The organism is Amycolatopsis sp. N2S4-7 (genome assembly GCF_058119595.1).
This window is the reverse complement of sequence record NZ_CP172299.1, coordinates 57,672-112,290: the sequence shown is the minus strand read 5'-3', so window position 1 is coordinate 112,290 and position 54,619 is coordinate 57,672. Positions and strand designations below refer to the sequence as shown.

The window sequence follows — 54,619 nt, the reverse complement described above, 5'->3', positions numbered from 1 at the left end:
CAGGAAGGTGCTGCCCAGCGCGAAGACGACGGCTTCGGCGATGTCTCCGGGCCGCCCGACGCGCCGCGCCGGACTGGTGGCCGCGCGGGTGGCGAACAGCTCGGCCTTCTTCCGCTCCCCGAGGCCGTCGTAGGCCCCGGTGTCCACGGTGCCGGGCGAAACCGCGTTCACCCGGATCGGCGCCAGTTCGACCGCGAGGCCCCGGGTCAGCGCGTCGACCGCGGCGTTGGTGGCGCCGACGGCGAGCAGGCCGGCGGCCGGTTTCCGCGCCGAGGCCCCCGAGAAGAAGACGAACGAGCCGTCTTCGGGCAGGCGGGGTGCGAAGTACCGGGCCAGCAGCAGCGGGCCGAGCACCTTGACCTCGAACGACCTGAGCACGGTGGCGTGGTCGAGGTCGCCGGCCGTGCCGCGGGCCCGGGCCGACGCGGTCGAGACGACGTGGTCGACCCGGCCGAGCCGCTCGGCCAGCGCGGCGACCGACGCCTCGTCCGTGAGGTCGACGGGGGCCACCGTGACGCCCGGGTCGGCGTCGTAGGCGGCGGCCAGTGCCCGTTCGTCCCGCCCGGCGGCCACCACCGCGGCCCCGGCCGCCCGGACGGCGAGCGTCACCGCCCGGGCGATGCCGCTGCCGCGGCCGACGACCAGCACCGTGCGGTCCCGCAGGGACGCGGCCACGTCACTCGCCTCCGGCCGGCACCGGCGTGCGGACCTCGTCGGGGTCCAGGCCCCGGTCGATGCCGTGCGGGGTGACGGTCTGGCCCGGTTCGAGGGCCAGCTTCCGGCCGTCGAGGGTCACCTCGACGACGTCCGGTTCGAACGAGACGAACCCGGCCACCCGCTCGACCTCGGGCCACGCCTCCGGGTACGACCACGCGGCGCGCTTGCCCGCCCCGATGTCGAAGTACCCGGCCAGCCCCTTGTACGGGCAGAACGTCTGGCCCTCGACCGGCACCAGGGCGCTGAGGTCGACGTCTTCGCGCGGCACGTACCAGCGCGGCGCGAAGCCCGACTCGTAGAGCACGACCGGCCGCCGGGTCTCGGCGACGACCCGGTCGCCGTCGCGCACGACGAGGTGGCGGGAGGTCTGCCGGATGTCGATGCGGTGGTACGGGTCGGCCGCGTGCCCGACGATGCGCTCGTCCTCCTCGTAGAAGGCGTCCATCGCCCGCCAGGCGAAGGCGACGCGGTCGCGCAGCACGTCGGCGTGACCGGGGAGCCCGGTGTGGCGCCAGGCCGCTCGCGGCGCCTCCCGGTCGCCCGCCCGCACGGTGAACCACCCGGTCGGGCCGAGGTCGCGGTGGGTCGTCGCGCGGCTTTCCGCGACGAGGGCGTCCTCGCGGACGTCGGCGAGCGGGAAGTACGCCACCGGGTAGCGCCCGGGCTCGTGCAGCAGGACGACGTCCTCGCTGTCGGCCACCCACTCCCCGCCGAACCGCACGCGCAGCCGCCGCCGGAGCGGCTCGGCGAACAGCATCCGCTCGGGCAGCGGCTGCGCGGTCAGGAAGTGCCCCACCGCCCGGGCGGAGAGGGGTCCTTGTTGCCAGGCCAGTCCCATCGCTTGCTCCTAACCTTTATAAATAGTTTTGATGGTTAGACATGCAAGCACCGGTGCTGTAACCTGTCAAGGGTGACTTTGGAGGTTAGGTCGATGACCGACGAGCGGCTGCTCCTGGATCTGCTGAACACCACCCCCGTCCGCGACGGGACCCCCGAGGACGACCTGGCCGACCCCCGGGCGGCCCGGGAGTGGCTCGCCGCCCACGGCCAGCCGGCCACCGAGGACGAACACCGCGCCCTGCTCGACGTGCGGCGGGTCCTGCAGCGGATCGTGCGCGGCGAGGATCCGCCCGCGGCCGCCGCCCGGTTCGTCGACGCCGTGAGCTACCGGGCGTCCTTCGGCGACGGCGGGATCGAGTGGGTGCTCGACGTGCCGTCGGGCCGGTCCGCCGCGGCGCGGGTGGTGCTCGCCTGGGACGAGCTGGCCAAGTCGAGCCCCGGCCGCCTGCGCCCGTGCGCCAACCCGGAGTGCCGGCTGTTCCTCATCGACCACAGCAAGCCCAACAGCGCCCGCTGGTGTTCGATGGCGGTCTGCGGCAACCGCATGAAGGCCCGGCGGCACTACCAGCGCACCCGCCCGGTCGCGGCGGACTGAAGGAGGCCGATCACCGTGGCACGCCTGGTTTCACTCAACGTCGGGATGCCGAAGGACGTGGCCTGGCAGGGCCGGACCGTCCACACCGGGATCTTCAAGTACCCCGTCGACGGCCCCCGCCTGGTCCGCCGGCTCAACGTCGACGGCGACGGCCAGGGCGACCTCGGCGGCCACGGCGGCGAGAACCGCGCGGTGCTCGTCTACCAGCGCCAGTCGTACGAGCACTGGCGGCGCTTCCTCGGCCGTGACGACCTCGAGGACGGCCGGTTCGGCGAGAACTTCACCGTCGACGGCCTGCCCGACGACGAGGTGCACATCGGCGACCGGTACCGCATCGGCGAGGCCGAGTTCGAGGTCACCCAGCCGCGGGTGACGTGCTTCCGCGTCGGCATGCGCCTCGGCGAGCCGCGGATGCCGTCCCTGCTCGTCGCGCACCACCGGCCCGGCTTCTACCTGCGGGTCATCACCGAGGGGCTGGTCCGCGCCGGCGACGAGATCGTCCGCACCCGGACCGGGCGCCACGAGATGAGCGTCGCGGACATCGACGCGCTCCTCTACCTGCCGGACCGCGACGCCGGCGCGCTCCGCAAGGCCGTCGACATCCCCGCGCTGAGCCCCGGCTGGCAGGGGTCGTTCCGCGAACTGCTCGCAGCGGAGCCGGCGCCCGCACCGCGCGGGTGGCGCGGGTTCCGGCCGTTGCGCGTGGCCCGGGTGGTGCCCGAGAGCGCGACCGTGGCGTCGATCCACCTGGCCGCCGGCGACGGCACCCCGCTCCCCCGGCCCGAACCCGGCCAGTACCTCACGCTGCGCGTGCCCGGGGCCGGCGACCCGGCGCCGGTGCGCAGCTACTCGCTGTCGGCGGCGCCGTCGGACACCGAGTACCGCATCAGCGTCAAGCGGGACGGGATCGTCAGCGGTTACCTCCACACCCGGCTGGCGCCCGGCGCCGTCGTGGACGTCGCCGCGCCCCGCGGCGACTTCGTGCTGGCCGCCGACGACCGGCCGGTGGTCCTGATCTCCGCCGGCATCGGCGTCACGCCGGTGCTGGCGATGCTGCACGCGCTCGCGGCGAGCCGGACCGAGCGCGAGGTCCACTGGCTGCACACCACCCGCTCGGCCGCCGAGCACGCGTTCGCCGAAGAGGCGCACCGGCTGGTGGCGAGCCTGCCCCACGGCCGGGAACACGTCTTCTACACGGCGGAAGACCCGGCCGGCCCCGGCGCCACCCGCGGCAGGCTGACCCGCGAGACGCTGTCCACTTTGGACCTTCCGGCGGCCGCGACCGCCTACCTCTGCGGGCCGGACGCGTTCATGACGGCGATGCGCGAAGCCCTCGTGTCCCTGGGCTTCGACCCGACCCGGGTCCACAGTGAACTCTTCGGCGGGGTGTCCGCGATCAACCCCGGCATCACCGGCGCCGTGCGCGTGCCCCCGCACCCGCCGTCGGGCGCCGCGGGCACCGGCCCCGCCGTCACGTTCGCGCGCAGCGGGCTCACGGTGCCGTGGAGCGACCGATACCCCAGCCTCCTGGAGTTCGCCGAAGCGTGCGACGTCCCGACGCGCTGGTCGTGCCGCACCGGTGTCTGCCACACGTGCGTGACCCCGGTGCTGGCGGGCCGCGTGGGGTACGACCCCGAGCCGCTCGAACCCCCGGCACCGGGCGAAGCGCTGGTCTGCTGCGCCCGGCCGCGGGACGACGTCGTCCTGGACCTGTAGGCCGGGCGAGAAAGTCCGCCCGATCGGCCGCGGGAACCCCGATACGCTGCGGGGAATGCGGATGTTGCTGACGGGGCTGCCGATCCGGTCCCACCTGCTGCCCGTGCTCGTCCCGCTGGCCCGGGCGGCGCGGGAGGCGGGGCACGAGGTCGCGATCGCCACCGGGGCGGCGGTCGCGGACGACCTCGAACGGCTCGGGGTGCCGGTCGTGGTGCTGCCCGGGGTGCTCGCGCCCGGGGAATTGAGCAGCCGTCCGGAACTGCTGGACCGGGCGCTGCTGGAGCGGATGCGGCAGTGGCGGCCGGAGGTGACCGGCCCGTTGGCCGTGCCCCTGCTCAACGACACGTTGACCGGGGAATTCGCCGCGAGCGTCGTCGAGGCCGGGTGGCGGCCGGACGTGCTCGTCCGGGAAACCAACGAGTACGGCGGGCACCTGGCCGCGGAGGCGCTCGGGGTGCCGTCGGCCGTGGCGGACATCGCGCCCCTGATCGGACGGCTGGTGCCGGACCTGGCCGGGCGGCTGGACGTCCTGCGCGCCGGCCTCGGGCTGCCGCCGGGCGGGACGGCCGCCGCGCTGACCGCGGGTCTGCTGCCCGAGCCGTGGTACCCCGCCGGCCTGCGCACGCCGGGGCACCGGTACTACCGCGCCCCGGAAGCGGCCGTGGACACGCCCGCGGACGGACCGCGCGTGCTCGCCGCCTTCGGTTCGAACGTGCCGTCCCTGCTGTCGGCCGGTTCCGGGCTGATGGCCATCACGGTCGAGGCGCTGGGTGCGGTGGGCGTCCCGGCCGTCGTCGCCCTCGGCAGCGACGAGGCGGTGGAGTCGTGGCCGGGTCCCCGCCCGGCGAACGTGGAACTGGCGGGCTTCGTGGCGCAGCGAGCGCTGCTCGGCGGCTGCGACGTGTTCGTCACGCACGCGGGCTTCAGCGGCGTGCGGGAGGCGCTGTCGGCCGGGGTGCCGATGGTCGCGGTCCCGTTGTTCGCCGACCAGCCGGCGAACGCCGCGCGCGTGCACGAACTGGGCGCCGGGCTCAGCGTCGACGCGGCCGGGCTGACCGCGGAAGCGCTGGCTGCTGCGGTTTCGCGCGTCCTGGACGACCCTGCGTACCGCTCGGCCGCGCAGGGTTTCCGGCGGCAGGTCCGGGACCTGCCGCCGATCACCGAGTTCGTCACCGACCTCGAAGCACTGGTGCAGGCCGGCTGAGCCGGGTCACCGCGTCCCCGCCGCCGTCGGTCCTGGCGCGCTCTGCGTGACCGGGTTCAGCCGGCCGCGGAGGAAGGCGAGGACCTCGCGGCGCGCGGGACGGGCGGCCGGGACCAGGCCGGGCATGCTGAGGAAACCGTGGACCGCCCGCGGGTGGCAGGTCACGCGGGCCTCGGTGCCGGCTTCGCGAAGCCGCTCGGCGTAACGGTTTCCGTGGTCGGTCGCGGCGTCCAGGGCGCCGGTGACGATCAGCGCCGGCGGCAGGCCGGCGAGGTTCTCGAACTTCACGGGCGAAACGCTGCGCGCGTCGAGCGTGGCCGGGACGCTCATCCGGCGCGCCGTGCGCCACTCGGACGCCGAGAGCCCGGGCTGCCCGGTGTTCGCGGCGACCGACGGGTACTCGTGCATGGTCGCGGTCCAGTCCGTGCTCGGGTAGAGGAGCACCTGACCGCGCAGCGGCGGCCCGTCGTCGCGGGCGCGCAACGCGACGAGCGCGGCGAGCGTGCCACCGGCGCTTTCGCCGAGGACCGCGACGGCGGACGGGTCGATGCCCCAGCCGAAGGGATCTTCGACGAGCCGGACGAGCGTGTCGTAGCCGTCGTCGACCGGGCCGGGCAGCGGGTGTTCCGGGGCGAGGCGGTACTCCACCGACACGACCACCGCCGGGCACCGGGCCGCGAGCCTGCTGTTGAGCCAGTCGTTCTGCGCGGCCGTGCCCACGATGAAACCGCCGCCGTGGAAGGAAAGGATCAACGGCAGCTTCGCGCCGGCGTCCTTCGGGCGGTGCACCCGCAGCACCAGGCGGCGGCCCGGGAGGTCGATCGTGGTCTCTTCGATGCGGGCGCCCCGGTCGGGCAGGCCCGTGATGATCCGCGTGGCGCGGGACCGCCGGACGCGGTTGACCTTCTCGCGCGCGGCGATCACCTGGTCCGCGGTGAGCGCGTCCCAGTCCAGCTTGTCCCTGAGCACGATGCGGGTGCCCAGCGGTGCCTTGTCCCCCATGGCCTTCTCCTCCGGTCGAATTACGCTACCAACGGTAGCGTAATCACCAGGGTAGCCTGACCCGGTGCCGACTTCCACCCCGTCCGCGCCCGGGCGGCCCCGTTCCGACCTGGACGCGACCGTGTTCGCGGCAGCCTTGCGCTCGGTGCACGAGCTGGGTTACGCGGGCGCGACGATGGACCGCATCGCGGCCGAAGCGGGCGTCGCGAAGACGACCCTCTACCGCCGCTGGCCGTCGAAAGGCGCGTTGATCACGGACTGCCTCGTCCACGCGCTGGGCCCGGCGCCGCTCGACGGCGCCGGCCGCGACGAGATCGCGGCGTCGGCCATCCACTGGATCGCGGCGAAGATCGGCGAGCCGGGGGTGGGCGGCGCGTTCGCGGGCGTGTTCGTCGACGCGGTCAGCGATCCGGCGCTGCGCGAGGTCCTGTCGACGCGGCTGCAGGACCCGTACCGGCAGGCGCTGCAGGACGTCCTGGGCGAGCCGGAGCACCGGGTGCTGTTCGTCATCGACGTCATCGTCGGCACCCTGCTCCACCGGATGGGCATGACGGGCGAGCCGATGGCCGACGCCGACGTCGAGGCCCTGGTCGAGATGATCCGGGGCGTCCTCCGCTGACCACCCGCGGCGACATGTCGACACGGTCGCCGCTGTGGCGCGCGTCACGGAATGCCTGTCGATCTTCGGCGCTACACCCGGGTAGGAACCGTTCGTCTTCGAAGGAGTGCCATGTCCGCCCCCACCACCCCGGAAGAAGCCACGGCCGCGCCGGTCGTGCCCGCCCTGGACGACTTCGACTTCCCGCTCACCGACGGCGCGGCCTGCCGGATCGACGACCCGGACTGCGAAGCCTGCCAGTGACTTCCGGCTCCGGCCGCGCGGGCTTTCCGCCCGCGCGGCCGGAGCTTGCGGAAGTGCTCCGCGGTCGTGCGGTCAGGAAACGGCCGGGCCCGATTCCGCGGTGCCCGACAGGTCCTTGAGGAATTCGTGGCACTGCCGCGCGCGGGCGGAGTCTTCGTCCATCACGCGCCGGAAGAAGTCGGCGATGTCCTTGCGCCCCGCGTTGTCCGCGTCGCGGACGTACTGGCCGTAGTCGTGACCGGCCTTCAGCGCGTGGTACTGAACGGACACCAGGTCGTACGTGACGTCGTCGAAACCGGTCTCTCCGGTCGCCATAACCGATCCTCCTCGGGTTCGTCGGGAACCTAGAGATGCATCGCCAGCCAGAGCGCCATCCAGGCGACGCACGCCAGCGCGCCGCCGACCCCGAAGGCGAGGAGTACGCGGCGCAGCGCCGCGATGGCTCCGGCCCGGCCCGTCATTTCGGTGATTCCCGCATCAGCCATGGCCACCAGGTGCCCTCGTCCGGGTCCGGCAAACATCGGGCTCAAGAACCTTCACCCATCACGAGTCCCTCGATCGTGTGCTTCTGGGTGATCGGGCGGAGGACGTCGACGACCGGGCAGTGCAGGTGCGCGCGCAGGGAATCCGGCAGCGACGCCCAGAACTCCCGCGTCACGGCGGTGTCGTGACGCTCGTCGTTGCCCGCTCCCGGCGCGTCGAGGCCCAGGACCAGCACCGGCCGCGCCTTGGCCGACTGGTTCGCGGTGCCGCGGTGGACCGTCAGCGCCGAGCGGATCGAAATATCGCCCATGCGGGGGAACTTGCGCGTCGCGAGTTCCCGGTAGCGCGGGTAGCTCTCGCGCGGCGGGAACATGCCGTGCTCGAACGCGCCGCCGTCGTCCCAGTGCGTGCCGGGCGCGATCTCGAACGGGCCCATGTCCGGTTCGGTGTCGACGGCGGTCACGTTGACCGCCAGCGAGGTCAGCCTGCGGTCGCGCGCGGTCTCCTCCGGCATCGGGAAGTCCCGGTGCCACGGCTGGTCGACCGCGCCGGCGAGCGGGACGTCGAAGCCCACCTCGACGATCCGGTACTCCGGCCCGAGCACCGCCTCGGCGACGGCCGTGATCCACGGGTGCGTGGCCAGGTCGACGAACCCGCGCAGCTGCTCCGGGTGGATTTCGACGTAGTAGCGGTGCGGCCCGCGGCCGACGGCGCCGCCCGGCCGGGCGCGCGCCTCGGCGAACGCCGCGTCGATGTCTTCGCCGAGCTGCCGCACCCAGTCCCGGGTGAACGCCTGCGGCAGGCCGATGATGCCGTCCTGGTGCAGCCGGCCGGTCAGCGAGTCGAGCTCGGCGGCGGTGAACGGGGCGGGTGCGGTCCGGTGCGCGGTCATTCCGGCCTCCAGCTGGGCGCGACGACGGTGTCACCTCAGTTTGCAACGTGGCATGCCACGTTGCAAGAGTGGGCCGGGCGGCGCCCCCGATGACGTTCGGCCACGAACGCGGGCTCGCTCGCCAGGACCACGGGGGCTCGACCGACCGCGCCAGCACCACAGCGGCCCGGCTGACCCCGCCGGCATCACGGCGGCCCGGCGACCCCGGCCAGCACCCGGCAGGGCCCGGCCGACCCGGCCAGCACCACAACGGCCCGACCGACCCCAGCCATAACCGGCAGGGCCCGGCCAACCCGCCGGAACCGACAGGGCCCCGGCCAACCGGGGCCAGAACCGACCGGATCGGCCTGAGCGGCCGAAGCGGCCTGAGCGGCCGAAGCAGCCTGAGCAGCCGAAGCAGCCTGAGCAGCCGAAGCAGCCGAAGCAGCCGAAGCAGCCGAAGCAGCCGAAGCAGCCGAAGCAGCCGGAGCCGCCGAAGCAGCCGGCGCGGCCGAAGCGGCCGAGCCTTCAGCGGGCGGCCAGCGCCACCCGGTCCCGCCCGGCCTTCTTCCCGGCGTACAGCGCGTTGTCCGCCGCCCGGATCACCTCGTCCAGCCCCGCCTCGCCCGCCACGGGGTGCAATGCTGCCCCGATCGTCGCCGACAACGTCACCAGCTCGCCCGTCGGTGCCGTGATCCGCAGGCCGCGGATCCGGAGGCGGATCCGCTCGGCGATGGTCCGCACCTCGTCTTCGTCCACGCCGGGGAGGAGGACGGCGAACTCCTCGCCGCCGTACCGGCCGACCGTGTCGCCGCGGCGGACCGTCTTGGTGAGCACCGTCGCCACCTCGGCGAGGACGTCGTCGCCGACCGGGTGGCCGTGGGTGTCGTTGATGCGCTTGAACCAGTCGAGGTCGATCATCAGCACCCCGACGCGGCCGCGGGCCCGCTCGAGCGTGTGCTCGGCCTGTTCCTGCCAGGCGATCGCGTTGAGCAGCCCGGTCCGCTGGTCGGTGCGGGCGGCGAGCTTGAACTGGTCGAGCTGGACGCACTGGTGCAGCGCGAACGTCGGGATGATCATCAGCAGCGCCGCGGGCGGCCACCACAGCAGCGCGAGCGCCACGAACACCCCGAGCGCCAGCTGGCTGACCTCCAGCAGGTTGTCCGAGGCGCTGCCCACGGCCTGCCGGGGGTGCTCGACCCGAACCGTCCAGGCGACGACCGTGCCGACGAGCGCGGTGTTCACCGTCCACTGCACCCCCGCGGCGGCGACCACGGCGGCCAGCTCACCCCAGCCCGGCCGGGCGCCGGCGCCCAGGTGCGCGCCGGTCAGCTGCAGCACCGCCCACGCGGCGGACGCGGCCAGGGCGAGCGTCGCCGCGGTGAACACGGTGCGGTGCGGCGGCCGGACCGGGTCGAACCGGTTGACCAGCACCCACCGGTGCCCGTAGATCACGGCCACCAGCGCCAGTTCGAGCACCAGGGGCAGCGCGATCGCCCCGGCGAAGATCCAGACGCTGCAGAGGTCCACGTAAGGCGACCCCGACCGGTCGCGACGCCGTCGTTCGATGAGGTGCGACGCGTGCAGGTGCAGCACCGCCGCCGCGGCGAGCCAGCCCGCCGTCGCCCACTGCTGGGCCGCGGGCGCCGTCCGCGCCGCGAGCACCAGCACCCCGACCGCCGCCAGGTCGGCGCCCAGCACCAGGACCAGCACCCGCCTGGGCAACGACCACAGTGCCCAGCCCCCGTGCGTGATTTCGTCTCCGCTCATCGCAGCGCCTCCCCGCCCCGCTCTGTGCCGTAATCACATGTTCGCCCACGGTAGTCGCGTCGCGGCCCGATGTCAGCTGTTTCCCCGCGGGGCGACCCGACCGGGCGGCTGGGACCATTTCGGGTATCCGGTACCGGACAAAGCGCACAGGAAGGTGAGCCGATGAGCGACAAGGGCTGGTGAACCGCACTTTTCGAATTCCAGCACCACCACCGGAAGGAGCATGCGATGAGCGACAAGGGATGGTGACCCGGAATCCTCAGGACTCGGCGGGGAGGGCGGCGGAAACCGCGGCCGGACGGCGGCGCGACCAGACCGCGGCTGCGGCGAGCGCGACCAGCGCTCCCGCGGTCCCCGCCCACGCGATCGCCGTCGTCGGCCCGACCAGCTGCGCGAGCACGCCGCCGGCGACGATCCCGAGGCCCTGCCCGGCGACCATGCCGGTCCGCGCGAACCCGAGCGCCCGGCCCCGCACGTGCGGCGGGGACAGCTGGACGAACGTCGCCCCGGCGGTGACCTGGTAGGCCGAGCACAGCCCGGAGACGAACAACAGCGCCAGCGCCGTGCCCAGGGCCGGCTGGGTCCAGTACGCCACCAGCGGCGCCGACGTCCCGACCGCGAGCACGCCCAGCGCGCGCACCCGCACCGACCGGGCGACCCGGCGCAGCAGCAGCGCCCCGGCGACCGCGCCGGCCGGTTCGGCCGCGAGGAGCACCCCGATCCAGCCGCCACCGGCGCCGACCTCCTGGGCGAAGGGCACCGCGAGGCCCTCGGGGACGACCGTGAACAGCGCCAGCCACCCCAGCCACAGCAGCGTGCCCAGCGTGCGGTCCCGGCTCACGACGACCGCACCCGCGGCGACGCGGCGCCAGGAGCGCCGCCACCACGTCGCCCCGCCGTCGCCGTCCGCGGCAGCCGGGGGCGGATGTGCGCCGAGACCGGCACGGATCAGCACCGCGGAGGCGGCGAACGTGGCGGCGTCGATCGCCAGCGCGGCGTGCGCGCCGACGCCGGTCACCACCAACGCGGCCGCCGCGAACCCCAGCACCAGGCACAGCTGCCCGGTGACCTGCTGCACCGCCTGACCCGCTTCGTACCGGCCGCCCAGCAGGTCCGGCAGCACCGCACCCTGCGCGGCCGAGAACGGCGCCTCGGCCAGCTGCACGAGCACCAGCAGCGCGGCCAGCAGGGCCAGCGGCACGGCGGGCACGGCCATCACCGCCACCAGCACCGCGCGGACGACGTCGCAGGCCACCATCACCCGGCGCCGCGGGAACCGGTCGGCCAGCCACGACAGCAACGCCCCCGACACGAGGGCGGGCAGCATCGACAGCGCGTACGTCGCCGCGCTCAGCGCGGCCGAACCCGTGCGCTGGAACACCAGGATCGCCAGCGCGACCCGCGCGAGCTGGTCGCCGGCCACCGACAGCAGGCCCGCCAGCCACACCACCCGGAACCCGCGCACCGCGAACGCGGACCACGTCCCGGCCGGACGCCGACCAGCCATCCCCACCCCACCGGCTGTCACGCAGAGCACTGCCCGAGGTGCTCACGGTAGCGCTCCCCGTCGCCGTCCACCACCGTCCGAAGCGGGTGGTTGGGGCGCGCCCGATCGGGTAGCCGGAACGGCATGCACAGACCGCACAGTGGTGACCCGCACCGGATCCTGCGGGCGGTCGAGGACGCCCGGGCACTCGACGAGCCGGCCGCCGGGCTCGCGAACCGGCTGCGCGGGGCGGCCAAGAGCGTCCCCGGTCAGCTGCTGCGCGGGCGCTGGCTGGGCCATCCCCTGCACCCCCTCGTCGTCACGGTGCCGATCGGCGCCTGGCTGTGCTCGGCGCTGTTCGACCTGCTCCCCGGCCAGGAGGAGGCGGCCCGCCGGCTCGTCGCCACCGGGCTGCTGGCCGCGCCGGGGGCCGTGCTGTTCGGCCTGTTCGACTACGCCGACCTCGACGAGCGGCAGCGCCGGGTCGGGCTGACCCACGCCGCCGGCAACGCGGCGGCCATCGCCCTCTTCGGCGCGTCCTACTTCGCCCGCACCCGCGGCCGGCTGGCCCGGGGCCGGCTGCTGGGCGCGCTCGGCCTCGCCATGACGAGCGCCGGCGGTGCCTTGGGCGGCCACCTGGCCTACGCGCAGGGCGCCGGGGTCTTCCGCTGGCAGACCGCCGACGGCCGGACCACCCCCGCCGTCACGGCCGCGCGGTGATCAGGTCACCGGCGGGGTGCCGTGCGTGTGGAACGACTCGATCGTCTTCAGGCCCCACGCCTGCCCCTTGGCCCGCTCGGCTTCGGTCCACGTGACCGGTTCCCAGTCCGGCGCGAAGATCAGCCGTCCGGTGGGGTTGCACAGCTCGATGCGGTTGCCGCCGGGTTCGTAGAGGTAGAGGAAGAACGTCTGCTGGATCGCGTGCTTGTGCGGCCCGGTTTCGATGGGGACGCCGTGGTCGAGCGCGATGTCGGCCGCGCGCAGGATGTCTTCGCGGGTGTCGGTGGCGAAGGCGATGTGGTGCAGCCGCCCGGTCGACCGCGTCCAGTCGGTGGTGTAGACGATGTCGTACGACTTCTGCCCGAAGTGCGTCCACAGCCCCGAAATGACGCCGCTGTCGAGCTGGATCTGTTCGGTCACCCGGCCGCCGAGGGCGTCGCAGATGAACCGCCCGTTGGCTTCCGCGTCCCGGGCCAGGTAGTTGACGTGGTCGAGGCGGCGGACGCCGACCCCGCGCGCCGGGTACGCCTGCGCCTGGTTCTTCAGCGCGGGCCGCAGGTGCTCGGGCGGGCGGTAGCGCTCGGTTTCCCAGTAGAGCTCGAGTTCGTGGCCGTCCGGGTCGCGGAACAGGTACGTCGGGCCGATGCCGGTGTCGCCGTCGACCCAGCCGACGCCGAGACCGCGTTCCTCCAGCGCCACCACACGCCGTTTGAGGGCCTCTTCGCTGGACGCGCGCAACGCCGCCCGGCCGACGCCGGACGTCTTGGCCGCGGTGAGCTTCAGGCTGTGGTGTTCGTAGTCGTCCCAGGTGCGCAGGTACACCGAGTCGCCGTCGGTGCCGTTCTCGGTGAGGCCGAGCACGCGGACGAAGAAGTCCAGGCTCTTCTCCGGCTCCGGCGTGCGCAGTTCGACGTGACCGAGGTGCGCGATCTCGTGGCGCGGCGAGGGATCGGGCATGGCTGACTCCTCAGGGGCGGGGGAAAACGGTGCCGTCGAACAACTTCCGGGCCGTGCGGAACACGGTCGAGCGGGCGACCCGCGGCGTGCCGGACGTGGTGTCGAACTCGACGCCCACGGCGAGCTTGCCGCTGGGGTGCTCGATCTCGATCGGTTCGCCCTCGGCCGGGCGGGCGAGCAGGTCGTGGCCCACGGCGCCGTCGAGCAGCAGCGCGGTCACCACGCTCACCCCGCCCAGCACGCCGATCGAGGGGTGCGGCTTGACCGGGATGAACGTCCGGGTGCAGATGGCGCCGCCGTCGCGGGGCGCGGCGACCAGGGTCGTCTTGGGCACGGAACCGCCGCTGACGTCGCCGAGCCCCATCAGCTTCCCGGCTTCGGTGCGCAGGGCGTCGATCCGCCCGGCGAGCGCGGTGTCGGCCGCGAGCTCATCGACCGGTTCGTACCCGGTGATGCCGAGGTCTTCGGCGCGCGCCACGACGACCGGCATCCCGTTGTCCACACAGGACACTTCGATGCCGCCGACGTCGTCGCGGACGTGGCCGGTGGGCAGGAGGCTGCCGCAGACGGAGCCTTCGGTCTCGGTGAAGTCGAGCTCGACCGGGGCGGCCGTGCCGGGCACGCCGGAGATGGCCGTGCCGCCGCTGTAGTCGACCTCGCCGCCGGGGGTGGCGAAGGTCGCGACGGCGATGCTTCCGGTGTTGAGCAGCCGCACGCGCACGGTGGTGCGGTCGTCCCCCGCGGGCACGATCCCGCGTTCGACGGCGAACTGCCCGACGCCGGCCAGGAGGTTGCCGCAGGTCTGGCGGTCCGAGACGGTGGCCTCTTCCACGCCGAGCTGCAGGAACAGGTAGTCGACGTCGTGGCCGGGCTCGCTCGCCGCCGACACGATCGCGACCTTGCTGGTGACCGGGTGGGCGCCGCCGAGGCCGTCGATCTGGCGCGGGTCCGGGGTGCCCATGATCCGCAGCAGCAGGTCGTCGCGGGCCGCGGGGTCGGCGGGCAGGTCGGCGGCGAGGAAGTAGGCGCCCTTGGACGTTCCCCCGCGCATGAGCATGCAGCGCACGCCGGTCATGCCTGCTCCTTCTCGTACTCCTCGGCCGTCAGGTACCGGACGCCGAGGGCTTCGAGCTTCTCGCGCAGCCCGTACCGGTCGAGACCGAGCTGGCCGGCCGCGAACGCTTCCCGGGCGGCCGCTTCCTTTTCGAGCCGGGCTTGGGACTTCTCGAGTCCGGTTTGGACATCTTCGCGGCGGACGCGCAGGACGCCGTCGTCGTCGGCGAGGATGGCGTCACCGGGGCGGATGACCTGCCCGCCGACGACGACGGGCACGTTCACCGCACCGGCGGTCGCCTTGACGGTGCCCTGCGCGCTGACGGCGGCCGACCACACGGGGAAGCCGAGCGCCCGCAGGTCGGCGACGTCGCGGACGCCGGTGTTGATGACGAGGCCCCGCACGCCGCGGTACCGCAGCGCGGTGGCGAACAGCTCGCCGAACAGCCCGTCGCGACAGGGCGAAGTGGTGGTGACGACGAGGACGTCGCCTTCGCGGCACTGTTCGACGGCCGCGTGGATCATGAGGTTGTCCCCGGGCCAGCAGAGCGCGGTGACGGCCGTGCCGCCGACGCGCGCCCCTTCCTGGATCGGCCGGAGGTCCGGCCCGAGCAGGCCGGAGCGGCCGAGCGCCTCGTGAACGGTGGCGACGCCGTAGTCGGCCAGGCGAGTCACCTGCTCGAGGTCGGCACGCGGCGGATCGGTGACGATGACGGGCTGCATGCCGTTACGGTAAGTTCCGTAGACGAAATTGTCAACAATTTTGGCGGGCAAGTGGGCGTGAGGGTGGCGCAGGTTGCGGCGGGATGATTTCGCGGCAGGCAAGGGAAGGCGGGTCGGCGCACGTCGCCGATTCGGCGCCGCGGCCCCGGGCACGGCGCCGCGGCGCGGGCCGGGTTCGGCACCTCGCCCGAGTGAGCAAGGAAGCCAGCCCAGCCCATCACCCCGTCACCGGTGCAGTGGCGAGACCTCCGCGGCATCCGCCGCCTTCAGAGCGTCGATCACACTCCCCAAGTGCACCCGCGCGGCCTCCGCCGCCCGCTCCGGGTGGTGGGCGCAGATCGCGTCGATGATCGCCAGGTGCTCCGGCAGCGATACCTGGGGCCGCCCCGGGCGCATGGCCAACCGGAACTGGTGGCGGACGCTCTGCCCGCGCAGCCTCTCCAAAACCTGCGCCGCCGTGCGCTGGCCGCTGATCTCGCGGACCCGGCGGTGGAGGCGCTGGTTGAGCCCCGAGTACCCCACGACGTCGCCGGCGGCCACGGCCTGGTGCATCAGCTCACCGAGTTCGCGCAGCTCGCCGACCTCCGCGTCGGAAATGCGCTCCGCCGCCTTTGCCGCGCACAGGGACTCGAGCATCATGCGGACTTCGGAGATCTCGACGGCCTCCTCCAGCGACACCGCCCGCACCCGGGCGCCCCGGTTCTGCACCCGCTCGACGAGCCCCTCGTTCGTGAGCTCGATCAGCGCGGCCCGCACGGTCGCGCGGCTGGCGGCGAACTGGCCGGACAGGTCCGCCTCGACCAGCCGCTGGTTGGGCACGAACTCGCCGCGGACGATCGCGTCGCGGATGGCCGCCACCACGGAACGCTCCCCCGGCTGCCGGTCCGCAGCACTCTCGGTCATACCCCGACTCCGTTTGTTGACAATTTTGTCGAGCACATCGTGTACTCGATCGTAGCTTGTAGAGAGGATTCTGCTATGACCGGAACCATCGCGGTACTCGGATTGGGCGAAGCCGGCAGCGCGCTCGCCCGCGATCTGGCCGCCGCCGGCGCCGTCGTGCGCGGGTACGACCCGGCCGTCCCCGCGGCCGAAGGTGCCGTGGCCACCTGGTCCGAAGCCGAGGCCGCCGACGGCGCCGATCTGGTGCTCAGCGTGAACAGCTCGGCGGCCGCCGTCGGCGCGCTCGAAGCCGGGCTCGCCGGCCTGCGGCCGGGCGTGGCCTGGGCGGATCTGAACACGGCCTCCCCCGGCACCAAGCGCCGGCTGGCCGCCATCGCCGCCGAACACGGCGTGCCGTTCGCCGACGTCGCGATCATGGCGCCGGTCCCGGGCCGCGGCCTGCGGGTGCCGATGCTGGCCACCGGTGTCGCGGCCGGCACCGTCGCCACGGCGCTCAACTCGTTCGGCGCCGCCGTCGAGGTCATGGCCGGCGACGCCGGGCTCGCTGCCGAACGCAAGCTGCTCCGCAGCGTGTTCTTCAAGGGGATGTCGGCCGCCGTGGTCGAGGCGCTGCGGGCTGCCCGCGCCGCGGGCTGCGAAGACTGGCTGCGGAAGATCATCGTCGACGAGCTGACCGGCGCGAACGCCGCCACCGTGGACCGGCTGGTCGACGGTTCGCACCGGCACGCCGTCCGCCGCACGGCCGAGATGGCGGCGGCCGCCGAGATGCTCGGCGAGCTGGGTGTCCGCGCCGACGTCGCCGGCGCCGCCCGGGACCAGCTGGCGCACATAGCTGATTCCCGGGATTGTCAACAATCTTGACCGCGCCCGGGACGAAAGGGACGAGGATGTCCGCAAGGGAATTCGGCGGCCCGGCTCGGCGGCCTGCCGCCCTCGGCGATCGCGATGGTCGGCCCGGCCGGACCGCGGCCTCCGGTTCGCCGAGCGCCTGAACCGGTCTAGGGCTTGAGGATCGTCGTGGGCAGCCCGAGCACCTCGACGATCCGCTCGACCGCGTCGCCGAGCCGGACGAAGTCCTCCCCCAGCGGCTCGACCACCAGCCGGCGCACGGTGGCGACGTGGCCGGGCGCCGAAGCCTCGAGGTGCGCGCGGCCGGCGTCGGTCAGGGTCGCCACGGTGAAGCGGCGGCCCTGCCCGGTGCACACCGTCCGGGTCACCCAGCCCCGGTCCTCGAGCCGCGCGACGGCGTGCGAAATCCGCGGCAGGGACCCGTTCGCCATCTCGGCGATCTCGCTCATCCGCAGGGTCTGCTCGGGCACCACCGACAGGCGGGCGAGGATCATGTAGCCCAGCAGCGTCAGGTCGGCGTCGCGCAGGAGCTGGCCTTCCAGCGCCCCGGGCAGGGTCAGCAGGACCTTGGCCAGGTTGATCCACGCCCGGTGCTGATCGCCGTCGAGCCAGCGGACCGGTTCCTCGTCGTGCTCACCCACGGGTTGACTTTAACACGCAACTCAACCTACCTTGGGTTTAACACGCAACCCAAGGAGGAGCGATGACCACCGCTGCGACCCCCACCCCCGTCATCGCCCTCCGGCTCGGCCTGGCCGCGCTGGCGGCGCTCGCCGTCAACACGGCCATCGCGCTGGTGGCGTCCGCGCTCGACGACGGCGGCCTCGGCATCGGCCTCTCCCCCGCCGCCTACCTGCCGGCGACGGTCGCCGGGCTCCTCGTGGGCGCGGCCGGCTGGACCCTGATCGCCCGGCGGGCACCGCGAGCGCTGCGCGTGGTCGTGCCCGCGGTGCTCGTCCTGACCTGGATCCCGGACCTGCTGCTCCTGACCGCGGGCGCGACGGCGGCCAACGTCGCCGGGCTGATGCTCATGCACCTGGCCGTCACGACGGCGGTCGTCACCGCGATGCGGCCGGCCAAAGCCTGACCTCAGCGCGGCGGGTAGCCCGGCGCCGCGCGGCCGCACCACTGCGCGGTCGGCTTCACGATCGCCAGGACCAGCGTCGCCACGGCCGGGATCAGGATGATCACCAGCCCGACGACCGCGCCGCCGACGTACATCCCGCCGACACCGCCGTAGCGCCAGACACCGAGCGCGCCGAGCGCCACCGATCCGACGGCCAGCAGGATGGCGAGCCCGCTGCCGATGATCGTGAGGACCCGGCCCACCGGCTTGCGCAGGAACAGCAGGATGCCGCCGGACAGGAGCGTCCCCGCGAGCACGGCGTCCTCGATCAGCGAGACGATGAACATCCAGGGCAGGAACCCGAGGTTCGCCATCCCGACGACGCTGCCGATCAGGCCGACGAGGTAGAACAGCCCGCCGAGCACCGCGAGCACCCCCGCGATGATCGCCGTGGCACCGTTCGGCTTCGGGGGCTGCATCCCGTACCCCGGGTAGGGCTGGGCGGGGTACCCACCCGGGTACGGGGCCTGCCCGGGGTACGGCTGCGCCGGGAAGCCGCCCGAAGGCGCCGGGTAGGGCTGGTGCCCCGGGTAGGGCGGCTGCTGTCCTGGCCCCGGCTGCCCGGGGTGCTGCGGGTACGTCATGGCGTCCTCGGTCTCGGCTGACCGCCCCCGACGGTGCGCCACCTCGCGGTGGCTGCGGCCGTGACCGAGTCTCTCATGCGCGGCGGGTCAGACTCCGGCGGTCTTCGCCTCCGGGGCCGAGGGCCTGAGCCGCGCCTGCCGCGTCCGGGGCCCGAAGATCCCCAGCACCACCGCGCCGACCAGCCAGGTCCCCGCGATGAAGAAGAACACGCTCTGGTACCCGCTGCCGTTGTACAGCCCGGCCACGATCAACGGTCCCACCGCGTTCGACAGCCGTCCGAGGCCGTACGACACGCCGGTGCCCAGCGAGCGGCCGCGGGTGTCGAACAGCTCCGGCGAGTACGCGTACCCCAGAGCCGTGTAACCCCGCTCGAAGAGGTTCACCAGGAACCCGAACACCACGATCAGCACCGGGTTGAACGTGAGCCCGTAGAGCAGCCCGCACAGCGCGATGACCGTGCCGAACGCGACCAGGCACCACTTGCGTTCGAAGCGGTCGGTGACCAGGGCCGCCAGGTACGACCCGAGCGGCGCGCCGACCGTCGTGAGCGCCACGTAGAACACGGACTTCTCGACGCTGAAGCCCTCCTTCGCCAGCAGCGTCGGGGCCCAGCTCGAATACCCGAAGAAGCCGATCGTCTGCGTCACCCACAGGACGGTCAGGAGCAGGGTCGGGTACAGGTACTTCTTGTTCAGCAGCAGCCGCAGCGGCGCCTTGGCCACCGGGGCCTCGTCGATCGGCGGCGCGGGCTCCGGCAGCGGGCCCTTCTCCGCCGCGACGCGCTCCTCGATCTCCCGCAGCACCGCGTCCGCCTTGGCGTGGTCGCCGCGGCTCTCGTGCCAGCGCGGCGACTCCTTCAGCTGCCGCGTGAACAGCACGAGCAGGACGCCGAGCGCGCCCCACAGGTACACCAGCCGCCACGACCAGCTGGACAGCGGCACCACCGCGCTGGCGATCAGGTTGGTCACCGGCGTGCCGCAGATGCCGATCACGATGGCGTACGCCTGGTACTTGCCGCGGCTCGCCGCGGGGTAGAGCTCGTTGACGTAGATGACCGCGACGACCGTCATCGCCGACAGGCCCGCCGACGTGAGGATCCGGAAGGCGCCCAGCGACACGATGTCCCACGAGAACACCGCCGCGAAGGAGAAGACGCCGAACCACACGGTCGTCCACATCAGGGCGTTCTTGCGGCCCCAGCGGTCGGCGAGCTTGCTCGCGATGATCGAGCCGAAGAACATCCCGACGAACGACAGCGAGGTCACGTAGGCGACCTGGTTGACCGTCACGCCCCACAGCTTGATCAGCTTCGGGGCGGTCGTGGCGAAACTGTTGATGTCCGCGAACTCGAAGAAGTAGGCGAACGAGACGGCGAGCAGGGTCATCTTGTGGAACCGCGAGATCGGCAGGCGGTTCAGCCGGTTGAGTGCGTTGGCGTGCTGCATTGCATGCCCTTCGGGGAAGAGGGTGGCTCAGGCGGTTTCGCCGGGCCAGTAGAGGCGCATCGGGTTGTCGACGAGCAGCTTCCGCTGCAGTTCCGCGGTGTCGGCCACCTGCGGCACGTAGTCGACCAGCAGCCCGTCGTCGGGCATGTGGTTCTTCAGGTTCGGGTGCGGCCAGTCGGTGCCCCACAGCACCCGGTCGGGGAACTCCGCCACGACGCGGCGCGCGAACGGGACGACGTCGGTGTAGGCGTGCCGCTCGCCGTCGAGGGCCGGTGGCCCGGTCACGGTGAGGCGCTCGGGGCAGCTGACCTTCACCCAGACGTCGTTGCGGTCGACGAACTCCAGGAACCGGGCGAACTCCGGGCCGTCGACCGGTTTCGTGACGTCGGGGCGTCCCATGTGGTCGATCACGAGCGGCGCGGGCAACGCACCGAAGAAGTCCTCGAGCTCGGGCAGGTCGGTGCTTTCGAAGTACAGCACCACGTGCCAGCCCAGCGGGGCGATCTTCTTCGCGATCGTGCTCAGCGCGTCGTGGGGCGAGGCGTCGACGAGCCGCTTGACGAAGTTGAACCGCACGCCCCGCACGCCCGCCGCGTCGAGCCCGCGGAGTTCGGCCTCGCTGATGCCGGGCCGCACGGTCGCGACGCCGCGCGCCCGGCCGCCGGCCGCCCGGACGGCGTCGACCATCGCGGAGTTGTCCGCGCCGTGGCAGGTGGCCTGCACGATGACGTTGCGCGCGACGCCGAGGTGGTCGCGCAGGGCGAACAGCTGCTCCTTGCCGGCGTCGCAGGGCGTGTACTTGCGCTCCGGCGCGAACGGGAACTCGGCCTGGGGGCCGAAGACGTGGCAGTGGGCGTCGACGGTGCCTTCGGGCAACGCGAAGTCCGGAGTGGACGGATTCGCGTACCAGTCCAGCCAGCCGGGCGTCGTCGGGGACCGCGCGATCACCGCCCCTGTCCCTTCAGGAGGGCGTCCAGCCGGGGGTAGACGGCGCGGGCGTTGTGCTCCCGGATCGCGGCCCAGTCCTCTTCGGACAGTTTCGCGGCTTCGGCGTACCGGCGGGTGTCGTCGAAGTGGTGGCCGGTGCGCGGGTCGACGCTGCGGACGGCGCCGATCATCTCGGACGCGAAGAGGATGTTGCGGGCCGGGATGACGTCGAAGAGCAGGTCCGAGCCGGGCTGGTGGTACACGCACGTGTCGAAGAAGACGTTGTTCAGCACGTGCTCCTCCAGCTCCGGCTTGCCCAGCGCCATCGCCAGGCCGCGGAACCGGCCCCAGTGGTAGGGCACCGCGCCGCCGCCGTGCGGGATGACCAGCCGCAGCGTCGGGAAGTCGCGGAACAGGTCGCCCTGCACGAGCTGCATGAACGCGGTCGTGTCGGCGTTGAGGTAGTGCGCGCCGGTGGTGTGGAACGCGGGGTTGACGCTGGTGCTGACGTGCACCATCGCCGGGACGTCGTACTCGGCCATCTTTTCGTAGATCGGGTACCACGAGCGGTCGGTCAGCGGCGGGGCCGTCCAGTGGCCGCCGCTCGGGTCGGGGTTGAGGTTGAGCGCGACGGCGCCGTACTCCTCCACGCAGCGGACCAGCTCGGGGACGCAGGTGGCCGGGTCGACGCCCGGGGACTGCGGGAGCATCGCGGCGGGGACGAACCGGTCCGGGTAGAGCCGGCTGACGCGGTGGCAGAGCTCGTTGCAGATGGCCGCCCACTCCGCCGAGGTCTCGAACCCGCCGACGTGGTGGGCCATGAACGACGCGCGGGGCGAGAAGATCGTCAAGTCGATGCCGCGTTCGTCCATCAGCCGCAGCTGGTTCGGCTCGATCGTCTCGCGCAGCTCGTCGTCGCTGATCTTCAGATCGGCGCGGACCGGCGCGGCGGCGGGGTTGTCGAGCGCGGCGATCTGCTGGTCGCGCCACGCCGCGAGGGCGGGTGGCGCGGTCGTGTAGTGGCCGTGGCAGTCGATGATCAAGGTGATTCCTCGGGGCTTCGCAGGCTTGACAGTCGCACACTAATCGTCGATGAAATTGTTGACAATATCTGCGACGAGATCGTGACGGTGGGCTGACCACTGCGAACGGCCGGTGACGTCACTGGGGTAGTTGCCGGAGGACGCCGGAGGCGGTCACCCGGCCGGCTCGGTCGCGCACGGAGGTGAGGGTCTCCGTGGGGTGGGGCTGGGCGGGGTTGGGCCTGGCCGGGGCTGGCTCGGCATGGCCGGGCTCGGCGGCCGCGGGCTCGGTCGGACCCGGCGCGGCCGGACCCGGCGCGGCCCGGCCAGACTCGGCCCGGCCAGACTCGGCCCGGCCAGACTCGGCCCGGCCAGGCTCGGCCCGGCCAGGCTCGGCCCGGCCAGGCTCGGCCGCGCCGGGCTCCCCCAGGCGGGGCGCCGCCGGGCCGGGCTTGGCCGCGCCGGGCTCGCCCAGGCGGGGCGCCGGGCCGGGCGCGGCCGGGCCGGGCGACACCGAGCCGGGCGACACCGAGCCGAGGGCCGGCAGGCCGGGCCCCGCGAGGCCGCGCTCCGCCGAACCGAGCCCCACCGAGCCGGGCCCCGCCAGGCCGGGCTCTGCCGAGGCGACCAAACCCTGGAAGTCGAACAAAGGTGCCACCAGCCGGTACTCGAACTCCAGCCGCCCGCCGACACCCCGTGCCCGCGCGGCCTCGGCCATGGCCAGCGCCTGCAGGGGCCCGTGGGTGAGCAGCCCCGGGTAGCCCTCCACCTCGCGGCTGTAGTCGCGGTCGTAGTGGATGCGGTGGGCGTTGTACGTCAGCGCCGAGAACCGGAACAGCAGCGTCGGCGTCACCTCGACCGGCCACTCGCCTTCGCGTGGCGGGACCTCCGGGCCGTCGGTGGGCCACGGATCCCCTGTCGGGTGCGCGGCCGCGCGGTAGACGATGTCCTGCTCCTCCTCGACCACCAGCCGGCCCGCCTGGGTGATCCGGTGCCCCACCGTGACGAACGTGAGCGGCCCGGACCGGCCGTGTTTCTCCCGCCTCGCCAGCACCTCCGACCGGCGGGTGGCCGGCTCGCCGCAGCGCAGCTCCCCCGGTGTGCGGACGCGGCCACCGGCCCACATCCGCCGCCGGCCCGGGCCCGGCGGGGCCAGGACGGTGCCGCGGACCGGGTGGCCGTCCGGGCCCAGATCGGCCTGGGCGGGCCGGTCGAGCAGGTAGAGCCAGTGCCACAGCAGCGGGAGGACGCCGTCGGCGGGCACCGGGACGTCGAGCAGTGCGCCCAGGGCCTCGGCGGGGCCGGGGAGGATCAGTTCGGTGTGCGTCATGCCGGACCGCCGCGGCCGGTGAGGGGATGGCGCTTGACCAGCTGCCGGGTGATGACCGTGCGCTGGATCTCGTTGGTGCCCTCGCCGACGATCATCAGCGGCGCGTCGCGGAAGTAGCGTTCGACGTCGAACTCCGTGGAATAGCCGTAGCCGCCGTGGATCCGGACCGCGTCCAGCGCGATCTCCATCGCCGTCTCCGAGGCGAACAGCTTGGCCATCCCGGCTTCCAGGTCGGCGCGCACGCCCGAGTCGTAGCGGCGGGCGGCGTGGTGGACGAGCTGGCGGGCCGCCTCGAGCTTGGTGGCCATGTCGGCGAGGTAGTTGCCGACCGACTGGTGCTGCCAGATCGGGCGGCCGAACGTCTCGCGTTCCTGGGCGTAGCGCAGCGAATCCTCCAGGGCGGCGCGGCCGACGCCGAGGGCGCGGCTCGCGACCTGGATCCGGCCGATCTCCAGGCCCCGCATCATCTGCGCGAAGCCCTGCCCCTCTTCGCCGCCCAGCAGGGCGGTCACCGGGACGCGGAAGTCCGCAAAGGACAGTTCGCAGCTTTCGACCCCCTTGTAGCCCAGCTTCGGCAGATCGCGGGAGACGTGGAAGCCCGGCCCCTTCTCCGCCAGCAGGATGCTGATGCCCGTGTGCGCGGGTTCGGCGGCCGGGTCGGTCTTGCACAGCAGCGCGACCAGCTGCGAGCGCCGGGCGTTGGTGATCCACGTCTTCGCGCCGTCGACCACATAGGACTCCCCGTCGCGGCGGGCGGTGGTGCGCAGGGCCTGCAGGTCGGAGCCGCCGCCGGGCTCGGTCAGCGCCATCGTCGCGCGGACCTCGCCGGCGGCCATCCGCGGTAGGTAGTGGTCCTGCTGCTCCCGCGTGCCGTAGGTCGCGATGAGCTTCGCGACGACGGTGTGGCCGCCCATCGCGCCGGCGAGGCTCATCCAGCCGCGTGCCAGCTCTTCGGTGATGACGGCGTAGCACTGCGCCGAAACCCGCGTCTCACCCCACGGTTCGGGGACGGCGAGCCCGAAGACCCCCAGGGTCTTCATCTGCTCGATGAGCGCTTCCGGGTAGGTGTCGGCGTGGTCCAGCTCCCGCGCCGCGGGCCGGACGTCGCGGTCCACGAAGTCCCGCACCACCGCGACGATCGCGGCCTCCTCCTCGGTCAGCCCGTCCATCTCGGTCCTCTCGATCGGCCGTGCCCCTCCTCCCCATCATGAGCCGCCCTGTTCCATCAAACCCATTTGATGTATTGTCCGGGGATGGCACCCGAGCCGCCCGCCTTCGTCCGCTTGGCCGCGCACCCGCTGCGGTGGGCGCTGCTGACCGCGCTGGCCGGCGGCGACCTGCGCGTGCGCGAGCTGGTGGACCGTGCCGGTGAGCCGCAGAACCTGGTCTCCTACCACCTGCGGCTGCTGCGCGACGGCGGGCTCGTCACCACCACGCGCAGCAGTCACGACGGCCGCGACACCTACTACCACCTGGATCTCGACCGCTGCGCCGCCGCGCTCGCCGGGACCGGCGCGGCGCTGCACCCGGCGTTGCGGCCGGAGCCGCCGGCTTCGCCGTCCGGGCGGATCGCCGTGCTGTTCGTCTGCACCGGGAACAGTGCCCGCTCCCCCATCGCCGAAGCGTTGCTGCGCCGGCGCGCCGGCGGGGCGGTGACGGTGACCAGCGCGGGCAGCCACCCCAAACCCGAGCTGCACCCCGACGCCGTGCGGGTGCTGGCCGAGGAGTTCGGCATCGACGTCGGCGGGCAGCGGCCGCGCCACCTGGACACGGTCGCCGGGCGCCGGTTCGACCACGTGATCACGTTGTGCGACAAGGCCCGCGAGACCTGCCCCGAGTTCCCGCACCACCCGCGCCGCCGCCACTGGAGCATCCCGGACCCGGCGACGCCGGGCGGTCCCGGCTACGGCGCGTTCCGGCGCACCGCGGCCGAGCTCGACACCCGCGTCCGGCACCTGCTGCCGGATCTCGTTGCGGCACGAGAAAAGGAGGTCCAGCCGTGACCGACCAGTACGCCAGCGTCCGGTACGTCGTCGACGACGTCCCCGCGGCCATCGAGTTCTACACCACCCACCTCGGCTTCGAAGTGCGCATGAGCGCGGCGCCCGCCTTCGCCGACGTCGTCCGCGGGCCGTTGCGGCTGCTGCTGTCCGGCCCCGCCAGCTCGGGCGCCCGCGCCACCCCGGCCGACTCCTCGAGCGCGGGGCGCAACCGCATCCACCTCGTGGTCCCCGACCTCGACGCCGAGATCGCCCGCCTGGCCGACGCCGGCCTGGCCTTCCGCGGCGAGGTCGTCGCCGGTCCGGGTGGGCGGCAGATCCTCCTGGCGGACCCCGCCGGCAACCTCGTGGAGCTGTTCCAGCCCGCCCGCTGACCGGCCGTCCGCCGCTACGCTGCGGTGCCGTGCAGGAAACGCGTCTCGACCTCGCCCGGATCCGGGCCGCTCGCCGGCTGATCGACCCGGTCTTCCTCGACACCCCGCTGTACCGGTGCGAGGCGCTGGAGCCCGCGCTCGGGTGCGCCGTGAGCATCAAGCTCGAAACGGCGAACCCGGTGCGCAGCTTCAAGGGCCGCGGCACCGAGGTGGTCGCGAGCGGGCTCGGCTCGCGCGCGGCCGTGTGCGCCAGCGCGGGCAACCTCGGGCAGGCTCTCGCCTGGTCCGGACGCGGCCGGGGGCTCGACGTCACCGTCGTCGCCTCCCGCCACGCGACGGCGGCCAAGCTCGAGCGCATCCGCGCGCTGGGCGCCAAGCTGGAACTCGTGGACGGCGACCACGAACTGGCTCGCGAGCGGGCCGCGGCGATCGCGTCGGCCGACGGCATCCGGCTGGTCGAAGACAGCCTGGACCTGGAGACCTGCGAGGGCGCGGCGACCATCGGCCTGGAGCTGGCCGAGGCCGCGACGGCGTTCGACACCGTCCTGGTCGCCCTCGGCGGCGGGGCGCTCGCGACCGGGGTGGGGCACGTGCTGAAGGCACTGGCGCCCGGCACCGAAGTGCTCTGCGTCCAGCCGCTGGGTGCGCCGGCGATGACGCGCTCCTGGCACGAACGGCGCGTCGTCACCACCGAGACGACCGACACGATCGCCGACGGCGTCGCCGGACGGCGGCCCATCCCCGAGGTCCTGGCCGACCTCCTCGTGGTCGCGGACGACGCCGTGCTGGTCCGGGAGGCGTCGATCACGGCCGGGATGCGGCTGCTGCTCGACCACGCGGGCCTCGTCGTCGAACCCTCGGCGGCGCTGGGCATCGCGGCGATCCTCGAAGACCGCGACCGCTTCGCCGGGCGGCACGTGGTCACGATCGTGTGCGGCGGCAACGTCGACCTGGCCGCCTACCACCGCTGGGTCGGCGTCACCTGACGAAGACCGGGTTCACCGCAGGGCGTCACGGCCGGCGTCGAAGCAGCGCAGCGCCGCCCCGGTCGCCGCGGCCACGGTGACCTCGAAGACCTCGTCCTCCGCGCACCCCGCGGCGAGCAGGCTCCGGACGTCGTCGTCGGTGATCCGGTGCGAGGCGTCGCGGACCAGGGCCGCGTAGGCGTGCCACGGGTCCGCCAGGCCGTCACCCGTCGCGGCGGCCCGGCGGAGCTCGGGACTCGTGTGCGCGGGCTGGTCGAAGACGCTCGCGCGGAGGTCGCCGTGGTCCTCGCCGAGCAGGAAGCCCGGGAACCGGTAGCCCGCCCGGTGCAGGGCCCGCGTGCCCGCCTTCAGCTGCCCGTCGAGCAGCTCGAAGCCGAACGCGTTGGCGAGCCGGTTGACGATGTTCCACACCAGGTTGACGCGCAGGGCGTCGAGCACCGCCTGGCCGGGCAGGTCCCGGACCGGCGCGGGGTCGGCGTCCGCCGCTCGCGACACGTCTTCGAGGAACCGTTGCACGGCCAGCAGTTCCGGCCGCGCGCCCGCCGGGTGGTCGGGGTCGATCTCGCCGTGGCCGGCGATCCGCGTCAGCTCGGCGTGCGTGACGACGCAGAACGGGCACTCGTGCACCCGGGCCGTGGCCATCGCGAGGTACTCGCGTTCGCCCGCCGTCCAGAAGGACTCGCCGCGCATCGCGGGCGCGGTCAGCTCCAGCAGCGGCCGGGTCAGGAACTCCGGCCGGTACAGCAGCATCTTGACGATGTCCGGGCTCGGGACGCGGGAAAGCCGCGCCGTGGCGGTGAGGAACAGCCGGGCCCGGCGCCGGTGGCCGTGGTCCAGAACGGACAGTCGCATCAGGACTCCAGTTCGTGCAGTCGGCGGTCGAGGAAGCGGCGGTCGGGCGGCGCGGGCGCCAGTTCCCGGGCCCGCCGGTAGGCCGCGACGGCGTCGGCCCGGCGGCCGAGGCGGCGCAGCAGATCGGCGCGAGCGGCGTGCCACAGGTGGTAGCGCGCCAGCCCGTCGATGCCCTCGACGAGGGCGAGCCCGGCTTCGGGGCCGTCGGCCATCGCGACGGCCACGGCGTGGTTGAGGGCGACCACGGGGGACGGCGCGATCCCGCGCAGCTGCGCGTAGAGACCCGCGATCCGCGCCCAGTCGGTGTCGCCGGCCGTGCCGGCCTGGGCGTGCTGCGCGGCGATCGCCGCCTGCAGCTGGTACTGCCCGACCGTCCCGCGGCGCAGCGCCCGCCCGAGCACCCCGAGCGCTTCGGCGATCTCGGCCCGGTCCCAGCGCGTGCGGTCCTGGTCTTCGAGCAGGACGACGTCCCCGTCCGGCGTGAAGCGGGCCGCCGACCGCGAATCCTGGAGCAGGAGCAACGCGACCAGGCCGAGGGTTTCGGGCTCGTCCGGCATCAGCGCGGCCAGCAGCTTCGCCAGCCGGATCGCCTCGCGCCGCAGCTCGGCCGGCTCGTCCCCGCCGGACGGCGACGCGTAGCCCCGGGTGAAGACGAGGTAGATCACCGTGAGGACGCCGGACAGCCGGTCGGGCAACAGGTGGTCCGGCGGGACGCTCAGCGCGATGCCCGCGTCCCGGATCTTGCGCTTGGCCCGCACCAGCCGCTGCGCCAGCGCCGGCTCGGCCACCAGGAACAGGCGGGCGATCTGCGCCGCGGTCAGCCCGGCGACGGCCTGCAGCGTCAGCGCCACCCTCGCGTCCTCCGCCAGTGCCGGGTGGCAGCACGTGAAGAGCAGGCTCAGCCGGTCGTCCCCCACCTCGGCGAGCCGGTCGTCCGGCAGGTCCACCGTCCTCACCCCGCTTTCGCCGGCCGCGAGCCGGGCGAGCTTGGCCCGTCCGACGCGGGCGCGCCGGATCCGGTCGACAGCGCTGTTGCGCGCCGCGGTCAGCAACCAGGCCGCGGGGTCGTCCGGGACCACGGGCCCCCACGCCCGCAACGCCTGGGCGACGGCGTCCTGCAGGGCGTCCTCGGCCAGTTCGAAGTCGCCGAGCACCCGCACCAGCGCCGCCAGCAGCCGGGCGCGGTCGTCGCGGTAGACCCGTTCGACGACCGTCGCCGCGCGATCAGCCATCGGCGGCCCGCGCGGCCCGGTGGTCCAGCCCCGGCACCCCGGCGACCGGGCGGACCTCGACCGAGCCCTGCGCCGCCATCGGACACAGGGCGGCCAGCTCGAGCGCTTCGTCGAGGTCTCGGCAGTCCAGGACGTACACCCCGCCGAGGTGCTCGTGGGTCTCGGCGAACGGCCCGTCGGTGATGAGCGTCCGGCCCTCCCGCACGGTCACCGTGGTCGCGGTGTGCTCGCCCTGCAGCGGGTGCCCGGACACGAAGACCCCGCGGCGCCGGCATTCGTCCGCGAAGGCGTTGACCGCGGCCAGCGCCTCCTCGAACCCGGGGTCGTCCGGCTCCGGCCGGTCGCAGTCGTGGATCAGCAGCATGTACAGCACGTGCCCTCCCAGGCCGCGTCGTGCGGTGTCGGTCGAAGAGGATGACGAACAGCACGACCGTAACTCGACAGCCCGGGCCGGACTCGCCGGAAATCGGCATTCCTGCAGCACCCGCTGCAGGTTGTTGCCAGTACCCGGCGCAGTTACCCTGGGTCCGTGGCCGATCCGAGCAACCTCGACGACCTCGACTACCCGGCCTACACCACCGGGCAGGTGGCCACGCTGCTCGGCGTGCAGGAGGCGTTCCTGCGCAGCCTCGACGCCGCGAGCCTCGTCCGGCCCCACCGCTCGGACGGCGGCCACCGCCGCTACACCCGCCGTCAGCTCGCGTTCGTGCTCCGCGTCCGCGAACAGCTCGACGACGGCCACACCCTCGCCGCGGCCGCCCGCATCCTCGGCCTGCAGGACGAGCTCACCGCCGCCCACACCGAAATCGATCTCCTGCGCGCCGAGCTCGCCCGCCGCGGCGACGCGTAGCCGGCCCGATTCCCCGCAAACCCCGCGGCGACGCGTTGTGGCCGGTCCGAGGCGGTTCTAGGCTGGCAGCATCACGGTTCAACCCCGAGCCATCCCCTGGTCACCTTTCCGCGGGAGGGTGGGTCCGACCATGTCCACGGCCGATGGTGCGCGTCCCGGCAGGCTGACCGTGTCCCGGTCCCACGGCGACCCCGCCGTCGTGGCACTGGACGGGGAACTCGACAGCGAAACCGTGCTGCTCATGGCCCGCGCCGTCGCGCAGAGCCTGGCGCAGGACCCCGCGCCCGAGGTCGTCGTGCTCGACCTCGCCGGCGTCACCGCGCTGACCGGCGCCGGCATCCGGGTCCTGCTGCACGCTCGCGACCACGTCGCGCGCTGCCGGTGCACCCTCCGCCTCACGACGCCCCGGCACCCGGCCGCGCGCCAGGCGCTGCGGATTTCCCGGCTGTACGCCACTTTCGACGTCTACGCCGACCGCCGCGCCGCGCTCGACGCCGGTGACCGGCGCTCGTTCCTGGAGCTCGTCCACCGCCTGTGGGTCCCGGAGCCCTGACCGGCGGTTAGTGCCCAGAAATTACCAAAGGTAAGTTCTGCTGCCGTCTTGACTTTACCAATGGTCAGGAGGAGAGTCTCGGCCACCTGATTCGTCTAGACCAATCGGCGCTCCCCGCGGTACGGCCATCCCCAGGAGGAGACCCATGTCCCGCAGAATCCGGACCACCACAGCAACCTTGACGAGCCTCGCGACGATCGCCGCCACCGCCCTGGTCCTGTCCGGCGGCGCCGACGCCAGCCCGGCGGCCCCGGCGGCCGGCTGCGGCGTGCTGTTCGACGACTTCCACTACGCCTCGCCCACCGACTCCGCATTCGGCGGTGCCGGCTGGACCACGCGCAACGACGTCGGCAGCCCCGGCGTGCCCGGCGCGCGGTGGCTCACGAGCAACATCACCTTCCCGGCGGTGAACGGCGAGCGCGTCGCCCAGCTCGCCGCCACCACCGACGGCAGCGCGGCCGGCACGACCCACGCCGAGCTCTACCAGAACCAGCTGCGGTTCTTCGAAGGCACGTACGCCAGCCGGGTCCGCTTCACCGACGCGCCGGACAGCGGCCCCGACGGCGACCACGTCAACGAAACGTACTTCACCATCTCGCCGCTGCGGTACGACCGCGATCCCCTCTACAGCGAACTGGACTTCTCCGAGTACCTGCCGAACGGCGGCTGGGGCGGCTCCCAGGCGAACTACCAGACCAGCTGGTACACCTACTGGAACAGCCCGACGTGGGACGGCCTGCGCACGTCCACCGCGCAGAACCGCAGCATGGCCGGCTGGCACGACATCGTCACGCAGGTCTCCGGCGGGCACGTCAGGTACTACATCGACGGCGTGCCGACCGCGGACCACACCACCGACGCCCAGGGCAACCCGGTGTACCCGCGCACGCCGATGTCGATCAACTACAACATGTGGTTCATCGACACCGCCGGGCACACGAGCGGCACCAGTGCCTACACCGAGCAGGTCGACTGGACCTACTACGCGGGCAACCAGGTCGTCTCGCCCGCGGACGCCGTCGCGAAGGCCGGGCAGTACCGCACCGCCGGAACGTCCCATGTGGACACCGTGACCGGCTGCACCACGCCGACCACCCCGCCGCCGACGACGCCGACCACCGCCACCGCCCCGACGACGCCCACGACCCCGACCACCCCGGCCCAGCCCGCCGACTGCTCGACGGCGGCGGAGTGGGACTGGGGCACGGTGTACCTCGGCGGCCAGCGGGTGAAGCACAACGCCCACCTCTGGCAGGCGAACTGGTGGACCCAGGGTTCCGAACCCGGGCTCACCGCCCAATGGGCCGACCTCGGCCACTGCTGACCTCCCCCCGCCGCGGCCCGTTCGCGGGCCGCGGCGGCCCGCCGCCCTCCCAGGAGTTCCCCGTGCGCAGACGCACCCTCGCCGCCGCACTGGCCGTCGCCGCCGTGACCGCCACCGCCTGCGGCACCGACACCCCCGCTCCCGCCGCCCACGGCGGCGAGCTCACCGTCTGGCTGATGAACGGCGACCTCAGCGACAAGGCCACCGCGGCGATCGGCGCCGCGTTCGAGAAGGCCACCGGCGCCAAGGTCACCGTGCAGATCCAGGAATGGGACAACATCAACACCAAGATCAGCACGGCGCTGGCCCAGGACACCACGCCGGACGTCATCGAGATCGGCAACACGAACGTCCCGCTGTTCGCCGCCAACGGCGCGCTCACCGACCTCACCCCGCACCGCGACGAGCTCGCCGCGGGCCACACCTGGCTGCCCGGCCTGTCCGGACCGGCCACTGTGGACGGACACCTCTACGCCGCGCCGCTGTTCGCGGGCAACCGCGCCGTCATCTACGACAAACAGGTCTGGGCCGACGCCGGCGTCACCGCCCCGCCGAAGACCTTCCAGGAACTCACCACCGCGCTCGGCAAGATCAAGGCGAAGCACCCCGCGGCGGACTACTCGGCGTTCCACTTCCCCGGCCGCTACTGGTTCGGCGCGCTCCAGTTCGTCTGGGACGCCGGCGGGCAGATCGCCACCCGGAAGGACGGGAAGTGGGCGGGCGCACTCGAAAGCCCGGAGGCGCAGAAAGGCCTGCAGGCCTGGAAGGACTTCCAGAACGCCTACTCCTCCGCCGCGTCCCGCAACGTCGACACGAAGGCCCCGGACCAGGCCGCGATCTTCTCCGCCGGCGGCGCCGGAGCCATCCTCGACACGAGCGTCAACACCGTGGTCAAGAACAAGCCCGAGCTGAAGGACCGCCTGGGCACCTTCCCCTTCCCCAGCGCCACGCCCGGCAAGACGCAGCCGGTGTTCCTCGGCGGGTCCGACCTGGCCGTCGCGGCGAAGAGCCGCAACCAGGACCTCGCGCTCGCCTACCTCAAGGCGGCGACCGATCCGGCGGTGCAGCGCGAGGCGATCGTCGGCATCGACGGCTGGACGCCGGTCTCGACCGAGCTGATCGACCAGGTCACCCCGACGCTGCCCCCGCTCAACGCGGCCTTCGCCACCGCGGCGAAGACCAGCGTCGCGACCCCGGCCGCCCCCGGCTGGGCGACCATCGAGAGTGACAAGTCGATCAACACGTTCTTCGCCGACATCGCGACCGGGCGGCGGCCGATCGCCGACGCCGCACGGGACTTCGACGCGCACCTGACCGAGGCGCTCAACGCCCGCTGACCGGCGGGGTGGCCCGGCCGACTGCCGTCCCCACCCGGGCCACCCCGCCCCCCTTCGCGAAGGAGTTCCCCTTGCTGCTGGTGAAGGCGCCGACACCCGCGCCCGGAAGAACCACCCCGCGGCGCCGGCGGCGCACCCTGCTCCCGTACGGCCTGCTGCTGCCCGCGGCCGCGCTGCTCGGGCTCGTCCTGGGCTACCCGCTGGTCCGCCTGGTCGTCATCTCCCTGCAGGAGTACGGCCTGCGGTCGCTGTTCACCGGGACGACGAGCTTCGCCGGCTGGGACAACTACGCCGAGGTGCTCGGCGACGACCAGCTGCTCCCGGTCCTCGCCCGCAGCGTCGGGTTCTGCGCGGCCCTCGTGACCGGCACGCTCGTGATCGGCTTCGGCGTCGCGCTGCTGCTGCGGCGCCTCGGCCGCGGCATGCGCACGGCCGTCACGCTCTGCCTGATCGCGGCCTGGGCGCTGCCGAACGTCGCGTCCACCCTCGTCTGGCAGTGGCTCTTCCAGCCCGGGTACGGCGTGGTGAACTGGCTGCTGACCCAGGCCGGCTTCGGAGACCTCACCCAGCACGACTGGACCAAGTCGCCGGCGTCGGCGTTCACGCTCGTCTGGCTGCTGGTCGTGTGGCAGTCGGTGCCGTTCGTCGCGCTCACGCTCCACGCCGGCCTGTCCCAGATCCCGCGCTCCTACTACGAAGCGGCCGAGCTGGACGGCGCCGGGCCGTGGCGGATCCACCGCACGATCACGCTGCCGTTCCTGCAGCCGATCCTGGGCCTGGTCACCATCCTCTCGGTGATCTGGGACTTCACCGTGTTCAACCAGATCTGGATCCTCACCCAGGGCGGCCCGGACGGCGGCACCACGACGCTCGGCATCTGGACGTTCACCCGGGCCTTCAGCCGCAACGACTTCGGCCAGGGCGCGGCGATCGCCGTCGTCTCGGTCGCGCTGCTCGTCGGGATGACCGCCCTCTACGTGCGCCGGCTCGTCCGCTCCGGGGAGGACCTGTGATGCGCCGGATCGGCCGCAACACCGCGGCCGCCGTGTTCTGCCTCGTGTGGATCTTCCCGGTCTACTGGATGGTGCTCACGGCGTTCAAGCCCGCGGGCGAGATCCTCAGCCCCACCCCCGAGTTCCTGCCGTTCGACGTCACGCTGGACAACTTCGCCGACGCGCTCGCCAAGCCCGGGTTCGTCCAGGACCTGGCGAACAGCGTGGTGGTGGTCGTCGTGGTCGTCGCGCTGTCCGTCGTGGTCGCCTTCCTCGCCGCGACCGCGTTGACGCGCTTCCGGTTCTTCGGGCGCCGGAGCTTCCTCATCGGCGTGCTGGTGCTGCAGATGGTGCCGGTGCCGGCCCTGGTCATCCCGCTGTTCCTCGGCCTCAAGAGCGCGCACCTGCTCGACACGCTGTTCGGGCTGATCCTGACGTACGTGGCGCTCGTGCTGCCGTTCACGATCTGGACGCTGCGCGGGTTCCTGCACGGCATCCCCGTCGAACTGGAGGAGGCGGCGATGGTCGACGGCGCGACGCGCGGGCGCGTGATGCGCTCGGTCCTGCTGCCGCTGGTGCTCCCCGGGCTGATCGCGACCAGCGTGTTCGCGTTCATCACCGCGTGGAACGACTTCCTGTTCGCCTACGTGATCATGAAGGACAGCTCGGGGTACACGCTGCCGGTCTGGCTCGTGTCGTTCAGCACGAGCACCGGCACCGACTACGGCGGCCTGATCGCCGCGTCGACGCTGTTCGCGCTGCCCGTCGTCGTCTTCTTCGCGCTCGTGCAGCGCCACCTCGTCGAGGGCATGACCGCGGGCGCGGTGAAGGGCTGATGCTCATCCCCCACCCCGCGCGGCTCACGCGCCGCGCCGGTTCCTGCGTGCCCACCGGGATCCTGGCGGGCCCCGGCACCCACGGCCCGGCCCGGCTGCTCGCCGCGTACACCGGTCTCCCGCCGGTCCACAACGGACCGGTCATCCGGCTCGCGCGGGAACCGGGGCTCGGGCCGGAGGAGTACACCCTCGAGGTCACGCCCGACCACGCGCTGCTCACCGCGTCCACGGACGCGGGCCTGCTGGCCGGCGTGCAGACGATCCGCCAGCTGTCTGCCGGGATCCTGCCGTGCCTGACGATCCGCGACGCGCCGCGCCTGCCCTGGCGCGGGGTGCTGCTCGACGTCGCGCGGCACTTCATGCCCCTGGGCTTCCTCCGCGAGTTCGTCGACCTCCTGGCGCTGCACAAGTACAACGTCCTGCACCTGCACCTCACCGACGACCAGGGCTGGCGGGTCGAGATCGGCGGCTGGCCCCGGCTCACGGAGGTCGGGGCCCGGCGCGCCGAGTCGATGGTCGGGCCCGCGGGCAGCGGCGTCTTCGACGGCGTCCCCCACGGCGGCTTCTACACCCAGCGGGAGCTGCGCGAGCTCGTCTCCTTCGCCGCCGAGCGCGGGGTGCGGATCGTGCCGGAGATCGACTTCCCCGGGCACGTCCGCGCGGCGCTGGCCGCCTACCCTTCGCTGGGCAACCGGCCGGAAACGCCACTGCCGGTGTGGACGGAATGGGGCATCAGCCCGGACATCCTCGGCGTCCACGACGGCGCGTTCGCCTTCTGCCGCGACGTCCTCACCCAGGTCGCGGACGTCTTCCCGGCGCCGTACCTGCACATCGGCGGCGACGAATGCCCGACGGTCCAGTGGGAAACCAGCCCGATCGCGCGGGAAAAGGCCGCGCGGCTGGGGTTGCGCACCACCGCCGAACTGCACCCGTGGTTCCTCGGCGAACTGCACCGCGTGGCCGCCGGGCTCGGCAAGCAGGCGGTCTGCTGGGACGAAACCGGGCACGCCGCGGGACGGCTCCCCCGGACGTGGTCGTCACGGCCTGGCGCGACGCCGCCCACGGCGCGCTCGCCGTCGCCCGCGGCCACCGGGTGATCATGGCCCCGCACACCTCGACCTACTTCGACTACCGGCAGAGCGAGGAGGACGGCGAGCCACCGCGCGAGCCCGTGACGACACTGGAAGACGTCTACCGCTTCGATCCCCTGGCGGGCGGCCTGCCGGTCGCCGACGGGACCGCGCCCGGCATCCTCGGCACCCAAGCACAGCTGTGGACCGAGCACGCCCCGACCCCCGACCACGTGCGGCACCTGGCGTTCCCGCGGCTGTGCGCGCTGGCCGAGCGGGCGTGGTCGCCACCGGACCGCGGCTATGCTGACTTCCGCCAGCGCCTGGCCGGTCACCTCCACCGGCTGCGCGCGCTGGACGCCCTGCCGAAGGAGCGCGTCCGGTTCGCCGGCGCGCTCGGAGTACCTGGGAAGACGGTGCCTTGACCGCTGTGCCATCCGGGGCTTCGCCCCAGGCCGGGGGCTCCGCCACCCGGAGCCCCCGAAAAGAAGGTGTGCCATCCGGGGCTTCGCCCCAGGCCGGGGGCTCCGCCACCCGGAGCCCCCGAAAAGAAGGTGTGCCATCCGGGGCTTCGCCCCAGGCCGGGGGCTCCGCCACCCGGAGCCCCCGAAAAGCCGCCGTGCCATCCGCGGCCGCACCCCAGGCCGGAGGCTCCCCCACCCGGAGCCCCCGAAAAGAAGGTGACGAGCCGGCGGACCGGCCGCCCACCGTGAAGCGCGACCGCGTCCGGCGGCACCTGCTGAAGGTGATCGAGAACGCCGGCCCCGGCACCGGGCTCGCCTCGGAACGGGAACTGGCCGCGGAGCTGGGCGTCTCCCGCCCGACCGTCCGGGCGGCCATCGACGAGCTGACCCGCACCGGGCTGCTCGTGCGCCAGCGCGGCCGGGGCACGTTCACCAGCCCGGACAAGGTCACCCAGGAACTCGCGACCGGGCTCGCGGTCCCGCCCGCGGAAGGGCACTGGACCAGCCGGGTCGTCGCGTTCGCGGTGTCCCCCGCCTCGCGGTCCCTGGCCGCCGAGCTCGAACGGGAGCCGGGAACGCCGGTGCTGCGGGTGACCCGGGTCCGGCACGTCGACGACGAGCCGATCGCGATCGAGCGGCTCGCGCTGCCCGCCTCTCTGGTGCCCGGCCTGACGCCGGCCGACCTCGAATCGGGCAACTTCTACCGGCTGCTGCGGGAACGCTTCGGGATCGTCGTGCAGGACGCGGTGCAGACCATCGAGCCCGCCGTCACCAACCCGGAGCAGGCCGAGCTGCTCGAGATCGCGGTGTACGCGCCGATCCTGCACATCGAGCGGCTGACCCGCGACACGACGGGCCGGGTGGTCGAACTGACCCGCTCGGTGTACCGCGGTGACCGTTACCGCATCACGTCGAAACTGCGCTTCGACGCCGAATCCGGGTAGAACCGGGAAATAGATCTTCACCGGGGAACGCGAACGCTTATTTAGCGTGTCCTCGTTACCCGATCGAGTGAACGCCTGGGAGCGTTCGGGTGACCGCCGCGCCTGAACCCCCTCGTCACGACAGGTGCGCACCGCGGCGCGCGGACCGGAAACTGCGCTGTTGGTTTCGCCTTTTCGGCGCCCGGGTGAGAGCACTTCAACGCACTGCGGGCGCGGCATAGGATTTTCCTTCGGCCGGGAAAACGATTCCCGGCCCCTTCCACCGCAAAAGAATCGAGGACCTTCCATGCGAAGACGCATGCTGGGGGCGGTCCTGCCCCTGGTGCTCGTGACGGCCACCGCCGCGCCCCTGCCCGCGGCCGCCGACCCCGCGCCGGCCGCGGTCTCGGCGCTGACGAAGTCCGTGCAGGGCACGGGATCCCCCGCCGACCACGGCGCCACCGCGAACTGGGTCGTCGGCTACGAGGACCACGCCACCACGACCGGCGCCGCGACCATCACCGACGCCGTCGGCGCCGGCCAGGCCTTCCAGCCCGGTTCGCTGCACGTCCCGCCCGGCTGGACGCCGGAGTGGTCCACCGACGGCAGCACCTTCACCGGCACCGAACCGGCGTCCGGGGTCACCGCCGTGCGGGCGGTCGACCCCGTCTCCGGCCCCGACGCGACGTCGCTGTCGGGCTCGCTCACCCCGCCCGTGCAGGCGGTCACGACGGCGACCGGCGGCGACGGCTTCACCCCGATCCTGTACCGCACCCCGGCCGGGGTGCTGCAGGCGTGGAACATCTACCACCACCTGGGGGCCACGTCGCCGAAGGTGGTCTGCACCGATCTCGCCACCGGGCAGCGCTGCCCGGGCGGGCCGTGGCCGAAGGTGCTCAACACCGCGCCCGGCCCGCTCGGCACCCTGGGGGCCGGGGACATCGCCAGCACCATGGTCGAGCAGTACGTGCGCGACCCCGCCGCGCCCGCGAAGGTCTACTACCCCGCCGTCACGGCGGCTTCCGTCGGCGTCGCCTGCCTCGACATGGCCGCCTCGGCCAACTGCGGGTACTGGGCACTGGCCGCCGTCGGCGGGTCGCCGCCGGTGCGCAGCATCACCGGGTTCGTCGAAACCGCAGGCAACCTGTACGGCCTGGTCAGCAGCGGCGCGCTGGTCTGCTGGACGATCGCGACGCAGAGCGCCTGCGGCGGCCAGCCGTACGCGCCGATCGCACCGCCCATCAACACCAACCAGACGTACGTCTACGGCGCGCTGGACGTGGTGGCGGGCAAGGTGTTCGCGTCGTCGTCCGACCCCAACACCGCGCAGCAGCCGTCACTGGGCTGTTTCGACCCGGCGACGGCCACGGCGTGCGCCGGCTGGGCGTCCTGGCGGCCGACCGGCCCGGCGGGGAACTTCACCTACAACGCCTACACGGCCTTCGACACGGCCGGCGCCCCGGTGGGCGTGTGCTCGTCGACGACCGGCGGCACGAACGTCACGACGTGCTTCGCGCTCGACGGGTCGGCGTTGCCGGCACCGCCGCTCGCGGCCGCGTTGCCCGGCGGGGTGTACGTCTTCGACCCGGAGGTGGTCACCGACCCGAACGGGCACGTGCGCAGCTACCTCCCGATCTGGAACGGCGGCTACCCGGGCGCGACGTTGTGCCACGACTGGACGACGGCGTCGGCGTGCGCGGGCCTGCCCGGCCCGATCGCGCACCCGGACGTCAACGGCGGCGCCACCCGGGACTACGGCTACACGTACGACCCGCCGTCGGGCTGCTTGATCGGCCTGGGCGACGCGGGGGTGCTGTTCTCGATGGATCCCGGCACGGGCGCGACCCCGTGCGTCCGCTCGGGCGGGCAGGTCACGCTGAAACCGGCTGATTTCTACTGCGACGGCGGAAGTCACGTCCAGGGTTACACGGCCGCGCGGCTGACGGGCGTCGACCCGGCGAACGTCGACTTCGCGGCGTCGCGGGTCACCGTCGTGGACCAGGACGGGGTGGTCGTGCCGACGCCGGGCTTCGCGCCCGACGGTTCGGTGGACCTCACGGGCGTCTCGGTGGCGGCCCACCCGTCGATCACGGTGACGACGACGCTGGTCCTGCACAGCGGGGCCGGCTTCAGCGGCTCGCTGGTCGTCGACTACGCGGGCGACGCACCCCAGCTGTGCTTCCGCACGACGATCGCCGCGGACTGCGCGGTGACGGCGGTGGCCAACACGGCGACGGGCACCGATTCGACGGGCACGTTCACCTCCAACACGGTGACGCTCCCGGTCGCGCCGGGCGCCGCCTGCACGCCGAAGGTCAAGGTGGACAAGCAGATCTGCACGTCGTCCACGGCGGCCAAGTGCGGCCCGGGCGGGTCCGGGCCGTGGGCCAAGCAGGCCGGGGTCGGGCTGCTCGGCCTGCTGAACGCCACGGCGTACTGGCGGATCACGGTGACGAACGAGGGCCCGGTGGGGATCACCTCGGCGAGCGTGGTGGACAGCGTGGAGCCGTCGTGCCAGACGGGTCCGTTCACGCTGGCGGCCGGGCAGTCGAAGCAGGTGTACTGCTCGACGTACGCGCTGCTGAGCCTGTTCCCGATCACCAACCAGGCGAAGGTGAGCTACCTGCCGGTGAACGTGCCCGCCGGAACACCGCCGTCCCACACGGCGTGGTCGTCGGCGAAGGCCTGTTCGCTGCTGTGCATCCTCTAGGGAGGTGAGGTGACGGCCCGCGGGGAGTCTCCCCGCGGGCCGTCCTCATCGGACGGTGACGGCGTCGCGCAGCTGCCGTCGTGAGGTGATCCCGAGTTTCCCGAACACCTTGCGCAGGTGCCACTCCACCGTGCGGGGGCTGAGGAACAGGCGCGTGCCGATCTCCGGGTTGGAGAACCCCTCGCGGGCCAGCCGGGCGATCTGGGCCTCCTGCGGGGTCAGCTCGCCGGTGACCTCGGCCGTCCGCTTCCGCGCGGTTTCCCCGGTCGCCAGCAGTTCGCGCCGCGCGCGGTCGGCGAAGGCCTCGAGCCCCATCGCCGTCAGCGTTTCGTGGGCTGTGCGCAGGTGTTCGCGGGCTTCGGCCCGCCGGCCTTCGCGGCGCAGCCATTCGCCGAACAGCAGGTGGCCGCGCGCCAGGTCGACCCGCAACGGCGTGCCGGTCAGCAGGGTGATCGACGCGCGGTGGTGCCGCTCGGGGTCTTCGCCGGCCAGCGCGCGCAACCGGGCTTCGAGCCCCTGGGCCCACGCTGTCGGCGTCGCCCGGGCCCGGGTGGCGACCCGTGCCAGCGCCGCGGCGACGAGCTCGTCGTCGCCCGTTCTCGACGCCGCTTCGGCCAGTTCGACGGTGGCGAGCGTCTGGTGGCCGACGGCGTCGCGCTCGAACACCCGGCGGGCGGCGTCGCGGGCGGCGTCGTGGCGGCCGAGACCGTTGCCCAGCACGGCGTTCGCGTAATCGGCGAACGCCACGACCCGGCCCTGCCCGCGCGCCGCCGCCTGCTCCGCCGTGGCCGGGATCAGCTCGGCCGCCGGGGCTTCGCGGCCCCGCAGCGCGGCGAGCAGGATCGCGCTGTAGCCCACCGGCGGGCTGCCGGTCACCTCCGCGAGCAGGCGGTCCTCCCCGACCAGCGTCTCGGCCGCGGCCAGGTCGCCGGCCAGCAGCTCGTGGTTGGCGAGGAAGTTGAGCGCGAACTGCAGCTGGACGAGCGCGCCGGTGTCCCGCGCGAGCCGCACCTGGCGCTCGGCGAACGCGCGTCCGGACGCGAAGTCCAGGACCTCGGTCGCCAGGGTGCCCCCGGCCCGGTTGCCCAGCAGCCACAGCACCCGGCCGGCGTCTTCGGTACCGGCGTCGAGGGCGCGCACGGCTTCCAAAGCCGCGGTCAGCAGGGGTGCCGCGGCCGCGTAGCCGTCGGTGAGGCGGGTCGCGAGCGCGTCCAGCACGAGGTCGGCGGCCCTCGGCGGCACTCCGGCCGGGGGCGCGGCGCGCGCGGCCTCGGCCGCTTCGGCCACCCCGGTCCCGGCCCAGATCGCCGCCCCGAGCGCTTCCAGGTACGTCTCCCGCGCCACGTCGGCGTCGAGCGGCGCCAGCCCTTCGGCCGCGCGCAGCAGCAGGCGGGCGGCGTCGCCGCCCCGGCGCTGGTCGAACGCGATCTGCCCGCGCAGGCGCTCCGCCTCGGCGGCGCGCACGGCGTCCGGCGGACCGGCCTCGGCCGCGCTCAGCAGCCCGAGCGCGGCTTCGAGCGCGCCCGCGCCGCGTTTCGCCCGGGCCGCGGCCAGTTCGCGGCGGGCGCGGCGCGCGGGATCGGGCGTGAGCGTCGCCGCGTGTTCGAGGAAGGCGGCGGCCGCGACCAGCCCGCCGCGGGCCTGCGCCCGGCCGGCCGAGCGCTCGAGGTCGGCGGCGACGTCTTCGTCGGGCGCGACCGTCGCCTGCGCCCGGTGCCAGGCGCGGCGGTCCGGGTCGACGCCCGCGTCGGTCACCGCCGCCAGCGCGCGGTGCACCGCCTGCCGGTCGCGGGCCGGCGCGGACCGGTAGACCGCCGAGCGCACCAGCGGGTGCCGGAACCGGATCCGCGGGCCGAACTCGATCAGCCCGGTCGTCTCGGCCGCGGCCGCCGGGTCGGCGCCCAGCCCGAGCTCGCCGGCCGCGCGCCACAGCAGGGTGGCGTCGCCGAGCGGCTCCGCGGCGGCGGTCAGCAGCAGCCGCCGGGTGTCGGCGGGCAGCGGGTCCAGCTGCCGGAGGAAGCACTGCTCGAGCCGGCCGGCCAGCGAGTCGGCGCCGGTCCGGCCGAAGCCGTCGGCGAGCTCGGCGCCCGTCCAGGCCCGCGGCAGCTCGACCAGGGCGAGCGGGTTGCCGTGGGTCTCGGCGACGATCCGGTCGCGGACGCGGGCGTCCACCGGGTCCTTGAGCACGGAGTCCAGCAGCAGCCGGGCCTCCGGCTCGGCCAGCCCGCCGACGGCGAGGTCCGGCAGGCCGCCGAGGTCGAGCTCGTCCGCGGGGTCCCGCACCGCGATCACCAGGGCGATCCGCTCGGCCAGCAGCCGCCGGGCGACGAAGGCGAGCGTCTGCGCGGAGACGCGGTCGAGCCACTGGGCGTCGTCGACGAGGCACACCAGCGGCCGCTCGTCGGCCACTTCGGCGAGCAGGGTCAGCACGGCCAGCCCGACCAGGAACCGATCCGGCGGCTCACCCGCGGCGCGGCCGAACGCCGTCGCGACGGCCATGCGCTGGGGAACGGGCAGGTGCCCGATCCGGTCGAGGAACGGCGCGCAGAGCTGGTGAAGCCCGGCGTAGGCCAGTTCCCGTTCGGACTCGACACCCGCGGCCCGCACGACCCGGCATCCCGTGGCCCGCGCCGCGAGGTCGTCCAGCAGCGCGGTCTTGCCGATCCCCGCCTCGCCACGGAGGACCAGCGCGCGGCCTTCCCCCGCCCGGGCGCCGGCGAGGAGGCGGTCGAGCGCCGCGCGTTCGCCGCCCCGGCCCACCAGCTCAGCCACCGTCCCGCCTCCCGCCGTGCGTGCCGGAACAGTACCGGGCCACCGGGGCACGGGCCGGGGGTCGGCCAGGGTGTTTCCCTGGGGCGAGGGACCCCGCCCGGGGGCGATGGTGGTCGCAGGCGGCAGGACAGCCGCCGGACACCAAGGGAGTTCCGATCATGGACATGAAGCTCGAAATCGCGGTCGTCCCGGTCTCCGACGTCGACCGGTCGAAGCACTTCTACAAGACGCTCGGCTGGCGCGAAGACGCCGACTTCGCCGGGGAGAACGGCTTCCACGTCGTGCAGCTGACCCCGCCGGGGTCGCCGGCGTCGGTCATCTTCGGCAGCGGCATCACCTCCGCCGCCCCGGGGTCCGCGCGGGGCCTCTACCTCGTCGTGGACGACATCGAAGCGACCCGGGCCGAGCTCGCCGGGCACGGGGTCGACGTCAGCGAGGTGTTCCACGACGCGGGCGGGGTGTTCCACCACGCCGGCACCGAGGCGCGCGTCGCCGGCCCGGACCCCGAGCGGCGCAGCTACGGCTCCTTCGCCGAGTTCCACGACCCGGACGGCAACACCTGGCTGCTGCAGGAGGTCACGAAGCGCCTGCCCGGCCGCGTCGACGGCGTCGCCTACGGGTCGGCGGCCGAACTGGCCGAGGCCCTGCGCCGGGCCGCCGAAGCCCACGGTGAGCACGAGAAGGAGCTCGGGTACGAAGACCCCGACTGGCCCGGCTGGTACGCCCGGTACATGACCGGCGAGCAGGACGCCTGACCGCCGCGGTGGGCGCGCGGGCCGTCCCGCGCGCCCCGCGTCACACCAGGACTTCCTCCTCCGCCGGGACCTCGGGCTCGATCGCCGGGGCCATCAGGACGGCGCAGAGCGGGACCGCCATCGCGATCGCCGCGATGACGAACACCGGGAACAGGAACGAAAAGACCTCGATGCCCGCCGGGTCCGGGGCGGCCATGTCCATCTTCATCCGGACCGCGGCCATGCCCGTGTAGTGCATCCCCGTGACGGCCGCGCCCATCACGAACCCGGCGAGCAGCCGCAGGGACAGCCGGTCGAGGAAGACGGCGAACCAGAGCGCGGCCGTCGCCGCGACCACCGCGATCACCACCGACAGGGCCACCAGCAGGCCGTCGTAGCCGAAGTCGCCCTTCACGCGCAGGGCCGACATCCCGGTGTAGTGCATGACGTTGACCGCGAGGCCGGTGATGAGCCCGCCGAGCGCCAGCCGCCACCAGCCGAACCGGGCGCGGCCGCCCACGACGAGCAGGCCGGCGAACACCGCCGCCACCGACAGCAGGGCCGAGAGCACCGTGCGGAAGACGTCGTAGCGGACCGGCATCCCCGGCGTGCTGAAGCCGAGCATCGCCACGAAGTGCATGAGCCAGATGCCGACGCCGCCGATCGAAACCGCCGCCAGGACCAGCCAGCGGACGCGCAGCCGGTCACTCGCCGCGTGGCGCGCCTGCACGGCGCAGGCGAGTCCGAGCGCGCAGCCGACCACCGAGGTCAGGTAGGCGAGCACGAGCAGCCAGTGCCCCAGCGCGAAATGCTCGGCGTGGTCCATGGTGGATCCTTCCTTCAGAGGTCGCGCAGGCCGTGCAGCACGCGTTCCATCAGGTCGTGGCGCTCGTCCCAGCCGGAGACGTCGGCGAGGGTGTCGCGGACGACCACCAGCCGCTGCTCCATCAGGTCCGAGACGAGCACGCGGACCACGCCGAGCGGCAGCGCCAGCAGCGCGGCGATCTCCATCAGCGACCGCGGCCGCACACACAGCTCGGTGACCTGCGCCTGCGCGCTCGTCGAGTGGTAGTAGGCCTCGGCCCGGCCCTCTTCCGTGGTTTCGACGAGCGCTTCCACGGCCAGGTCGACCGACGGCGCCGTCCGGCCTTCGGTCCACGCGTAGGGGCGGGCGAGCGCCGGGCTCCGGCGGGGCTCGCCCTCCCCCGGCGCGTACCCGGTCACCGCCGGTCCTGGGCCACCGGCATCTCGCGCGCGGGCACGTCGACCTTCCGCCCCACCCGCTCGACCAGCATGGTCATCTCGTAGCCGACCAGCCCGATGTCGCAGCCGGTCGAGGCGAGGACGACGAGGTTCGAGCCGTCACCGACGCTCATCAGCAGCAGGAACCCCTGCTCCATCTCGATCACCGACTGCACCACCCGGCCGGCGGTGAACAGCTCCGCGGTGCCGAGCGACAGGCTGGAGAGGCCGGCCGCGATGGCCGCCAGCTGGTCGGCGCGCTCGCGGGGCAGGGTGTCGTCGGCCGCGACGAGGAGGCCGTCGGCGGACACGAGCACCGCGTGCGCGACCCCCGAGACGTCCTGGACGAAGCCGTTGACCAGCCAGTTCAGCGTGGCCGTCCGCTCGGGCGGCGCCGGGGAACCGGGCAAGGCCGGCGCCCGGGACGCCTCGGCTCCGGGTACGCGCCGGTGGTGCACGTCGGGAAGGTCCGTCATCGAGGCTCCACTTCGTCCTTTCCGGATTCTTCGGCGCGCGCCGCGGTCTGCTGCCGGGCCGCGCGCATGCCCTGGTAGTGCCGAGACAGGCTGCTGCGGACGGCGGCGGGATCCCGGAAGACGCCCCCGGTCTCCTCCGCCCCCGCGGGACGGCGGCGCCGGGCGCGAGCTGGGCCCCGGGCCGCCGGGCCGGCAGCCCGGCATCGGTCAGCTTCTGCGCGGCGGAGGGCTGGAGAGCGCTTTCCGCGGCTTGCCGCGTCCGGTCGGCCGGGGTGTCCCAGCTGCCCACCCGGGTGGCGGTCGTTTCGGTGGCGGTGGGAGATGCCGGTGTGGCCGCTCGGCTTCGGGGGTCCACGGGCTCGTCGGCCGAGGTGGGCCAGCCGAGCGGCTGGGCTGCTGCGGGGTCTTCGGTGGCGGTGGGCGACGCCGGTGCCTCGGGGAAAGCGGGCCGCTCCGCCGAACGCGGCGCCTCGGGCGCGGTCAGGCGAGCCACCGACCCCTCGGCAAAACCGGGCCGCTCCGCCGAACGCGGCGCCTCGGGCGCGGTCAGGCGAGCCACCGACCCCTCGGCAAAACGGGGCCGCTCCGCCGAATGCGCTCCGGTGGTCGTCTCCGCCGAGGGCGCCCGCTCCGGCCGAACCACCGGCAGCTCCACCGAAGGAGGCCAATCCACCGCCTGCGACCCCGAAGCCGCCGCCGGCTCGACCCGTGTGCTCCTCCGGACCGGCTTCGCGACCGGCTCGGTGAACCAGCTCGTCACGACCTGCTCGAAGATCGGTGTCGAGGCCTGGGCGGGCACCACCGGTGGCCGGGGGTGGCCGTTGCGGCGCGCCGCCGCCGGTTCCGTGGCCAGGCGGCCCGCGCCGATCGGGCGGGCGAGGTCGGCGATGACCAGCGCGCCCGGCACGTGCACGCTCGCCGTGACTCCGCCGTGCCGCACGCCCGGTCCCGTCGCGCGCAGCCGGACCGTCACCCCGTGCAGGGCCGCGAGCCTGCCGACCACGAACAGGCCCATCCGGCGGGTCGTCTCCGGGCCCACGGTCGCCGCGGCGGCGAGCCGGTCGTTCACCGTCGCGAGCTCCTCGGCCGTCATGCCGAGGCCCTGGTCGACGACCTCGATCAGCAGCCCGCCGTCGGCGCCGCGGTCGGCCGTCAGCGCGACCTTGTGCTCCGGCGGGGAAAACCGCGTCGCGTTCTCCAGCAGCTCGGCGAGGATGTGCACCACGTCCGCGGCCGCTTCGGGCTGCACCGAGCTGCGCGGCGCGTTGCCGAGCGCCACCCGCCGGTAGTCCTTGACCTCCGACGTCGCCGCCCGCAGCAGGTCGCGCGTGGGCACCGGTTCGCGGCCGTGCCGGACCGGCCGTCCGCCGGCCAGCACGTGCAGGTTCTCGCCGTTGCGGCGCAGCCGGGTCGCGATGTGGTCGATCCGGAACAGTTCGTCGAGCCGGCGCGGGTCCTGCTCCCCCGCTTCGAGGTCCTCGATGATCGTCAGCTGCTGCTCCACCAGGGACTGGCTCCGCCGCGACAGCGTCATGAACATCTCGCTGACCTGCTTGCGCAGCTCGGCCTGCTCGACGGCGAGCCGGACCGCCTGGCGGTGCATGGCGTCGAACGACCGGGCCAGCTGGCCGATCTCCTCCTCGGTCCGGACGCCGACCTCGGGCACCTCGCGCCAGTCGACCTCCGCGCCGTCCCGCACCTTCCGCACGGTCTCCGGCAGCTGCTCGTTCGCCGCGCGCAGGGCGGCCGCGCGCAGCCGGCGCACCGGCGTCACGAGCGACCGCACCACCAGCAGGGCGATCGCGAGCGCCCCGAGCAGCGCGCCGAGCACCAAAGCCGTGTCACGCAAGGAATCCGCGCGGGCCCGGTCGGCCGCCGACGAGACGTCCGCGGCCAGCTTCGCCGAGACGTCGTCCAAGACGGCGGTCACCCCGGCGGTCTCGGCGGTGATCGACGGGAGGAACGCCGCGAGTGCCGCGTCGCTTCCGGACGCCTGCAAGGCGTCGAGCCGGCTTTCGGCCGACCGGGTGGCGGCGGTGAAGCGCGCGAGCAGGTCGCCCGAGAACTGGTGTTCGGCCTGTTCGCCGAGCACCTCCTGCTCGGCGGCGGTCAGCACGATCGCCGGGCGGAGCGAGGAGTCCGCCGGGCTGGTCTGCGCCGCCCGCACGTAGGTCTCCTCGGTCGCCAGCTCGCCCCGCAGGTGCAGCAGCAGCCGGGTGACCTCGGCGGTTTCGGCGCCGACGCCGTCCGGGACGAGCGCGGGCACGAGGTCGCCGAGGGAGGCGATGATGTCGTTGTAGCCGGCGGCCTTCGTGCGGACGTCGCCGCCGCCGGCCCCGGCCGCCCGGATCCCGGCGAGCTTGCCGAGCGCGGTGTTCAGCGCCCGGCCGGTGTCCGCGGGCAGCGGCGCGAACCCGGTGTCGCGCTGGATCGCGGCCACCTTCGCGTCGACGGCGGCGATCACCGCGTCCGGCGCGCCCGCCGGAACCGCCACCGCGGCGACCATCTCCTGGCCCAGCGACGCGGTCAGGCCGACCGTGTCGCGCAGCACCGGCAGCCGGTCGCGGGCCGCGCTGAGCGTGGTGGCCCGGTCGAGCTCGCCCTGGATCCGGATCTCCGCGAGCGCCACCGCGACCAGGACGGGCAGCAGGAGCACGACGCTGATCTTGGTGCGGACGCTCCAGTGCGCCGGCCACCACGCGGCGTCCGCCGGACGGCGGGGCGTGGACCCTCTTTCGTGCATGGCGGAACCGCTCGATTCCCAGCGCGTGGCTGACTTCGAACTCGGACAGGACGGGAGCACCCCAGGGGCCGATCACCGGCGGAAAGCCTCTCCCTCCCAGCCGGAGAAGACGTGGCGTGATCGAGCCGACCAGCAGAGAACCTCACCTCCGGCGCCCTTGTCAACCCGTTCCCCGGCGTTTCGCCGACGACCGGAATGAATTCTTTCCGGCGCGCCGGAACGGATCACGCATTGTGCCCTGCCGGTCGCAGCTTGTACACCGTACAAAGAATGTTCGCGCAGCTCCGAGGCTTGCGGCAGCGCGGCGCGATGGCGGCAGAATTACCCACAAGTATCGCGGGGAACGAATTCGTGGCGAAGTCGATCACCGCCGGAATGGTTTGTTATTAATTCCCCGTCGCGGCCCCGGCCGGGCCCCGGCGGCGGGGAGGCGGCAGAATCCCCGTGGTGACCGAGGGGAACGACAACACCGGCGGCAAGCGGGTCGGCTGGGTCGAGCTGTACTTCGACCTGGTCTTCGTGTTCGCGGTGGGCCAGGTCGCGCACGGCATCGTCGCGGAGCCGCACTGGGCGCGCGTCGCCGCCGCGCTGGGCCTGTTCGCGACGCTGTGGTGGACGTGGATCGGCTTCGCCGTGCTCTACAACCGCCGCGGTGACGACAGCCGCGCCGTCGACCGGCTGTTCGTGCTCGCCGGCACCGTCCCCTGCGCGATCGCCGCCACCCAGGCGCACCACGTCTTCGACGGGCACCCGGCGGTCTTCGCGGCGGCCATGGCCGGGGTCCGCCTGATCCTGGCGGCCGCCCACCGGTGGCCGGTCCGCGCGGAACTCGACCAGCGCCGGATCAGCGGGGGCTACGCGGTGTCGGCCGTCCTGTTCGGCGTCTCGGCGGTCGTCCCGCAGCCGTGGCTGTCCGCGCTCTGGGCGTTCACGCTGCTGCAGGAGGCGGGGTTCCTGCTGCTCGGCGAACGCCGAGAACGCCGGGAACACCGCCGCGGCGAACGGCGGGAGCGGCCGACGCGGGCGGCCCGGATGCTGGCGCTGTTCGCGCCGCCGCGCGACCCGAACCTCGCGGTCGACACCGCCCACCTCGCCGAACGCTTCGGGCTCTTCATGATCCTGCTGCTCGGCGAGCTGGTGATCACCGTCGGCACCGCGGCCCTCGAACGCCCGGCCGACGACGTCGCCTACTGGCTGGCGATGGTCGGCGGCCTGGTGCTGGCCGGCGCGCTGTGGTGGCTGTACTTCACCTCGGCCGCGGAGAACTACGAGCGCATGCTCGGCCTCTCCGGCGGCAACCCGGCGCTCGCGTATTCGCTGTACGCCGCCGGCCACCTCGTCCCGGCCTTCGCCCTCGTGCTCGTCGCGGCCGGGGTGAACCTGTCGCTGCACGAGTCCCCGCCGCACGCGGCGGCGTGGTTCGTCACGACCGGCCTGGCCCTCTACTTCGCCGGCACCCGGATCTTCGCGGGCGGTTCGCCGCGCTGGTACCACGGCCTCGTCCAGGTCGCGGTCCTCGCCGCCACCGTGAACCTCGCCTTCCTGAACCGGGTGCTCCCCGCGCCCGCGGTGGTCGCGGTGCTCGCGGTCTGGGGCCTCGCCGGCACCGCCGGCGCGTCGGTGGTCCGGCGCCGGGCCGTCGACCGCTTCGGCGACGACCCCCTGGCGTTCCTCCGCGACCGGCACTCGGCGGCCCGCGAACGGCGCTGAAGCCGGCGCCGCCCTCAGCGGGTCGCGCGGCGGTCCATCGGCCCCCACTCGCGGGAGCCCTGCTCGTCCACCAGCCGCCGGGCCTCCTGGAGGACCTCGTCCGCCACCCAGGCCAGCGGCTGCGCGTCCACCACCAGGGGCTCGTTGTCCGGGCCGCGGGCGATCTCGCGGGCCCGCAGGACCCACGGCCGGACCCCCGGGCCGCGCAGGTCGCGCAGGTGCTCGTAGTCGTAGAGGCGGCGGGCCAGCCACAACCGGACCGAGCGGTCGCGCCACCACGGCTCGCGGCGCAGCGAGTTCGCCGACAGCCCCGGCAGGGCGATGCCGGTCAGGCCGTCGCGGCTCGACTCCTTGTCCCCGAGGTCGGTTTCCGGGCCGTGGGACCAGCGGACGTACAGGTCGTCGTCGCCTTCTTCCTCGAAGAGCCGGGCCAGGCCGGCCAAGTCCTTCACCGTGGGCAGCATGATCACGCCTTACCCGGGCGCCTGTTCGTTAAACTAGCTGGTCAGGATCTGCGGCGAGAGCACCTTCAGCATCGCGTTGGTCCACTTCAGCTGCCGGAGCGTCTGCGGGTGGCAGCGGCTCGCCAGGTCCAGCAGCCCGCTGTCCTTCGCGGCCTGCGCGCCCTGGGCGAGCAGCTCCCAGTCCAGCGAAACGCCGGCCGCCCGGCGGTGCAGGCGGCGCAGGTCGGCGAGCAGGAGCAGGCCCGGCTCGGGACGGCGCCCGCTCAGCTCGGCCAGTGCCGTCCGCAGCGGTTCCAGGGGACCGGGGCCCGGGACGTCCTCGTCGAGGTGCAGGCCCAGGTCGCGGCCGGCGCGGGCGACGTCGCGGACGTGCGCGACCGACCAGGCGGCCAGGTCGCGGGCGACGTGGTGGACCTCGTGCTCGGCCCGGTGCCGGTCGGCCGTCTTCAGCAGGTCCCTGGCCAGCGCCTTCTCCGCGCGGTGCAGCTCGCGCAGGACGAGATCGAGCTTCATCGGACGACCTCCTCGTCGACGGCCGCGGGCACCGGCCCGGGCTCCGGGGCCGCCCAGGTGCCGACCTTGCGCAGCGCGGCCGCGGCGGTCTTGAACAGCGGCTGCTTCGACACCGGGTCCCAGTCGGTGAAGGTGAGCTCGTTGGCCGCGCGGTCGCCGTCCTTCGCCGCCACGTGGTCGACGTCCCAGTAGCCGTAGTGGAACGGCAGGAACAGCACGCCGTCGCGGATGCCGCCGAGCCGGACCCGGGCCCGGACGGCGCCGCGGGGCGTCGAGACCTCCGCCAGGTCGCCTTCGGCGAGCCCGGCGGCCGCCGCGTCCCGTTCGGACACCTCCAGCCACACCTCGGGCGCGGCCGCCCGCAGCTCCGGGGCGCGGCCGGTCTTCGTGCGCGTGTGGAAGTGGCAGAGGGTCCGCCCGTTGATGAGGAAGTACGGGTGGTCCTCGTCGGGCCGTTCGTGCGGTTCGACGTATTCGGCGGCCTTGAGCATGGCCTTGCCGTCGGGGTTCATGGCCCGGTACTCCACCGGCTCCATGGGCGCGCCGGTGATCAGGTCGCGGCCGTAGCTCTCGCAGTAATCGGGCTGGGCGAAGAACTTCCCGTCGGTGTAGAGCCGTTCCGTCCCGTCCGGGCGGTCCGGAGTGCACGGCCACTGGACGCCGCTGACCTCGCGCAGCTTCGCGTAGCTCAGCCCGCTGTAGTCGCACGGCCGCCCGGCCGACGCGCGCTTCCACGCCTCGAACGCGGTTTCGGCGTCGTGCCACTGCGGGAACGGTTCGCCGTCGTTGCCCCGGAAGTCCATCCGCCGCGCGTAGTCCAGGAAGATGTCCAGGTCCGCCCGCGCCTGCCCCGGCGGCTCGACCGCCTTCTCCGACAGGTGCACCGTGCGGTCGGCGTTGGTGAAGGTGCCCGTCTTCTCACCCCAGATCGCCGCGGGCAGCACGACGTCCGCGAGCTCGGCGGTCTCGGTGCGGAACGCGTCCTGCACGACGAGGAACAGCCGGCTCTGGTCCAGGACGGACCGGATGCGGTGCAGTTCCGGCAGCGAGACGGCCGGGTTGGTCGCCGACACCCAGAGGAACCGCAGGGTGCCGGTTTCGGCGTAGCGCAGCATCTGCATGAGGTGCGTCGGCGGCCCGTAGTGCGGGATCCTGCCGACGTCGACGTTCCACAGCGAGGCGAGCTCGGCCACGTGGTCGTCGTTCGCCCAGTTGCGGAACCCGGTCAGGTCGCCGTCGGCACCGCATTCGCGGGTGTTCTCGGCGGTGGGCTGGCCGTTCATCTGCAGGACGCCGGCGCCGGGCCTGCCGAGCATGCCGCGCAGCAGCACGAGGTTGTTGACCTGCACGGCGGCCGCGGAAGCCTGGTGGGACTGGTAGAAGCCCTGCAGGACCGTGCACAGCAGCCGCTCCGCCGTGCCGAGCAGCCGGGCGGCTTCGTGGATCCGCCCGGCGTCGAGGCCGCAGATTTCGGCGACGCGCCCGGGCGGGTAGTCCGCGACCGTCGCGGCGAGGTCGTCGTAGCCGACCGTGTGGCGCTCGACGTACTCGCGGTCGACCCAGCCGTGCTCGACGATTTCGTGCAGGAGCCCGTTCATCAGCGCGAGGTTGGTCCCGGGCAGGGGCGCGAGGTGCAGCGTCGCCGCCCGGGCGACCGGGGTGTCGCGCGGGTCGACGCAGAGCAGCGACGGCGGGTTCGGGCCGTCGAGCCGGTCGAGGACGCGCGACCACAGCACGGCCTGCGTCTCGGCCATGTTGTGGCCGAAGAGGGCGAGGACGTCGGCGTGGTCGACGTCCGCGTAGGACGACGGCTGGCCGTCGCAGCCGAACGACTCCTTGAGGGCGGCGGCCGCGGTGGCCGTGCAGAGCCGGGTGTTGCCGTCGAGGTGGTTCGTGCCGACGCCGCCGCGCGCGATCGCGGCGAGCGTGTAGTACTCCTCGGCGAACAGCTGGCCGCTCGTGGAGAAGCCGAGCGCGCCGGGTCCCTGCTCGTCGAGCAGTTCCCTGGTGCGCCGGACGACCAGGTCCATCGCCTCGTCCCAGCTCGCTTCGGTGAGCTCCCCGTGCCTGCGCACCAGCGGGGTGGTCAGCCGGTCCGGTGAGGAGTTCGCCTGCCAGGCGAAGAGGTCCTTCGGGTCGAGGCGCCCGCGGTTGACGCGGTCGTCGGCGCGGCCGCGGACCCCGGCGATCCGGCCGTCCTTGACCGCGATGTCGAGCCCGTCGCCGTTGGAGTGCAGCACGGCGGCGCTGCGGACCCAGCGGTCGACGTCCCCGGGGCTCAGGCCGTCGGCGAGCCGGCTGTCGACCCGCGCCGGCCACGGCTCCCCCGGTCCGTAAGGCGTCCTCGTCCCCCACGGTTCGGTGATCCCGTCGCGCTGTCCCACCGCAGACCTCCGGGTGCCCGGCTGCGCCCCGGATACCCGGGCCGGGGACCATCAAACCGGCATTAATTTGCGTCGCGCAAAAGTGACGGAAAATCCGTTTCGTGCGCTTTGACGGCTCCGGCGAACCGCGTGAACGCCGCGATCGCCGCAGCACGGGCGGCCGGGTCGAGTGCGCGCAGCACGCTCGCCAGCACCTTCCGCCGATCGTGGTCGACCCGCTCCACCAGCTGCCGCCCCGCCGCCGTCGGGGCGAGCAGCGTCTCCCGCCGGTTGAGCGGGTTGGCCGCCTTTTCCAGCAGGTTCAGGGTCACCAGCCGATCACACGCCCGGGTGACCGACGACGGGTTCAGCGCCAGCTCGCGGGCCACCTTGCCCATGTCACCGGGGTCCGGTCGACCACCACCCGCAACGCGCGGAACTGGGTGAGCGTCAGCTGTTCGGTGTTCCGCCCCACGGTCGAGTCCGCGATCGTCACCATGGCCCGTAGCACGGCCATGGCGGCGTCGGTCCCGTCTTGCGTCGACCACGTTTGCGTCACGCAAGCATGATAAGCCGAAAAGCGGGTAAGCGGGAACGTGGGCGCGCGGAAGAGCCGCCGTCACCGCACGGCGAAAGGAGTTCTCATGGCTCAGACAGTCGGCGACTACCTGCTCCAGCGCTTGCGCGAGTGGGGCGTCGAACAGGTCTTCGCCTACCCGGGCGACGGGATCAACGGACTGGTCGCCGCGTTCGGCAAGGCGGACAACCAGCCGCGCTTCGTGCAGGCCCGGCACGAGGAGATGGCCGCGTTCGCCGCGGTCGGCTACGCGAAGTTCAGCGGCAAGGTCGGCGTTTGCATGGCCACCTCCGGCCCGGGCGCGATCCACCTGCTCAACGGCCTCTACGATGCGAAACTCGACCACGTCCCGGTGGTGGCGATCGTCGGGCAGACCGCGCGCAGCGCCATGGGCGGCAGCTACCAGCAGGAGATCGACCTGCAGGCGCTCTACAAGGACGTCGCGAGCGAATACCTCGTCGAGGTGAACGTCGCCGAGCAGCTGCCGAACGCGCTCGACCGGGCGATCCGCACGGCGCAGTCGTCGCGCTGCCCGACCGCGCTGATCATCCCCGCGGACCTGCAGGAGGAGGAGTACTCCCCGCCGCAGCACGCGTTCAAGCAGGTGCCGTCCAGCCCGCCGGGCACCTCGTGGTCGGCCCCGGTCCCGCACGAACGCGACCTCGACGCGGCCGCCGAGGTGCTCAACGCCGGGGAGAAGGTCGCCGTCCTGGTCGGGCAGGGCGCGCGCGGCGCGGCCGAGGAAGTCCGGCAGCTCGCGGAGGTCACCGGCGCCGGTGTCGCGAAAGCCCTGCTGGGCAAGGATGTCCTGTCCGACGAGCTGCCGTACGTGACCGGCGCGATCGGGTTGCTCGGCACCCGGCCGAGCTACGAGCTCATGCGTGACTGCGACACCCTGCTGATCGTCGGCTCGAACTTCCCGTACAGCCAGTTCCTGCCGGACTTCGGCCAGGCCCGCGCGGTGCAGATCGACCTCGACGGCCGGATCATCGGGATGCGCTACCCGACCGAGGTCAACCTCGTCGGCGACAGCGCGGCGACCCTGCGCGCGCTGCTGCCCCGGCTGACCGCCAAACCGGACCGGAAGTGGCGCGAAACGATCGAGAAGAACGTCGCCTCCTGGTGGGACACCGTCGAGCAGGAAGCCGCGGTGGACGCCGACCCGGTGAACCCGATGGCCATCGTGTCCGAGCTGTCGAAGCGGATCCCGGAGAACGCCATCGTGACGGCGGACTCCGGCTCCTCCACCAACTGGTACGCCCGCAACCTCCGCATCCGCGGTGACATCCGCGGGTCGCTGTCGGGCACCCTGGCCACCATGGGCCCCGGCGTCCCG

Annotated in this window: 55 protein-coding genes and 1 pseudogene (2 of these 56 only partly in view); 24 read left to right on the top strand and 32 right to left on the bottom strand. The window is 73.5% G+C overall.

Annotated features, from left to right (window positions below; all coding sequences use genetic code 11):
* A protein-coding gene (locus tag ACH54P_RS00575; protein WP_489910305.1) for an SDR family oxidoreductase crosses the window boundary here: on the bottom strand, positions 1–675 show its 5' portion. It extends 45 nt beyond the left edge of the window; 675 of the gene's 720 nt are visible here — the first part of the coding sequence; it begins with the start codon at positions 673–675; its stop codon lies beyond the left edge, outside the window.
* A gap of 1 nt (position 676) precedes the next feature.
* Entirely contained in the window at positions 677–1,555 is an 879-nt protein-coding gene (locus tag ACH54P_RS00570; RefSeq protein WP_489910304.1) for a DUF427 domain-containing protein, read from the bottom strand.
* 93 nt (positions 1,556–1,648) lie between these two features.
* Between ACH54P_RS00570 and ACH54P_RS00565 the strand changes: the two genes are divergently transcribed.
* Genes ACH54P_RS00565 through ACH54P_RS00555 form a run of 3 tightly spaced genes read left to right on the top strand, consistent with a single transcriptional unit; the run spans position 1,649 to position 5,072 of the window.
* Positions 1,649–2,152, top strand: coding sequence for a CGNR zinc finger domain-containing protein (locus ACH54P_RS00565; RefSeq protein WP_489910303.1), 504 nt, complete (start codon positions 1,649–1,651; stop codon positions 2,150–2,152).
* 15 nt (positions 2,153–2,167) lie between these two features.
* Positions 2,168–3,868: an MOSC domain-containing protein gene (locus ACH54P_RS00560; protein WP_489910302.1), complete on the top strand. Its 1,701-nt coding sequence runs from the start codon at positions 2,168–2,170 to the stop codon at positions 3,866–3,868.
* 55 nt (positions 3,869–3,923) lie between these two features.
* Positions 3,924–5,072: a glycosyltransferase gene (locus tag ACH54P_RS00555; protein WP_489910301.1), complete on the top strand. Its 1,149-nt coding sequence runs from the start codon at positions 3,924–3,926 to the stop codon at positions 5,070–5,072.
* A gap of 6 nt (positions 5,073–5,078) precedes the next feature.
* On the opposite strand, the gene ACH54P_RS00550 is transcribed toward ACH54P_RS00555, so the two are convergent.
* The gene (locus tag ACH54P_RS00550) at positions 5,079–6,074 is read right to left on the bottom strand and encodes an alpha/beta hydrolase (RefSeq protein ID WP_489910300.1); all 996 of its coding nucleotides are present in this window, start codon (positions 6,072–6,074) and stop codon (positions 5,079–5,081) included.
* A gap of 64 nt (positions 6,075–6,138) precedes the next feature.
* Between ACH54P_RS00550 and ACH54P_RS00545 the strand changes: the two genes are divergently transcribed.
* Positions 6,139–6,693 carry a TetR/AcrR family transcriptional regulator gene (locus ACH54P_RS00545; protein WP_489910299.1) on the top strand — a complete coding sequence of 185 codons (555 nt, stop codon included), beginning with the start codon at positions 6,139–6,141 and terminating at the stop codon, positions 6,691–6,693.
* Positions 6,694–6,804: 111 nt separating this feature from the next.
* Positions 6,805–6,936: a hypothetical protein gene (locus ACH54P_RS00540; RefSeq protein ID WP_489910298.1), complete on the top strand. Its 132-nt coding sequence runs from the start codon at positions 6,805–6,807 to the stop codon at positions 6,934–6,936.
* 72 nt (positions 6,937–7,008) lie between these two features.
* On the opposite strand, the gene ACH54P_RS00535 is transcribed toward ACH54P_RS00540, so the two are convergent.
* The 5 genes from ACH54P_RS00535 to ACH54P_RS00515 form a co-directional block, all read right to left on the bottom strand.
* Positions 7,009–7,251 carry an acyl carrier protein gene (locus tag ACH54P_RS00535; RefSeq protein ID WP_489910297.1) on the bottom strand — a complete coding sequence of 81 codons (243 nt, stop codon included), beginning with the start codon at positions 7,249–7,251 and terminating at the stop codon, positions 7,009–7,011.
* A gap of 29 nt (positions 7,252–7,280) precedes the next feature.
* On the bottom strand, positions 7,281–7,427 hold the full coding sequence (locus ACH54P_RS00530; protein WP_489917143.1) for a hypothetical protein: 147 nt from the start codon (positions 7,425–7,427) through the stop codon (positions 7,281–7,283).
* Positions 7,428–7,462: 35 nt separating this feature from the next.
* The gene (locus tag ACH54P_RS00525; protein ID WP_489910296.1) at positions 7,463–8,311 is read right to left on the bottom strand and encodes a phytanoyl-CoA dioxygenase family protein; all 849 of its coding nucleotides are present in this window, start codon (positions 8,309–8,311) and stop codon (positions 7,463–7,465) included.
* A gap of 507 nt (positions 8,312–8,818) precedes the next feature.
* The gene (locus tag ACH54P_RS00520) at positions 8,819–10,060 is read right to left on the bottom strand and encodes a GGDEF domain-containing protein (RefSeq protein ID WP_489910295.1); all 1,242 of its coding nucleotides are present in this window, start codon (positions 10,058–10,060) and stop codon (positions 8,819–8,821) included.
* Positions 10,061–10,319: 259 nt separating this feature from the next.
* Entirely contained in the window at positions 10,320–11,567 is a 1,248-nt protein-coding gene (locus ACH54P_RS00515; RefSeq protein ID WP_489910294.1) for an MFS transporter, read from the bottom strand.
* Positions 11,568–11,690: 123 nt separating this feature from the next.
* Here ACH54P_RS00515 and ACH54P_RS00510 point away from each other — a divergent pair, with 123 nt between their 5' ends.
* Positions 11,691–12,266, top strand: a complete 576-nt coding sequence (locus ACH54P_RS00510; RefSeq protein WP_489910293.1) for a DUF2231 domain-containing protein — start codon at positions 11,691–11,693, stop codon at positions 12,264–12,266.
* On the opposite strand, the gene ACH54P_RS00505 is transcribed toward ACH54P_RS00510, so the two are convergent.
* The 4 genes from ACH54P_RS00505 to ACH54P_RS00490 form a co-directional block, all read right to left on the bottom strand.
* A complete protein-coding gene (locus ACH54P_RS00505) occupies positions 12,267–13,223 on the bottom strand; it encodes a catechol 2,3-dioxygenase (RefSeq protein ID WP_489910292.1) in 957 nt (318 codons plus the stop codon). It abuts the gene before it with no gap.
* Between the two features lie 10 nt (positions 13,224–13,233).
* Positions 13,234–14,298 carry a 4-oxalomesaconate tautomerase gene (locus ACH54P_RS00500; protein ID WP_489910291.1) on the bottom strand — a complete coding sequence of 355 codons (1,065 nt, stop codon included), beginning with the start codon at positions 14,296–14,298 and terminating at the stop codon, positions 13,234–13,236.
* A complete protein-coding gene (locus ACH54P_RS00495; protein WP_489910290.1) occupies positions 14,295–14,999 on the bottom strand; it encodes a 4-carboxy-4-hydroxy-2-oxoadipate aldolase/oxaloacetate decarboxylase in 705 nt (234 codons plus the stop codon). Before ACH54P_RS00495 ends, ACH54P_RS00500 begins: the two co-directional genes overlap by 4 nt.
* 225 nt (positions 15,000–15,224) lie before the next feature.
* Positions 15,225–15,902 carry a GntR family transcriptional regulator gene (locus ACH54P_RS00490; protein ID WP_489910289.1) on the bottom strand — a complete coding sequence of 226 codons (678 nt, stop codon included), beginning with the start codon at positions 15,900–15,902 and terminating at the stop codon, positions 15,225–15,227.
* A gap of 75 nt (positions 15,903–15,977) precedes the next feature.
* On the opposite strand from ACH54P_RS00490, the gene ACH54P_RS00485 reads away from it, so the two are divergent.
* Positions 15,978–16,763, top strand: coding sequence for an NAD(P)-dependent oxidoreductase (locus tag ACH54P_RS00485; protein ID WP_489910288.1), 786 nt, complete (start codon positions 15,978–15,980; stop codon positions 16,761–16,763).
* A gap of 137 nt (positions 16,764–16,900) precedes the next feature.
* Here the strand turns inward: ACH54P_RS00485 and ACH54P_RS00480 are convergent, their stop codons facing one another.
* Entirely contained in the window at positions 16,901–17,392 is a 492-nt protein-coding gene (locus ACH54P_RS00480) for a MarR family winged helix-turn-helix transcriptional regulator (RefSeq protein WP_489910287.1), read from the bottom strand.
* Positions 17,393–17,454: 62 nt separating this feature from the next.
* Here ACH54P_RS00480 and ACH54P_RS00475 point away from each other — a divergent pair, with 62 nt between their 5' ends.
* On the top strand, positions 17,455–17,838 hold the full coding sequence (locus ACH54P_RS00475; RefSeq protein WP_489910286.1) for a DUF6069 family protein: 384 nt from the start codon (positions 17,455–17,457) through the stop codon (positions 17,836–17,838).
* Positions 17,839–17,840: 2 nt separating this feature from the next.
* Here ACH54P_RS00475 and ACH54P_RS00470 read toward each other — a convergent pair whose 3' ends face one another.
* The 6 genes from ACH54P_RS00470 to ACH54P_RS00445 form a co-directional block, all read right to left on the bottom strand.
* Entirely contained in the window at positions 17,841–18,461 is a 621-nt protein-coding gene (locus tag ACH54P_RS00470; protein WP_489910285.1) for a hypothetical protein, read from the bottom strand.
* A gap of 87 nt (positions 18,462–18,548) precedes the next feature.
* On the bottom strand, positions 18,549–19,907 hold the full coding sequence (locus tag ACH54P_RS00465) for an MFS transporter (RefSeq protein WP_489910284.1): 1,359 nt from the start codon (positions 19,905–19,907) through the stop codon (positions 18,549–18,551).
* A gap of 27 nt (positions 19,908–19,934) precedes the next feature.
* Positions 19,935–20,855, bottom strand: coding sequence for an amidohydrolase family protein (locus ACH54P_RS00460; protein WP_489910283.1), 921 nt, complete (start codon positions 20,853–20,855; stop codon positions 19,935–19,937).
* Positions 20,852–21,877, bottom strand: coding sequence for an amidohydrolase family protein (locus ACH54P_RS00455; protein WP_489910282.1), 1,026 nt, complete (start codon positions 21,875–21,877; stop codon positions 20,852–20,854). The genes ACH54P_RS00460 and ACH54P_RS00455 overlap by 4 nt, the downstream gene beginning before the upstream one ends.
* A 118-nt stretch (positions 21,878–21,995) precedes the next feature.
* The gene (locus ACH54P_RS00450; RefSeq protein WP_489910281.1) at positions 21,996–23,186 is read right to left on the bottom strand and encodes an HTD2 family dehydratase; all 1,191 of its coding nucleotides are present in this window, start codon (positions 23,184–23,186) and stop codon (positions 21,996–21,998) included.
* Positions 23,183–24,355 carry an acyl-CoA dehydrogenase family protein gene (locus ACH54P_RS00445; RefSeq protein ID WP_489910280.1) on the bottom strand — a complete coding sequence of 391 codons (1,173 nt, stop codon included), beginning with the start codon at positions 24,353–24,355 and terminating at the stop codon, positions 23,183–23,185. The genes ACH54P_RS00450 and ACH54P_RS00445 overlap by 4 nt, the downstream gene beginning before the upstream one ends.
* An 84-nt stretch (positions 24,356–24,439) precedes the next feature.
* On the opposite strand from ACH54P_RS00445, the gene ACH54P_RS00440 reads away from it, so the two are divergent.
* Genes ACH54P_RS00440 through ACH54P_RS00430 form a run of 3 tightly spaced genes read left to right on the top strand, consistent with a single transcriptional unit; the run spans position 24,440 to position 26,546 of the window.
* Positions 24,440–25,189 carry an arsenate reductase/protein-tyrosine-phosphatase family protein gene (locus tag ACH54P_RS00440; RefSeq protein WP_489910279.1) on the top strand — a complete coding sequence of 250 codons (750 nt, stop codon included), beginning with the start codon at positions 24,440–24,442 and terminating at the stop codon, positions 25,187–25,189.
* On the top strand, positions 25,186–25,560 hold the full coding sequence (locus ACH54P_RS00435; RefSeq protein ID WP_489910278.1) for a VOC family protein: 375 nt from the start codon (positions 25,186–25,188) through the stop codon (positions 25,558–25,560). The genes ACH54P_RS00440 and ACH54P_RS00435 overlap by 4 nt, the downstream gene beginning before the upstream one ends.
* Before the next feature lie 29 nt (positions 25,561–25,589).
* Positions 25,590–26,546 (top strand): threonine ammonia-lyase, encoded by a 957-nt coding sequence (locus tag ACH54P_RS00430; RefSeq protein WP_489910277.1) that lies wholly within the window; start codon positions 25,590–25,592, stop codon positions 26,544–26,546.
* Positions 26,547–26,558: 12 nt separating this feature from the next.
* Here the strand turns inward: ACH54P_RS00430 and ACH54P_RS00425 are convergent, their stop codons facing one another.
* From ACH54P_RS00425 to ACH54P_RS00415, 3 genes are read right to left on the bottom strand one after another with little or no spacing between them, the layout of a single operon-like run.
* Positions 26,559–27,398, bottom strand: a complete 840-nt coding sequence (locus ACH54P_RS00425) for a carboxymuconolactone decarboxylase family protein (protein ID WP_489910276.1) — start codon at positions 27,396–27,398, stop codon at positions 26,559–26,561.
* Positions 27,398–28,630, bottom strand: coding sequence for an RNA polymerase sigma factor (locus tag ACH54P_RS00420; RefSeq protein ID WP_489910275.1), 1,233 nt, complete (start codon positions 28,628–28,630; stop codon positions 27,398–27,400). Before ACH54P_RS00420 ends, ACH54P_RS00425 begins: the two co-directional genes overlap by 1 nt.
* The gene (locus tag ACH54P_RS00415) at positions 28,623–29,003 is read right to left on the bottom strand and encodes a YciI family protein (RefSeq protein ID WP_489910274.1); all 381 of its coding nucleotides are present in this window, start codon (positions 29,001–29,003) and stop codon (positions 28,623–28,625) included. Before ACH54P_RS00415 ends, ACH54P_RS00420 begins: the two co-directional genes overlap by 8 nt.
* Positions 29,004–29,159: 156 nt before the next feature.
* Here ACH54P_RS00415 and ACH54P_RS00410 point away from each other — a divergent pair, with 156 nt between their 5' ends.
* The 10 genes from ACH54P_RS00410 to ACH54P_RS00365 all read left to right on the top strand — a co-directional run bounded on the left by ACH54P_RS00410 (position 29,160) and on the right by ACH54P_RS00365 (position 39,689).
* Positions 29,160–29,480: a MerR family transcriptional regulator gene (locus ACH54P_RS00410; protein WP_489910273.1), complete on the top strand. Its 321-nt coding sequence runs from the start codon at positions 29,160–29,162 to the stop codon at positions 29,478–29,480.
* 130 nt (positions 29,481–29,610) lie between these two features.
* Positions 29,611–30,033, top strand: coding sequence for an STAS domain-containing protein (locus ACH54P_RS00405; protein ID WP_489910272.1), 423 nt, complete (start codon positions 29,611–29,613; stop codon positions 30,031–30,033).
* A gap of 145 nt (positions 30,034–30,178) precedes the next feature.
* Positions 30,179–31,357, top strand: coding sequence for a carbohydrate-binding protein (locus ACH54P_RS00400; RefSeq protein ID WP_489910271.1), 1,179 nt, complete (start codon positions 30,179–30,181; stop codon positions 31,355–31,357).
* 62 nt (positions 31,358–31,419) lie between these two features.
* The gene (locus ACH54P_RS00395; RefSeq protein WP_489910270.1) at positions 31,420–32,694 is read left to right on the top strand and encodes an extracellular solute-binding protein; all 1,275 of its coding nucleotides are present in this window, start codon (positions 31,420–31,422) and stop codon (positions 32,692–32,694) included.
* A gap of 80 nt (positions 32,695–32,774) precedes the next feature.
* A complete protein-coding gene (locus tag ACH54P_RS00390; RefSeq protein WP_489917069.1) occupies positions 32,775–33,707 on the top strand; it encodes a carbohydrate ABC transporter permease in 933 nt (310 codons plus the stop codon).
* Positions 33,704–34,522, top strand: a complete 819-nt coding sequence (locus ACH54P_RS00385; protein ID WP_489910269.1) for a carbohydrate ABC transporter permease — start codon at positions 33,704–33,706, stop codon at positions 34,520–34,522. The genes ACH54P_RS00390 and ACH54P_RS00385 overlap by 4 nt, the downstream gene beginning before the upstream one ends.
* A complete protein-coding gene (locus ACH54P_RS00380) occupies positions 34,522–35,619 on the top strand; it encodes a beta-N-acetylhexosaminidase (RefSeq protein WP_489910268.1) in 1,098 nt (365 codons plus the stop codon). Before ACH54P_RS00385 ends, ACH54P_RS00380 begins: the two co-directional genes overlap by 1 nt.
* Positions 35,553–36,017, top strand: a complete 465-nt coding sequence (locus ACH54P_RS00375) for a family 20 glycosylhydrolase (RefSeq protein WP_489910267.1) — start codon at positions 35,553–35,555, stop codon at positions 36,015–36,017. The genes ACH54P_RS00380 and ACH54P_RS00375 overlap by 67 nt, the downstream gene beginning before the upstream one ends.
* A gap of 284 nt (positions 36,018–36,301) precedes the next feature.
* Positions 36,302–37,000 carry a GntR family transcriptional regulator gene (locus ACH54P_RS00370; protein WP_489910266.1) on the top strand — a complete coding sequence of 233 codons (699 nt, stop codon included), beginning with the start codon at positions 36,302–36,304 and terminating at the stop codon, positions 36,998–37,000.
* A gap of 286 nt (positions 37,001–37,286) precedes the next feature.
* Complete coding sequence (locus ACH54P_RS00365; protein ID WP_489910265.1) at positions 37,287–39,689, top strand: DUF7617 domain-containing protein; 2,403 nt, start codon at positions 37,287–37,289, stop codon at positions 39,687–39,689.
* 45 nt (positions 39,690–39,734) lie between these two features.
* On the opposite strand, the gene ACH54P_RS00360 is transcribed toward ACH54P_RS00365, so the two are convergent.
* The gene (locus ACH54P_RS00360; protein WP_489910264.1) at positions 39,735–42,461 is read right to left on the bottom strand and encodes a helix-turn-helix transcriptional regulator; all 2,727 of its coding nucleotides are present in this window, start codon (positions 42,459–42,461) and stop codon (positions 39,735–39,737) included.
* Between the two features lie 158 nt (positions 42,462–42,619).
* Here ACH54P_RS00360 and ACH54P_RS00355 point away from each other — a divergent pair, with 158 nt between their 5' ends.
* Positions 42,620–43,216 (top strand): VOC family protein, encoded by a 597-nt coding sequence (locus ACH54P_RS00355; protein ID WP_489910263.1) that lies wholly within the window; start codon positions 42,620–42,622, stop codon positions 43,214–43,216.
* 40 nt (positions 43,217–43,256) lie between these two features.
* On the opposite strand, the gene ACH54P_RS00350 is transcribed toward ACH54P_RS00355, so the two are convergent.
* The 4 genes and pseudogenes from ACH54P_RS00350 to ACH54P_RS00335 all read right to left on the bottom strand — a co-directional run.
* On the bottom strand, positions 43,257–44,021 hold the full coding sequence (locus ACH54P_RS00350) for an MHYT domain-containing protein (RefSeq protein ID WP_489910262.1): 765 nt from the start codon (positions 44,019–44,021) through the stop codon (positions 43,257–43,259).
* A gap of 14 nt (positions 44,022–44,035) precedes the next feature.
* Complete coding sequence (locus ACH54P_RS00345; protein ID WP_489910261.1) at positions 44,036–44,419, bottom strand: DUF742 domain-containing protein; 384 nt, start codon at positions 44,417–44,419, stop codon at positions 44,036–44,038.
* Positions 44,416–44,913, bottom strand: a complete 498-nt coding sequence (locus ACH54P_RS00340) for a roadblock/LC7 domain-containing protein (protein ID WP_489910260.1) — start codon at positions 44,911–44,913, stop codon at positions 44,416–44,418. The genes ACH54P_RS00345 and ACH54P_RS00340 overlap by 4 nt, the downstream gene beginning before the upstream one ends.
* A 961-nt stretch (positions 44,914–45,874) precedes the next feature.
* Positions 45,875–46,447: pseudogene (locus ACH54P_RS00335) on the bottom strand (sensor histidine kinase); the annotation flags it as partial.
* A gap of 1,656 nt (positions 46,448–48,103) precedes the next feature.
* Here ACH54P_RS00335 and ACH54P_RS00330 point away from each other — a divergent pair.
* Complete coding sequence (locus ACH54P_RS00330; RefSeq protein ID WP_489910259.1) at positions 48,104–49,366, top strand: low temperature requirement protein A; 1,263 nt, start codon at positions 48,104–48,106, stop codon at positions 49,364–49,366.
* A gap of 14 nt (positions 49,367–49,380) precedes the next feature.
* On the opposite strand, the gene ACH54P_RS00325 is transcribed toward ACH54P_RS00330, so the two are convergent.
* The 5 genes from ACH54P_RS00325 to ACH54P_RS00305 all read right to left on the bottom strand — a co-directional run bounded on the left by ACH54P_RS00325 (position 49,381) and on the right by ACH54P_RS00305 (position 53,265).
* Entirely contained in the window at positions 49,381–49,830 is a 450-nt protein-coding gene (locus tag ACH54P_RS00325) for a DUF6098 family protein (RefSeq protein WP_489910258.1), read from the bottom strand.
* A 33-nt stretch (positions 49,831–49,863) separates the two neighbouring features.
* Positions 49,864–50,343 (bottom strand): hypothetical protein, encoded by a 480-nt coding sequence (locus tag ACH54P_RS00320; RefSeq protein WP_489910257.1) that lies wholly within the window; start codon positions 50,341–50,343, stop codon positions 49,864–49,866.
* Entirely contained in the window at positions 50,340–52,727 is a 2,388-nt protein-coding gene (locus ACH54P_RS00315) for a molybdopterin oxidoreductase family protein (protein ID WP_489910256.1), read from the bottom strand. The genes ACH54P_RS00320 and ACH54P_RS00315 overlap by 4 nt, the downstream gene beginning before the upstream one ends.
* A 62-nt stretch (positions 52,728–52,789) precedes the next feature.
* Positions 52,790–53,104, bottom strand: coding sequence for a MarR family winged helix-turn-helix transcriptional regulator (locus ACH54P_RS00310; protein ID WP_489910255.1), 315 nt, complete (start codon positions 53,102–53,104; stop codon positions 52,790–52,792).
* Positions 53,074–53,265 (bottom strand): hypothetical protein, encoded by a 192-nt coding sequence (locus ACH54P_RS00305; RefSeq protein WP_489910254.1) that lies wholly within the window; start codon positions 53,263–53,265, stop codon positions 53,074–53,076. The genes ACH54P_RS00310 and ACH54P_RS00305 overlap by 31 nt, the downstream gene beginning before the upstream one ends.
* Before the next feature lie 85 nt (positions 53,266–53,350).
* Here ACH54P_RS00305 and ACH54P_RS00300 point away from each other — a divergent pair, with 85 nt between their 5' ends.
* Positions 53,351–54,619 carry the 5' portion of a thiamine pyrophosphate-requiring protein gene (locus ACH54P_RS00300; RefSeq protein ID WP_489910253.1) on the top strand. Its footprint extends 525 nt past the window's final position, so the window shows 1,269 of its 1,794 coding nt (coding positions 1–1,269); its start codon is at positions 53,351–53,353; its stop codon lies beyond the right edge, outside the window.

Excerpts from the sequence above, each read along its gene's own strand:
- ACH54P_RS00505 (WP_489910292.1), bottom strand. The coding sequence starts at position 13,223 with ATGCCCGATCCCTCGCCGCGCCACGAGATCGCGCACCTCGGTCACGTC.
- ACH54P_RS00425 (WP_489910276.1), bottom strand. The coding sequence starts at position 27,398 with ATGCGACTGTCCGTTCTGGACCACGGCCACCGGCGCCGGGCCCGGCTG.
- ACH54P_RS00565 (WP_489910303.1), top strand. The coding sequence starts at position 1,649 with ATGACCGACGAGCGGCTGCTCCTGGATCTGCTGAACACCACCCCCGTC.
- ACH54P_RS00490 (WP_489910289.1), bottom strand. The coding sequence starts at position 15,902 with ATGACCGAGAGTGCTGCGGACCGGCAGCCGGGGGAGCGTTCCGTGGTG.
- ACH54P_RS00325 (WP_489910258.1), bottom strand. The coding sequence starts at position 49,830 with ATGCTGCCCACGGTGAAGGACTTGGCCGGCCTGGCCCGGCTCTTCGAG.
- ACH54P_RS00510 (WP_489910293.1), top strand. The coding sequence starts at position 11,691 with ATGCACAGACCGCACAGTGGTGACCCGCACCGGATCCTGCGGGCGGTC.
- ACH54P_RS00535 (WP_489910297.1), bottom strand. The coding sequence starts at position 7,251 with ATGGCGACCGGAGAGACCGGTTTCGACGACGTCACGTACGACCTGGTG.
- ACH54P_RS00485 (WP_489910288.1), top strand. The coding sequence starts at position 15,978 with ATGACCGGAACCATCGCGGTACTCGGATTGGGCGAAGCCGGCAGCGCG.
- ACH54P_RS00405 (WP_489910272.1), top strand. The coding sequence starts at position 29,611 with ATGTCCACGGCCGATGGTGCGCGTCCCGGCAGGCTGACCGTGTCCCGG.
- ACH54P_RS00350 (WP_489910262.1), bottom strand. The coding sequence starts at position 44,021 with ATGGACCACGCCGAGCATTTCGCGCTGGGGCACTGGCTGCTCGTGCTC.
- ACH54P_RS00475 (WP_489910286.1), top strand. The coding sequence starts at position 17,455 with ATGACCACCGCTGCGACCCCCACCCCCGTCATCGCCCTCCGGCTCGGC.
- ACH54P_RS00320 (WP_489910257.1), bottom strand. The coding sequence starts at position 50,343 with ATGAAGCTCGATCTCGTCCTGCGCGAGCTGCACCGCGCGGAGAAGGCG.
- ACH54P_RS00500 (WP_489910291.1), bottom strand. The coding sequence starts at position 14,298 with ATGACCGGCGTGCGCTGCATGCTCATGCGCGGGGGAACGTCCAAGGGC.
- ACH54P_RS00440 (WP_489910279.1), top strand. The coding sequence starts at position 24,440 with ATGGCACCCGAGCCGCCCGCCTTCGTCCGCTTGGCCGCGCACCCGCTG.
- ACH54P_RS00470 (WP_489910285.1), bottom strand. The coding sequence starts at position 18,461 with ATGACGTACCCGCAGCACCCCGGGCAGCCGGGGCCAGGACAGCAGCCG.
- ACH54P_RS00520 (WP_489910295.1), bottom strand. The coding sequence starts at position 10,060 with ATGAGCGGAGACGAAATCACGCACGGGGGCTGGGCACTGTGGTCGTTG.
- ACH54P_RS00445 (WP_489910280.1), bottom strand. The coding sequence starts at position 24,355 with ATGGACGGGCTGACCGAGGAGGAGGCCGCGATCGTCGCGGTGGTGCGG.
- ACH54P_RS00570 (WP_489910304.1), bottom strand. The coding sequence starts at position 1,555 with ATGGGACTGGCCTGGCAACAAGGACCCCTCTCCGCCCGGGCGGTGGGG.
- ACH54P_RS00495 (WP_489910290.1), bottom strand. The coding sequence starts at position 14,999 with ATGCAGCCCGTCATCGTCACCGATCCGCCGCGTGCCGACCTCGAGCAG.
- ACH54P_RS00550 (WP_489910300.1), bottom strand. The coding sequence starts at position 6,074 with ATGGGGGACAAGGCACCGCTGGGCACCCGCATCGTGCTCAGGGACAAG.
- ACH54P_RS00365 (WP_489910265.1), top strand. The coding sequence starts at position 37,287 with ATGCGAAGACGCATGCTGGGGGCGGTCCTGCCCCTGGTGCTCGTGACG.
- ACH54P_RS00355 (WP_489910263.1), top strand. The coding sequence starts at position 42,620 with ATGGACATGAAGCTCGAAATCGCGGTCGTCCCGGTCTCCGACGTCGAC.
- ACH54P_RS00310 (WP_489910255.1), bottom strand. The coding sequence starts at position 53,104 with ATGGGCAAGGTGGCCCGCGAGCTGGCGCTGAACCCGTCGTCGGTCACC.
- ACH54P_RS00380 (WP_489910268.1), top strand. The coding sequence starts at position 34,522 with ATGCTCATCCCCCACCCCGCGCGGCTCACGCGCCGCGCCGGTTCCTGC.
- ACH54P_RS00465 (WP_489910284.1), bottom strand. The coding sequence starts at position 19,907 with ATGCAGCACGCCAACGCACTCAACCGGCTGAACCGCCTGCCGATCTCG.
- ACH54P_RS00515 (WP_489910294.1), bottom strand. The coding sequence starts at position 11,567 with ATGGCTGGTCGGCGTCCGGCCGGGACGTGGTCCGCGTTCGCGGTGCGC.
- ACH54P_RS00340 (WP_489910260.1), bottom strand. The coding sequence starts at position 44,913 with ATGACGGACCTTCCCGACGTGCACCACCGGCGCGTACCCGGAGCCGAG.
- ACH54P_RS00540 (WP_489910298.1), top strand. The coding sequence starts at position 6,805 with ATGTCCGCCCCCACCACCCCGGAAGAAGCCACGGCCGCGCCGGTCGTG.
- ACH54P_RS00555 (WP_489910301.1), top strand. The coding sequence starts at position 3,924 with ATGCGGATGTTGCTGACGGGGCTGCCGATCCGGTCCCACCTGCTGCCC.
- ACH54P_RS00450 (WP_489910281.1), bottom strand. The coding sequence starts at position 23,186 with ATGACGCACACCGAACTGATCCTCCCCGGCCCCGCCGAGGCCCTGGGC.
- ACH54P_RS00400 (WP_489910271.1), top strand. The coding sequence starts at position 30,179 with ATGTCCCGCAGAATCCGGACCACCACAGCAACCTTGACGAGCCTCGCG.
- ACH54P_RS00525 (WP_489910296.1), bottom strand. The coding sequence starts at position 8,311 with ATGACCGCGCACCGGACCGCACCCGCCCCGTTCACCGCCGCCGAGCTC.
- ACH54P_RS00420 (WP_489910275.1), bottom strand. The coding sequence starts at position 28,630 with ATGGCTGATCGCGCGGCGACGGTCGTCGAACGGGTCTACCGCGACGAC.